Origin of the sequence: Streptococcus sp. oral taxon 431, assembly GCF_023110115.1 — a bacterium.
GTDB lineage: Bacteria > Bacillota > Bacilli > Lactobacillales > Streptococcaceae > Streptococcus.
Genome location: NZ_JALDVP010000008.1, coordinates 22,682 through 67,144 on the forward strand (window position 1 = coordinate 22,682; position 44,463 = coordinate 67,144).

The window sequence follows — 44,463 nt, forward strand, 5'->3', positions numbered from 1 at the left end:
TTGCACCTTGGATGTCTTTTGTTTCTGCTGGTGTTGCGGTTGGTGTTACTCCTACAACTGTTGGTGTGTATGTCGCAGAAGCTTTTGTTCCGTTCTTATCTTCGCGGACAACTGTCACTGCTGGTGCAGTTCCTACAAAGTTTGGTTCTGGAACGAATGTTACTGTCCCATCTGCTGCAACTGTAAATTTACCAACGCCTTCTACTGTCTTAGTTGTTGAACCATCGTCAAATGTTGCTGGAACATCTTCGTTGATTGGAATAGTCTTTTCAACACCATTAACTTCAACTGTACCACCCTTGAATTCAGGTTTACCTGTTTGTGTTGCACCTTGGATGTCTTTTGTTTCTGCTGGTGTTGCGGTTGGTGTTACTCCTACTACAGTTGGAGTGTACTTAGCCGTAGCAGTCTTAACGTACTCCTCTTGAACCTTACCATCTTTGTTTCGACCAACTGGTGCTGACAATGTAACTTCAATGCCTTTAGCTGTTCCTACAAAGCTTGGTTCTGGAGTGAAGGTTACTTCACCTGTTGAAGGATTGATCGTGTATGTTCCTTCTCCAGCCACTGTTACAGATGTCGCATCAGTCGTGCGACCTGTAGCTGGATCTACTAATTTAGCAGGATATTCTGCGCTTGGAGTGACCGCAATCTTGTCACCATTTAAGTTAGTAGCAGTTGTGTTAAAGGTTGGTGTTCCTGTTTGAGTCGCTCCTTGCACATCAGTCGATGTCTTGTCAACCCCTTCGATTTCAATCGGAGTGACTGTTGGAACGTATTGACCATCCATAGTATTCAACTGACCATTAATGTTTGCTTCTTTGTCTGGGAATTTTGATGACCAACCCGTATCGTAGCCATTGCTATCTACACGACGGATAGAGATACCATCTGCAGTTCCTAGGAAGTTATCTTCTGGGATAAACTCAACGTCTACGTCTTTACCATTGGCAGTAATCTTGTATTTCCCTTGACCTGGAACGACATAGTAACCATCTGCATCAAGAGTCGCACGGTTCCCATCTTTGTCAACGATGTATGGTGCTACTGTTTCGTCGATAACTGCCTTAGAGTTGCGTTGATACTTGTGTTCACCACGAGCTGTAAAGGTTACTGTTGCTGTTTGTTTAGTAGCTTGAGGACCAGAAGTTTCCTTAAATTCCCCTTTTGGTGGGTGGGTGATTTGAGTCTTGAAGTCTTCTACTTCCCCTGAAAAGGCCATACCAGTTGGACTTTCGATCTCGTTCGCTTTCTTGGCAATACGGACACGAGCACCTAGTTCGTTAACGCTAGGGTCGATATAAGTCTTGCTGTTTGCAAAGGTCAACTCGACTGTGCCATCTTGTGTGATTGTAGCGAGATTTGAGCGTTCATCCTCATCGAATTTACCATTTTGGTTAAAGTCTACCCAACCATAGATATGTGCTTCTGAAGCTCCATCCAAATGGGCTTGAACTGACATCTTGTAGTTCCCTGGGCGTGTACGGTCCATCTTGATCATCTCATTGGTTGTCCCTTTGAGGTTATCCGGAAGCAATTGGTTAATTCCTTCATCGGCTGTCGTTGAGTTATCATCACCGAACCAGTCGAGAGTTGTATTTTCATCCATATCTGGGCTTACGCTACCAAGATACGGTTGATTTACTTTAGCTCCAGTAACACCGTCTACGGTTGCAATGGTATGAACTGCCTTACCATATGACTCAGGAGCATCCCCTTCATCAAGTGGGAAGAATCCTAGCATTGCTGACTGTTTACCAGCTGAAGCGATATAAAGACCCACTTCAGATGCTCCACGTGTCATCACGAGTGGAACTGCGCTATTTCCTGCAGAAATGTTTGGTCCAAAGACACCGGTTCCTAGTCCAGCCGTAACTTGGTCAGGATTTCCAAAGTACTTCCATGCTACTGGTTTCTTATCTGGTCCAGCTACAGGAGAATTATCACGAAGTTGTCTTAGGTTAATGTTATTATATTTAGGTTTAGAACCAAAAAGATTCTCTGTATCTTGTGGTTCATAAGGAACAGAGGTGGCTGGTCTGGTAGACTTTTTCCATTCCCCAAGGTGTTGCCAACCTTGTCCGTTGGTAGTGAACATAACAAATTCACCAGGGTTAGCAGACTCACCATCAGCCATAACAATAGCTGGCTTAACTTTCTTTCCACGGAAGGTTGCAGAGATTTCAAACTGAACTCCAATATTTCCACCATTCATAGCTGAACCCATGGTAGTCCTCTTGGCTTTCGTATCAACGTTTTCAAATCTAACTTCAGTCCAACCGTTTTGAGCATCAGCGACAACGTCGGCTTCTTTGCCATCGGTAAAAGCTTTTTGAGCCCCTGTTGAAGTAACACCCTTTACATATCCATTTTTTGCATTTGGATCATAGGTTGCTTTTTCAGCTTCTGTAGCCCCTTGGTCTTCCATACGCTTTTTATAGATTTCAGTCGCTTGGAAAGGTTTCAAGGATTTAACTTTTACAGTGACCACATAGCCAGGCATGATTTCCTTGGTATAGGTAGCGCCAACTTGAAGAGCTAATTTTTCTTCTAAATCTTGATCAGGATGTTGGTCATTTTTAGGAACCATGACTTTTTTTGCCCCTGTCCAGTTGGCTACATCTCCAAAGTCCAACCATGTAATCTGGCTAGTCATAGATTTGGGATCAATATCTGTTGTAAAGCCTGGTTTTTCTACCTTTGGAGTTGAAGTTGCGTCTTCAACGTCTGCACCAATTCCAGTAGCTGTTGCAGTATCTGCACGGAAGGCAGTATTCTTGTCAATCTCTTTACCATTACGAGGGTCGTTTTTCCCTGTATTTGCGATTGCGTTAGTACCTTCAGCTGGCTTTGTGTTTTCTGCAGATTTACCTGTAGTGGCTTCTGTCTTTTCTGTAGCTGCTACTTCTGTTTCGGCTACAGCTTTTTCTTTGTTTTTAAGCTTAGAATTGACAATAGTTACAAGTGATTGGTAAGCTGCGTCAAGTTCAGCTTGGCTTGTAGCAGAAGTAAGTGCATTTTTAGCATTAGCAAGACCTACCTTAAGAATTTCAACACTCTCGTCTGTCTTGTTGCTGTATTTACCATTTGCCACGTTTGCTTCAATTTCAGCAACGTAAGCTGCCAATTTGTCGCTATTTAGCTCAGGTTTTACTTCAGTAGAAACTGCAGGTGCTGCTTCTGCTTTATAAGTTACTTCTTTAGCAGGTGCTGCTTCTGTAGTTACAGGAGCTTCAGCTTTGTCTACTTCTGTTGTAGCTGCAACTCCGTCAGCTTGTTTTTCTTCAGTTACTTCATCAGCTCCGACACCTGTAGCAGTTCCGAGCATTACCAACGTTCCGAGTAAGACCGAGCAAACTCCTACATGAAGCTTACGGATCGAGAATCGACTAATTCGGTCGTTAAACAGATCATTTTTCATGATTTACCTCCATCACCCTTTCGGGAGTGTATATATTGTTATATTTTATGCATTGTTTTTTTCAAAACCCTAAACATGCAACGCTTCTATTTTAGCACTATTGTACTTAAAAACCAAGCATTATGCTTATTATTTTGAAAGTTGAAACTAATATGCATTTATTCCATTTTTTCAAGAAAATATGCATTACGTTTTCATTACCTATACACACCAAAAGAGGGAAATCCCCTCTTTTGGATAAATCGGTTTATTCACTTGTTTCAACAGTCTCGACTTGGGCATCCACTTGCTCTTCTTGTGAATCTGCAAGGAGGGATTCTTCGTTGACTGCTTGTGGTTCAAGGTTACGGTAGCGAGCCATACCAGTACCAGCTGGGATGATCTTACCGATGATAACATTTTCCTTGAGACCAAGGAGATGGTCTTTCTTACCACGGATAGCCGCATCTGTAAGGACACGAGTTGTTTCCTGGAAGGAAGCAGCTGACAAGAAACTATTTGTTTCAAGTGAGGCTTTGGTAATTCCCATAAGGACTGGGCGACCAGTCGCTGGCACACCACCTACGATAAGAACATCTTTGTTAGCATCTGTAAAGTCGTTGATATCCATGAGAGTACCCATGAGAAGGTCTGTATCCCCTGGATCCATGACACGAACTTTGCGGATCATTTGACGAACCATTACCTCGATGTGTTTGTCACCGATTTCTACCCCTTGGCTACGGTAAACTTTTTGTACTTCACCGAGGAGGTAGGTTTCAACTGACAAGACATCACGTACAGCAAGGAGACGTTTTGGTTGGATAGAACCTTCTGTCAATGCTGCACCACGAGAGATTTGATCGCCAACTTCTACACGCATACGTGCTGTGAATGGTACCACGTATTCGCCTTCTCCAGTTTCACCTTTAACGAAGACTTTCTTGGTACGAGTTGAAGCATCTTCTTCGATTGCTGTAACTTCCCCTTTGACTTCTGTGATGACCGCTTCCCCTTTAGGATTGCGGGCTTCGAAGATTTCTTGGACACGAGGAAGACCCTGAGTGATATCGGTATTTGAGGCAACCCCACCCGTGTGGAAGGTACGCATTGTAAGCTGTGTACCAGGTTCCCCGATAGATTGGGCAGCGATTGTACCAACTGCTTCACCAACTTCAACCGCATCACCAGTCGCCAAGTTGATACCGTAACAGTGACGGCAGACACCATGACGAGTGTTACATGTAAATACAGAGCGGATAGTCACTTCTTCAACACCAGCATTGACGATTTCACGCGCCTTGTCTTCTGTAATCAATTCATTTGGACCAATGATAACTGCACCAGTTTCTGGGTGTTTAACAGTTTTCTTAGTGTAACGACCATTGAGACGTTCTTCGAGAGACTCAATCATCTCTTTACCTTCAGTGATAGAGCGGATCAAGAGACCACGGTCAGTTCCACAGTCGTCCTCACGGATGATAACGTCTTGGGCAACGTCAACCAAACGACGAGTCAAGTAACCTGAGTCGGCTGTCTTAAGGGCCGTATCGGTCATACCTTTACGGGCACCGTGAGTTGAGAAGAACATTTCGAGTACTGACAAACCTTCACGGAAGTTTGAAAGGATTGGCAATTCCATGATACGTCCGTTCGGAGCAGCCATCAGACCACGCATACCGGCAAGCTGTGAGAAGTTTGAGATGTTACCACGGGCTCCAGAGTCCATCATCATAACGATAGGGTTCTTAGGATCTTGGTTGGCAACCAAACGTTTCTCGAGTTTTTCACGGGCAGCACGCCATTCAGCTGTAACAGCATTGTAGCGTTCGTCATCTGTGATCATACCACGACGGAATTGTTTTGTGATTTGTTCTACACGTTTGTGTGATTCTTCAATGATTTCAGCCTTGTCTTCAACGACTGGAATATCGGCAATACCCACTGTCAAACCTGCAAGAGTTGAATGGTGGTAGCCAAGGTTCTTCATACGGTCAAGTAGGGCAGATGTTTCTGTCGTACGGAAACGTTTGAAGATTTCAGCGATGATATTTCCAAGGTTTTTCTTCTTGAATGGTGGGTTGATTTCAAGTCCTTCAATAGCTTCCTTGATATTTCCACCTAATGGCAAGAAGTACTTAGCCGGAACACCTTCTGTCAAGTTAGCATTTGTTGGCTCTTGCAAGTAAGGTAGTCCTTCTGGCATGATATCGTTGAAGAGGATTTTACCTACAGTTGTGAGCAAGATTTTGTGTTTTTGCTCTTCTGTCCATGGTTTGTTAAGGCTATCTGTTGCAATACCAACACGTGAGTGGAGGTGAACATAACCATTACGGTAAGCCATGACAGCTTCGTCACGGTCCTTGAAGACCATACCTTCACCTTCACGACCAGCTTCTTCCATAGTCAAGTAGTAGTTACCCAAAACCATGTCCTGAGATGGCGTAACAACTGGTTTACCATCTTTAGGATTCAAGATATGCTCAGCAGCAAGCATCAAGATACGAGCTTCTGCTTGGGCTTCTTCTGAAAGTGGTACGTGGATGGCCATTTGGTCACCGTCAAAGTCGGCATTGTAGGCTTCACAGACAAGCGGGTGCAAGCGAAGGGCTTTACCGTCAATCAAGACAGGTTCAAAGGCTTGGATACCCAAACGGTGAAGGGTAGGTGCGCGGTTAAGAAGTACTGGGTGTTCTTTGATCACTTCTTCGAGGATATCCCAGATACGTTCATCTCCACGTTCTACCAAGCGTTTAGCCGCTTTAACGTTTTGAACGATATCGCGCGCAACGATTTCACGCATAACGAATGGTTTAAAGAGCTCGATTGCCATTTCACGTGGCACACCACATTGGTACATCTTAAGAGTTGGACCAACGGCAATAACAGAACGTCCTGAGAAGTCAACACGTTTACCGAGCAAGTTTTGACGGAAGCGTCCTTGCTTCCCTTTGAGCATGTGGCTCAATGATTTCAGTGGACGACTACCTGGCCCTGTGATCGGACGACCACGACGGCCATTGTCAATCAAAGCGTCAACCGCTTCTTGAAGCATACGCTTCTCATTTTGAACGATGATACCTGGCGCGTTCAACTCAAGCAAACGAGCCAAACGATTGTTACGGTTGATAACACGACGGTAAAGGTCGTTCAAGTCAGATGAGGCAAAACGGCCACCATCCAACTGCAACATTGGACGAAGATCTGGTGGAATAACTGGAAGGATGTTAAGAACCATCCATTCAGGCTTGTTTCCAGACTTGTGGAAAGCATCCAAAACATCCAAACGACGGATAGCTTTCACACGTTTTTGTCCAGTAGCTGTTTTCAACTCTTCTTTGAGTTCAGCAATTTCTTTTTCAAGATCTACTTGCTTCAAGAGGTCTTGGATAGCTTCGGCACCCATCTTGGCAACGAATGATCCGTAACCATACTCACGCAAGCGCTCACGGTATTCGCGCTCTGTCATGATAGACTTGTGCTCAAGTGGAGTATCCTTCGGATCAATCACCACATAAGCAGCAAAGTAGATAACTTCCTCGAGGGCACGAGGACTCATGTCAAGGGTCAAGCCCATACGGCTTGGAATCCCCTTGAAATACCAGATATGAGATACAGGAGCTTTTAACTCGATGTGTCCCATACGTTCACGACGAACTTTTGTACGCGTTACTTCAACACCACAACGGTCACAAACAATCCCTCTGTAACGAATGCGTTTGTATTTACCACAAGCACATTCCCAGTCTTTTGTAGGACCAAAGATCACTTCGTCAAAGAGTCCTTCACGTTCTGGTTTCAACGTACGGTAATTGATTGTTTCAGGTTTTTTGACTTCTCCATAAGACCATGAACGGACTTTACTTGGAGAAGCTAGTGTGATTTGCATACTTTTAAAACGATTTACATCAACCACTATTTCTTCCCTTTCTATTATAAGTGAACTGCTTATTCTTGTTCAGCAGCTTCTTCTGTTGCTTCCGCTTTTGCATTTTCTTCTGCTTCAAAGGCTGCTTTAGCCTCTTGAGCTGCTCTTTCGCGGGCTTTTTCAAGGTCATCTACGTGGATGACATCTTCGTCCATTCCTTCATCAAGGTCACGAAGTTCCACTTCTTGATCGTCTTCGTCAAGGACACGCATGTCAAGACCAAGAGATTGCAATTCTTTTACAAGAACTCGGAATGATTCTGGAACACCTGGTTTTGGAATTGGTTTTCCTTTTGTAATAGCTTCATAAGCTTTCAAACGTCCGTTGATATCGTCAGACTTGTAAGTCAAGATTTCTTGAAGGACATTTGACGCACCATAGGCTTCAAGTGCCCAAACCTCCATCTCACCGAAACGTTGTCCACCAAACTGAGCTTTACCTCCGAGTGGTTGTTGTGTAACGGTTGAGTATGGTCCGACTGAACGAGCATGCAATTTATCATCAACCATATGGTGGAGTTTGATCATGTACATGACACCAACTGACACACGGTTATCAAATGGTTCACCAGTACGACCATCGTATAGGATAGTCTTAGCATCGCTATCCATACCTGCTTCTTTGACAGTGTCCCAAAGGTCTTCAGAACTTGCTCCGTCAAAGACTGGTGTTGCGATGTGAATACCAAGAGTACGAGCCGCCATACCAAGGTGAAGCTCCATAACCTGACCGATATTCATACGTGATGGTACCCCAAGTGGGTTCAACATGATATCGACTGGAGTTCCATCTGGAAGGTAAGGCATATCTTCTACAGGAACGATACGAGAGACAACCCCTTTGTTCCCGTGACGTCCGGCCATCTTATCTCCGACCTTAATCTTACGTTTTTGAGCGATGTATACGCGAACAAGCATATTCACACCAGATTGCAATTCATCACCGTTTGCACGTGTAAAGATTTTAACATCACGAACGACACCATCGGCACCGTGTGGTACACGAAGGGAAGTATCACGCACTTCACGAGACTTGTCACCGAAGATAGCGTGCAAGAGACGCTCTTCAGCAGAAAGATCTTTTTCACCCTTAGGTGTTACTTTACCTACAAGGATATCCCCTTCTTTAACCTCAGCACCGATACGGATGATACCCATTTCGTCGAGGTCTTTAAGGGCATCTTCACCAACGTTTGGAATTTCACGAGTGATTTCTTCAGGCCCAAGCTTTGTATCGCGTGTTTCTGATTCGTATTCTTCGAGATGAACAGATGTGTAAACATCATCTTTCACCAAGCGTTCGCTCATGATAACAGCATCCTCGAAGTTGTAACCTTCCCATGTCATGTAGGCAACGATTGGGTTTTGTCCAAGCGCCATTTCACCTTTCTCCATAGAAGGTCCATCAGCGATAAAGTCACCTTTTTCGATGACATCACCAATTCGAACAAGGGTACGTTGGTTATAAGCAGTACCTGAGTTTGAACGACGGAATTTTTGGATGTGATAAACATCAAGGGAACCATCTTCACGGCGAACTTCTACTTTGTCCGCATCCGCATAGGTAACCTTACCACCATGTTGTGCAATAACTGCAGCTCCTGAGTCATGGGCTGCTTGGTATTCCATACCAGTACCAACGAAAGGCGCTTTAGGATCGATCAACGGAACAGCCTGACGTTGCATGTTGGCACCCATGAGGGCACGGTTGGAGTCATCGTTTTCCAAGAAAGGAATACATGCTGTCGCAACGGCAACTACCTGTTTAGGAGAAACGTCCATATAGTCAACGCTTGATGCTGGATATTCTTGGTTAACCCCTTGGTGACGTCCCATGACAACTTTTTCAGCAAAAGTTCCATCTGCGTTCAATTTAGAGTTAGCTTGAGCTACTGTGTATTCATCTTCTTCATCGGCAGTCAACCAAACAATTTCGTTGGTAACTTTACCAGTTGCACGGTCAACTTTACGGTATGGTGTTTGAATGAAACCATACTTGTTGAGGTGTCCGTAAGAAGACAAGTTATTGATCAAACCGATGTTTGGTCCTTCAGGTGTTTCGATTGGACACATACGACCATAGTGAGTGTAGTGCACGTCACGCACTTCATATCCAGCGCGGTCACGTGTCAAACCACCAGGCCCTAAGGCAGACAAACGACGTTTGTGAGACAACTCAGAAAGTGGGTTGTGTTGGTCCATGAACTGTGACAATTGTGAAGAACCAAAGAATTCTTTGATCGCTGCAGTCACTGGACGGATGTTAATGATTTGTTGAGGTGTCAATACTTCGTTATCTTGAACAGACATACGTTCACGAACATTACGTTCCATACGTGAAAGTCCAAGACGTACTTGGTTGGCAAGCAATTCACCAACGGCACGAATACGACGGTTTCCGAGGTGGTCGATATCATCGATACGACCGATGCCTTCAGCCAAGTTAAGGAAGTAGCTCATTTCAGCAAGGATATCTGCTGGAGTGATAGTGCGAACTTTATCATCTGGATTTGCATTTCCGATGATTGTTACAACACGGTCTGGATCAGTTGGTGCCACAACCTTGAATTTTTGAAGAACAACTGGTTCTGTCAAAACAGCTGAGTCATTTGGAGTGTAGACAATCTTATTCAAATCGCCATCCAAGTGACTTTCGATACTTTCGATGACATCACGAGTCATAACAGTATCTTTTTCAACCAAGATTTCACCAGTTTCAGGGTCCACCAATGGTTCAGCAATTGTTTGGTTGAGCAAACGAGTTTTAATATTTAATTTCTTGTTAATCTTGTAGCGTCCAACAGCTGCCAAGTCATAACGACGTGGGTCGAAGAAACGAGCCACAAGCAAGGTACGTGAACTCTCAGCAGTTTTTGGTTCACCTGGACGAAGACGCTCATAAATTTCTTTCAAAGCTTCGTCTGTACGAGAGTCCATTGGGTTTTTATGGATATCTTTTTCAACAGTGTTGCGAACCAACTCGCTGTCACCAAAGATATCAAAGATTTCGTCATCGCCTGAGAAACCAAGAGCACGAACCAAAGTCGTGAATGGAATTTTACGTGTACGGTCGATACGAGTGTAGGCGATGTCTTTTGAGTCACTTTCAAGTTCCAACCAAGCTCCACGGTTAGGGATTACAGTTGAACCGTAGCCCACTTTACCGTTTTTGTCTACTTTATCATTAAAGTAAACACCTGGAGAACGCACTAACTGTGATACGATAATACGTTCACCACCGTTGATGATGAAAGTACCCATCTCAGTCATGATTGGGAAATCTCCAAAGAAGACTTCTTGAGTTTTGATTTCGCCAGTTTCTTTGTTAATCAAGCGGAAAGTTACAAAGATTGGTGCTGAATAACTAGCATCATGGATGCGAGCCTCTTCAAGCGTATATTTAGGTTCTTTGATTTCGTAGCCAACAAATTCCAACTCCATTGTTTCTGTGAAGTTTGAAATTGGCAATACATCTTCAAACACTTCCTTCAGACCATGGTCTAGGAAATCTTTAAATGAATCAGTTTGAATTTCAATCAAATTTGGTAAGTCAAGAACTTCTTTGATTCTTGAAAAACTACGACGGGTACGATGTTTCCCGTATTGAACGTCATGTCCTGCCAAGATGATTCTCCTTTGTAAATAAAGTTCCAAGCTTAGTCGCCTAAGCTAATAATTATCGTTTAATGGTTCTAAAACCCCTATCAACTTATCCCCCTTGACTAATTTTTCAGAATCTTTAAATCTCTGTTACAGATGCAAAAAATACCGAAAAAAAGCACAAAAAGAGCAGTTAAATCTGACTTTTTTCAGGAGATTTAACTGCTGTGAGCCTTGTCCGGACAATATTTCAGACAAAACCTACGACAAATGATTACTCATATTATACCCGATTTTCTCTAATTTTTCAAGTCCTTTGAAGGATTTTTCTTGCTTTAGTATAGATGGTCTTCGTTTTCTGAAAAGAATGTTTTCAGAGGTTCGTTCTTGAATAATTAGAATCACTTGTATGATATATCTTGCCAACCAACTGAAAAAACGCTTCTCCCTTGTTTGTAGGGTATCATCTAACATACTGGAAAAGCACAAAAAATTTTCTAAGTAAGAAAGAATGCTGATCAATTCAACTTGCTTGACAAAAGCACTTCTTAGTGGTTTAATATACCCTATAGAGGTATATTTGGAGGCGCCTATGTTTTACTTATTTACAAAAATTGATAGTATTTCTACCAGCGAATTAGAAGCTAAACTCAAGGAACCGATTCAGCTATTGGACGTTCGGACGCCTACGGAATTCCGTAGAGGTCATATCAAAAACGCAAAGAATATTCCTCTAACCGAAATCGGATCTTACACACCTGCGACAAAAGAAACTCTCTATGTCATCTGTCATTCTGGTGTTCGAAGTAAGATGGCTGCTAAAAAGCTCAAGAAAAAAGGCTATGATGTTATCAACGTCCGAGGCGGTATGATCTCTTGGACAGGCGAAACTATATAGAACTAAAAGGAAGAAACTCAATGAAGATTATCATTGTTGGATGAGTTGCAGGTGGTATGTCAGTGGTGACTCGTCTCAGACGTCTCATGGAAGATACTATCATCTCACTAGCTTCTCCTGTAAACCGTCAAGGACGTCAAGTGGCAGACATAATTGCTGGAATGGAGCGCAAAAACAAGGGTAGTATCGGTACTGCTATCGTTCGTGCTTTTGGTATTCCGCTACTTCGACAGGTCTTAGCGAGCGCACTCTTAGTGACAATCAACTCCCATACAAGGCAATTCATGTCAGCGGGAAAGACCTCGCTGGTTATTATCCAGGTGCTACTGATATGACCTTAAAGCTCCTCTTTGACCCAACCAGTGGTAAGATTTATGGTGCCCAAGGTGTCGGAGCTAAAGGTGTTGACAAGCGAATTGATATCCTAGCAACTGCTATCAAGGAAAATCTCACCGTCTTTGACTTACCAGAGTTAGAGTTTACCTATGCGCCACCTTTTGGATCTGCCAAGGATCCCGTCAATATGCTGGGTTACGCAGCCTTGAACCTTATCGAAGGTCTGAGCGACAATATACAGTGGTACCAGCTAGAAGATGAAATAGCTACTGGCAAGAAATTCCTGGATGTACGGACCAGTAGCGAATTCCAGAGTGGTCGACTCAAAGTCGATACCATTCATATTCCCCTAAACGAACTACGGGAACGCTTGGATGAACTAGACAAAAATCAAAACTACATCGTCAGCTGCCACAGTGGTTTACGCAGCTATATCGCAGAGCGTATCCTCAAGCAAGCAGGATTTACCGTCCAAAACCTTGACGGCGCTTATTCACTATACAAAATGGCTAATCCAGAAGGAGTAGAATATGCTAACTAATATCAGCATGGCTGACTTTTATGAAAAATATCAAAATGAAAATCTAGATTTTATCGATGTCCGTGAAGTACATGAATTCCAAGCAGGACATGCACCAGGTGCCAAAAATCTTCCGTTAAGTACCTTGGAGCAAGGCTACAAAGAACTCAAACCTGACCATGAATACCATGTCATCTGTCAAGGTGGAGTGCGTTCTGCCTCTGCCTGTCAATTTCTCAGCGCCCAAGGCCTCACCGTTACCAATGTAGAAGGTGGCATGAATGCCTGGCTAGGTGATGTAGAATAAATCAAATACAAAAAGAGCAGTTGGTTTACTCTAAAGAAAACCAACTGCTCTTTTTGTATTCTATCAACTTTTCAAGTAAGCCTTTATTCTGTTACTTCCGTTTAATCAAGTATTTAACTGCCTTTTCCAATCTTTCCTTCTGCGCTTGAGGGTCGCCTAAAGGGTCGTTAATACAAGCTGTTAAATTCTCCGTTATCATCAGTTCAATAATACGATCAACACTGGATCGCACTGCTGTTAATTGAGTAATGATATCGACACAATCACGCTCTTCCTCCATCATTTTTTGAATACCTCGCAATTGACCCTCTGAGCGTTTGAGACGTGTAATGTACTTTGATTTTGTCATATCTTTATCCTTAAACGATTTTTCTACATTATATCTCTAATACAGACCTTTGTCAAAAAGAGCACTTATCTTAAAGATAAAACCTCCTAGTTCTCCACTCTGACTCTCGTAACAATACCGTCTTTATCTGACAATGTCAATCCAGATGCTCAACGCTGATAAAACAAGAACAATCCTCCCCATGTAGGAAGGATTGTTTCGCTTTAATGAGCCAACATTTCTTGAGCAATCTCTTGACCTGATAAGCCATCTGGATAGTAGGTCGGCCAGTTGTCCATCTCTTCAAAGAGGGCTTCTTGGCTAGTGCCTCCAAAGAAGATATGAAAATGCTCTGCCTTGACTGGAGCAATATTATGGTCGCTAAACTGAACATACTTGAATTGCCCGGCGTCTGCATCAGTCGCTTCAAAGAGGAAGCGTACTCCACGATTCCCTTTCTTATAAGTCAAGATTTTCTTGCCGACATACTTGTAAGTATATTTCTTACTTTGGCCACCTTGGATGAATTCCATAGTATTATCCGTGATGTTAATCTTGGTCACATCTGTTTGGTAGCCCTTTTGATAGTAAGCCTTATACTCATCCTTGCTCATCTTACCAGTCAATTTAGCCTTGTAGTCAAATACTTGGTCAAGAGTCCCATCCTCAAGGAAAGGATAGACAGACTGCCAGTTGCCAGCATAATCACTTAGGGTACGGTCCTTAACATCTGCATCCTCAAAGTAGCCATTTTGAACGGTTTTAGTTTCCTCTGCCTTTTCTGGTTCAATCTCTGCTCCTGCCTGATCAGTTGTCTGCTTGAGTGCCTTGAGGTTTTTCTCCATGACAGAGACATAGTTTTCTCCAGCCTTCATGTCCTCTTCGGTCAAGCTTTCAAGAGGATTCAGAACATCTAACTTCACTCCTGTTTCTTTTGAGAGAGTATTCGCTAGGGCTTGAGAGGCATTTTCTTCAAAGTAGATATAAGAGATTTTATTTTTCTTGATGTACTCGGTCAATTCTGCCAAACGGCTTGCTGAAGGCTCCGCATCTGGTGAAAGACCTGAGATAGAGACTTGATTGAGTCCGTAGTCCAAGGCTAGATAACGGAAGGCTGCGTGTTGAGTCACAAAACTCTTTTGTTTTGCACTAGAAAGTCCTTCAATATAGGCCTTGTCCAAGGCTTGCAGTTTTTCGATATAGGCTGCTGCATTTTGTTCAAAAGTCGCCTTCTTATCCGGATAGTCAGCTGAAAGACTATCACGGATATGTTCTACAAGTTTGATTGCACGCGCAGGAGACAACCATACATGAGGATCATACTCGTGATGATGACCTTCTTCACCATGGTCATGGTCTTCCTCTTCTTCACTTCCTGGAAGGAGCAGCATGTCTCCAGTAGCTTTAATCGTTTTTACTTTTTTCGCATCTAGGGATTCTAATAACTTAGGAACCCAAGTTTCCATATTTTCATTCTCATAAACAAAGGCATCTGCGTCTTGGATTTTAGCGACTGCCTTAGCTGATGGTTCATAATCATGCGGCTCTGTTCCAGCCCCGATTAAGAGTTCGACATTGGCTGTGTCCCCTGCTACTTGCTTGGTAAATTCGTAGACAGGATAGAAAGTTGTAACGATATTTAATTTCCCGTCTGCTTGTTTTTGATTGGAGCAAGCGACTAAGAATAAGGTCACAAGACTTGCCAAAAGTAGGCTTAGTTTTTTCATGTACTTCTCCTATTTGATAAAACGTTTGAGTAAGCTGACTACTAAAAAGACAACTACAAAGATAATGGTAATACTTGCACTTGGTGGTGTCTCTGCATAATAGGAAATATAAAGCCCCGCAACCATGCCTAGAAAACCAATAACACTAGCAAGTATCATCACTGAACTAAAGTTTTTACCTAGACGCAAAGCAATACTTGCTGGTAAAACCATGATAGTCGATACCAAAAGTGCTCCCGCAGCTGGGATCATGAGGGCAATAGCCACACCCGTTACCATGTTAAAGAGAATAGACATAGTACGCACTGGAAGACCATCGACAAAAGCTGTATCCTCGTCAAAAGTTAGAATATACATGGGTCTTAAAAAGAGGAAGGTTAAGATTAAAACAACCGCCGCAATGACAAAGAGGCCAATGACCTGCTCTTGACTAATGGTCACGATAGAACCAAAAAGGTATTGGTCCAGACTCATAGAACTAGAGCTCTTCCCCTTACTCATAACAATAAGTGAAACTGCAAGTCCTGTAGACATGAGAATGGCTGTCCCAATCTCCATAAAGCTTTTATAAACCGTACGTAGGTATTCAAGGAAGACCGCCGCAATCAAGACAATCACAATGGTTGAAATGGTCGGAGAAATTCCTAAAACCAAGCCAAAGGCAACCCCCGAAAGCGAGACGTGACTCAGAGTATCACTCATAAGACTCTGACGACGCAAGATAAGGAAGGTCCCAAGGACTGGTGAAAAGAGACTCATGGCAATAACTGCCAAAAAGGCTCGCTGCATAAAATCATAAGACAGTAGATTAAGCATGCTCCACCTCCTGGTCACTTTCATGGACATTGAAGCAACGCCATGGCGAATCTTGGTCTCGGACCAGGTGAATATTGCGATCTGCATAGTCCTTGACTTCTTCAGGATCGTGAGTAATCATCAAAACAGCCTTGCCATGATGGTGGGCACTATGGTGCATGAGCTCATAAAACTCATCCTTGGTCCCCGCATCCATCCCTGTCGTCGGCTCATCCAAGATAAAGATATCAGGATCCGAAGCAAACATACGTGCGATAACAGCCCTTTGCTTTTGCCCGCCAGAAAGGGAACCAATCCTTTTATCCCGATGTTCCCACATACCAACAGAGTTTAAACTAGCCTTGATATGTTCCTCATCGTGAGCATTTAGACGACGGAACCAACCTTTTCTTGGATAACGACCTGATTTGACAAATTCATAAACGGTACTTGGAAAACCTGCATTAAAACTTGCAATCTGTTGAGGAAGGTAGGCGATTCTTAGTTTTGTCCCACGAGTGTTGGTCTTTGAAATGGTAACTTTGCCAAATCTTGGTTGCAAAATACCAAGACTGGCCTTGATAAGAGTCGTCTTGGCAGCTCCATTTTCTCCAGTGAGGGTGACAAATTCCCCACTATCAACACTGTAATTGATATGCTCAAGAACAGGTTCCTTGTCATAATAGAAGGACAAATCCTCTACTGTGATGTATCTCATTACTTGATTTCTCCTACTAAAGCAGTTAAAAACCGCTGGATAATTTGTTGCTCCTCAGCCGAGAATTGACTGGCAACTTGTTCATAAGTCGAGAGGGTGTGCTCATGATGATGGTGATGCTCTTCAGCAATCGGTCGAGCTAAATCTGTCAATTGATAGAAAATCACTCGAGCATCCTTTGGATCCTTAGAAGCTTCCAGCATCCCCTCTTTAATCAAGGACTTAATGGCCTTGGTGACGGCTGCTTGACTGACATTGAGACGGCGAGCCAACTCCGAATTCGTTAATGATTCCTCTGATAAGAGCATAAGAATATGCTCCTGAGTGTTTGTCAAAGCCACTTCACTCGTGCAATGACCAATCAAAATTTCATGCTGATTTTCAGCTTTCAGGATTACTTCATTTAAAAAATGATCAATGTCTTTTGCTAATTGTCTCATGAACTTCTCCTTTCCTAGTCATCTTTTTCCTAAAACAATATAGATTACCACAGATTGTTTACTGGTTAATTATATCATAAACCAAAAAAGAATCAAGAAAAAAGATGAAAACACCTGAGATGTTTTCATCCTTTAGAATTATTTTTCTTGTTTACGGCTAGTCCAGAGAGCTGTCGCTCCAAGAATCACACCAAGTAGCATCATGAAAATAGATTGCTCACTACCTGTATTTGGAAGTACTTTCTCTGAGACTACTGTTTTCTTAGCAAACTTATCTGCAACCTTATAATCAACTTTTACAGTAGAAGGTTGAGTCGGTTTTGTTGCTTGGTCTTCTACTGGTTTAGCTGGATCTTGCTCTTTACCTTCTTCAGGAAGTTTAAATGTTTTTGAGTCCACAGAAATCGTGCGTGAATTTGGATTTACCTTTTCATACTGAGTCAAATCAGCTGTTTTGAGATAGTCTTCAAAGGCAGCATCCATTGAAGGACCTTCTTCTCTCGCACCACCAAGCATGGTATAACCGTCACCACCTGCTGCAAGGAAGTCATTGGTTGCTAGGTAGTAGATTTTCGCCAAATCTAGTTTTTCATAAAGACCAGTTGCACGATTCTTCACTTGAATAGCCAAGACGCGTTTACCTGCGACTAGGTTTGTATCGTAGTAGACCTTGGCTCCTGAAATCTGTAAGAATCCACCACTTGGTTCGAGCAATGGTTGACCATTTTCATCCAAGACAGTTTTTCCTGTCTTATCAACCTGCAAGATAGAGCCGAGTGATTTTTCAAACATATCCAGAACTTGCTGGCCAGTTACTTGAATTTGTGAGATTGTGTTCCCAAATGGCAAGACTGCAATGACATTTCCTTTTGTAATTGGTTTGTCTTTAGCAATTGTCTCACGCAATCCCCCACCATTAGTTACAGCAATATCTGTTGGATGACTAAATCCTGTTTGACCATACTGGTAGAGAGAATCTGCGACGACATTTCCGAGATTCGTTTCACGAACACGAACATTTTCACGGTCTCCATTTAGTTCAACAGGACTGTTAGACACAACCTCAACAGCATTTTCAGCATCATACTTTGCCTTAATATCTTTAACTAAACTAGCAACTTTTGGATTTGCTTCTAATTTTTTGGCTTCAGCAGCAGTAATCTGAGTTGGATTGCCCAAAAGCTGACGAGATTTATAAGTAATTTTACCAACGTTATGGAGATAACTTCCAGTTTGGTTGTAAGTCACATTATCTCCGTAAGTAGTTGATTCTACTGTATGAGAGTGACCATCAATGACTGTTACACGTTTCCCCTTCAAAAGAGGGTTCTTAGACAGGGCTTCTGCTAGTGTTGAGCCACGCCAAGCTACTGGCGTTGTTGTATCAACACCCAAGTGGGCTAAGACTACATAATGCTTATAATCCTTACCTTCCGCCTTAGCCTTGGCTTGAACTTCTTCAACGACCTTATTAACCTCTTCGATTGGCTCAGTAAAGGTTACTCCTTTAACATTTTTAGGGTGAGTTTTCGTTGCTGTTTCCGGCGTTGTCACACCTATCACTACAAACTCATCGCCTTCAACATCCTTATTCTTGTCAACAATAGTAGAAGCTTGGAAGAGACGAGCTCCATCTACATAAGTATTTGAGCTTAACAAGGGGAATTTCAAAATTTCTTTGTATTTTTTAGCTTCATCAAGTCCGAAATCAAACTCGTGATTTCCTACAGCCATGGCATCATACTGCATCTCGTTAAGAATCTTAGCACGTGCCTCACCTTTTGATGAGTTTGAGATAGGAAGACCCTGGAAAGCATCACCAGCATCCACTACCAAGGTGGTCTGGTTGGTTTTTGCACGCTCTTGTTCAATGACTGTAGCCAACTTAGCGTCTCCAATGACTCCTTTTTCCTCTACAATACGACCATGGACATCATTGGTGTGTAAGATAACAGTGTCCTTTTCTTCGCTTTTAGGAGATTCAGCAGGAGCTGACTGAGCTTCTGCAGGTGCAATCGCTTCTGAAGTTGCCGAAGTTTCCGGTACCGCAGGGCTCTCAACAGGAGCTGGAGTCGCCGACGGAGCTGGAGTTGCTGCGACAGCTGAACTTTCTGCAGGAGTTGTTGCTTCTTCAGCGTATACTTGTCCAGCTAAGAAGGCTGGAGCTAATAAAGCTGTAGATAGGATGGGTAATAAGAACTGTTTCTTCATTTTGAAATCCTTTTCTTTTCTTTTTCTCTTTTATATTATACGCTATTTCTAAAAATTATGAAACTTTTGACCTATTTGCATCTTAAATATTCGCCATTTAAACAAAAAAGCTTGGGTTCAATCCCAAACTTTTAGCTCATTTTATTGAAAATCTTTAATATTCCCATCGTAATTTGCCCAATCCTGACTGAAGAATCGATCATTCATTTGATAATTAGGAGCTGTTGTTGGATTACTCAAAAAAGGATTTACAACCTTATCAAACGCCAACCAGCCTAACCAACCGATATGAATAGTATCCTTGACAAAGTATGGTTCATCACCGTTTTTTGAAAAATCAGCAATATTGGTGAAACCTTGACTCTCCAATTGGTAACGAATTTTTTCGACAGAGTGTTGATACATTTCTTCACTCAAGCCTGTATAGTCCATCCATTTTCTATTGACAGGTTGAAACACGAAGAGCACATTGACCTTAGACTTAGCAAATTGATCAAGCACTAACTGCAAATCATTGTACTCCCTTGACTGGAGAAAGTTGTAATTTTTTTGATACCCTTCCCACTTTTTTAAATCTTTCTTTAGTTGAGTATTGTAAAAGTGGTTATCCATCCCCAAATCATTATTGGTCGTATTTTCTTCTGCATCCTTACGTGCAATATTTTCCAACTCTTCATAAGAAAATTGATCCGGGAGGCTACTTAAATATTTTTCAATATGTTCTTTATACTTCAATCGACCCCGAATCGAGAATCGACCAAAGAGAGCAGCTTGTCTTTCATTGAACTCAGACGAGAGATTAACCATCGTTTGATCAAAGTCTGACAATTGTTCATCCTTAGCTATCTTCTCAACAATCCCCTTCATCGGGACTCTTGGATTTTGCTTTAAGAGTCTATTAGCCGCATATTGAGAGGCAGCATCCCCAGATTGATTCTCTAAAAAGGCAGTCAACTGATCATTGTTAAAATAGGTTTGAAAAGTAACTGAATCTTGATCTTCCTTTGTAAACCACTGTGGAGAGATTACAAACACTGCTTGTTTATTTTCAAGTTCAGACGTAATCTGTTGCATCCCAAAGTACTGGCTAAGAGACGCTGCTCCTGCCTGCCCCATAAAATAAGGACGGTAGGAGCGATTATACTTTTCAGCTAACACTCCTGGATGCATGCTGTCAAAACGAATCCATTCACTCGACCCAAAGAAAGGGATAAAACGCATGTCAGGGTCTGTAAGAGCTCTCACTTTTTGACTTCTCTCCTTGAAGCTCTCTGCACTTATAGAGGCCGCAGAGTATTTTTCCTCCATAAGATTGTGACTTTTGCTACTTGGATAGAAAAAGATGAGTAGTAGAATCAATACACCCGCTACAAGGAGTGGTCCAAAAATCAACCACAAGCGTTTAAGCATTCTTTAACTCCGTAATTCCGGCTACGATTTTATTGGCTGTATTCCAGTCATCACGACCAAATTCTGTAACTGGGACACGAATATCAAAGCGATTCTCAATTTCTACAATCAATTCAACTGTTCCCATGCTGTCCAAGACACCTGCATCAAAAAGATCTTCATCCATCATGCCAGAAACATCTTCCATAAATAGTTCATCAATAATTTCAATAACTTCTGATTTGATATCCATTTTTTAATTCCTTTTATTTTTTAAACCATAAATCATTCAAAAATCCAGAAAAGATTAAGAATGAAACCATTACGACATGGAAGGTTATCACCATGCCAAGCAACTGAGCCCAACGATTCTCAAGCAAGGGAGGTCGCCCTGCTTTCTTACGTTCTTTATTGAGCGTTTTTTTCTTTCTGACCCAGGCATCATTAATGACTAAGCCTACTCCATGAAAGAGTCCGTAGACGATGTAAAACCATGTTATCCCATGCCAGAATCCCATAAGGAGCATGTTCAGGATATATGCAACACTTGAAGTCATATTTCGATTCTTAAACAATCTCTTTCTCGTCATCAACATAACCATACGCATGAAGACAAAGTCACGGAACCAGAAAGATAAACTCATGTGCCAACGATTCCAAAACTCTTTCAAATCTCTCGACAAGAAAGGTTTGTTGAAGTTGATTGGACTACGAATTCCCATCAGATTTGAAATCGCCAAAGCAAACATAGAATAACCCGCAAAATCAAAGAAGAGCTCCAAACCAAATGTATACATGACTGCGACCACATAATAGTTAAAGAGACCACCTGTCTGCAAAGCTAGATTTTTTAGCGGAGGTAATAAGATTTCACCTAAAATATGAGCTAGGATAAATTTATACAGAAATCCTAACATGATATACCGAACGGACTCAGCTAGCATATCCATCAATTCATCGCGTTCTGGAATCGTCTTATAATTTTCATTAAAACGTTTGAAACGATCAATGGGACCACTTGAGAAAGTCGGCATAAAGAGAAGAAAACGCAAATATTCCCACATTTTCAAATCCTTTATGACTCCATCTCTAAGTTCAATGATGATTCCTACCGAACGAAAGGTTAAATAGGAGATTCCTACAAATCCTAGTAGAGACTGTGTGCCATTAATAGCTGGTTGCACCTTGACAAAGATGATGGGAAGCAATGATAATAGACTCACTAGATAGAAAGTCCATTTACCGTCTCGACCTTTTCGATACTGCTTGTAAAAAAGAACCAGTACAATTTGCCAAATCAGATAAATTCCTAAGGCAGCTATTTGATTAGTCTTACCCCCCGTCAACATAGTGACGATAAAGAAGAGACTAACCAATATTTCATACCAGGCAAAACGTTTTTTGAAAAAAAGACCGATAAAGATTGGCAAAATTGCAGCAATCACATACAAAAAGTACTGCGGATTCCCATACGGCTCAATATAAGGTAGCTGTTTCAGGAAATCCATCATCTATTATTCACCTCATTAATCAATCCTTTAATGTCAATCTTCCCATTTGGAGTTAGTGGTAAATCCTCTCTATAAAGGAACTTAGATGGCATCATATAAGACATCATAATATCCTCCAAATCTTCCTTAATGGCCTTCGTGATATCAATTTCACGCTCAAATTGTTCTTTGACGCCCTCTTTTAAGATGACATAAGCCAAGAGATTTTGGACCTTGTGATCTTTATTATAACGTGGAACTGCGACAGCCGATTCGATATACTTCGATTTGTTCAAGTTTTGAGAGACATCCTCTAGCTCGATACGATAACCGTTAAACTTGATTTGGAAATCCATCCGTCCACCGTAGAGAAGAAGACCTTCATCCGTCATGGTTCCAACATCTCCCGTATGGTAGGCTGGCAGACCTTCAAATTCGAAGAAAGCTTCTGCTGTTTTCTCAGGATTATTCATATAACCTTTTGAAACAGCCGGTCCAGACACGATGATCTCACCTTGCTCACCATTTGGCAATTTGTTTCCTTCCTCATCAATGATGAAGGTTGGAGAATCTTCTTTGGTATAACCAATTGGCAAGCGTTTAAGTGTCGCTAGCATCTCATCTGTGATAGCAACCGCCGACAAAGCAACCGTTGCTTCCGTCGGCCCATAGGCATTGATGATGCGCGCATTCGGGAAACGCTCACGCAGTTTTTGAGCCGTTTTAACCGTTAACTCTTCCCCATCAAAGTAGAAATGGGTAATGCCTGGCATCTTTTCAGCATTGAAATCTTCAGATAGCATGGCCATATCTGCAAAAGATGGTGTTGAAGTCCAGATAGCAATCGGAAGTAAAAAGATGGTCGCAAAGAGTTGTTTAAAGTCTTGAGTGATTGCTGACGGGAGAGCAAAAAGCGTTCCTCCAAGAGCCAAAGTTGGTGCCCAGTACATAACAGATAAGTCAAAGGAATAGGGTGGTTGCGCCAACATTTGCGGACGCTCTGGCGTCGCAAATTCCTTGTCTGTAATCATCCAGTTGGTGAAGCTGAGCAAGTTATCATGCGAAATTTGTACCCCTTTTGGTTTCCCAGTCGTCCCCGAAGTAAAGATGATGTAGTAGTTATCATCCCCTTTGACCGGATGTTGCAAATCATAGGCTTGCTGAGCAGCATAAGCTTCACGCACTTGCTCAAAAGACATGATTGGAGCAGCTGGGTTTTCAATTGGAAACTCATTGATGGCGATGATTAAGCTTGGCTCTGCTACTTCAACAATCGCAGACACGCGCTCCAAGGCAGAATGGCTATCAATTGGGATATAAGCACGACCAGATTTGGTCAAGGCCACAAAGGTTGCTAACATTTCATATTCTTGGCCACCAAAGACCACAACAGGTGACTTTTCAGGAAGTCCCATTTGGTCAATATGGGCTGCTAAGCTATCTGAATCAGCCTTCAATTGGCCATAGGTATACTCTTCTCCCAGGACATTGTAGACAGGATAGTCTGGTTGCAGTTGGGCGTATCGCTCAATCGCCTCAATCATATCAGTAATTGGTTGGTTTGACACGGTAAGGATCTCCTTTAGAATTCGTTGTAAATAAAGCCGCCTTGACCCTGACCAAGATAGCTAAAGAAGTAAAGCAAACCAAGTAAAATAATAAAATACAGGACAGTTTGTCCAAAAAAAACATAGTATGGCTTCTTTTTATTCATATTAGATTCTTTTCTGTAAATTTTCATTATGTTTTCACAATATACAATTACTATTTTATCTTTCTCCCATTTTACCACTTTATTCTCTTCATTTTCAACTGTTTACCATTTTTAAAAAGCACATTTTAGCTTAATTTAATTCTTTCTTCATTATTTCACTGATGTAAATAAATTAGTTTAAAGCGATAGCAAACACACCACTCCCTCTTTGGGCATTTTTATGCTAAAATAGTAGCTATGGATAAAATTATTAAAACTATATCAGAAAGCGGGGCTTTTCGTGCTTTTGTCCTTGACAGCACAGAAACAGTCCGAACTGCTCAAGAAAAACATCAAACCCAAGCTAGTTCAACTGTAGCGCTTGGTCGTACTTTAATTGCCAGCCAAATTCTCGCTGCCAACGAAAAAGGAAATACCAAGCTAACCGTCAAGGTTCTTGGAACGAGCTCCCTCGGTGCTATTATCACAGTTGCAGATACTAAGGGTAACGTCAAAGGCTATGTTCAAAACCCTGGAGTTGACATTAAAAAGACTGCAACAGGAGAAGTCCTCGTTGGACCTTTTGTCGGAAACGGTCAATTTCTAGTGATTACAGACTATGGCACTGGAAATCCCTATAATTCCATGACTCCTCTTATCTCTGGAGAAATCGGTGAAGACCTAGCTTTCTATCTTACAGAAAGTCAACAAACGCCTTCAGCAGTCGGCCTCAATGTCCTTTTAGACAAAGATGACAAGGTCGAAGTTGCAGGTGGTTTCTTGCTCCAAGTATTGCCAAATGCCAAAGAGGAAGAAATCGCTCGTTTTGAAAAACGCATCCAAGAGATGCCAGCCATTTCAACTCTTCTGGAAAGCGATGACCATATTGAAGCCCTCCTCAAGGCAATCTATGGTGACGAGCCCTACAAACGTCTGTCCGAAGAAGAAATTCGTTTCCAATGCGACTGTAGCAAAGAACGCTTTATGGATGCTCTCGCTAGCCTCCCAAGCTCAGATTTACAGGAAATGAAGGATGAAGACCACGGGGCAGAAATCACTTGTCAATTCTGCCAAACAACTTATAACTTTGATGAAAACGACCTGGAGGAACTCATTCGTGACAAATCTTAATACACCTTTTATGATTGGGAACGTCGAGATCCCAAACCGGACGGTCCTCGCACCCATGGCAGGTGTGACCAACTCAGCCTTTCGTACTATCGCAAAAGAGCTGGGTGCAGGCCTCGTTGTTATGGAAATGGTCTCTGATAAGGGTATCCAATACAACAACGAAAAAACCTTACACATGCTTCATATCGACGAGGGCGAAAACCCTGTTTCCATCCAACTTTTTGGTAGCGATGAAGATAGCCTAGCTCGCGCAGCAGAATTCATCCAAGAAAACACCAAGACCGATATCGTCGATATCAACATGGGCTGTCCAGTTAACAAAATCGTGAAAAACGAAGCTGGGGCTATGTGGCTCAAGGACCCAGATAAGATATACTCTATCATCAACAAGGTCCAATCTGTCCTTGATATCCCCCTCACTGTCAAAATGCGTACGGGCTGGTCTGACCCATCCCTAGCAGTTGAGAATGCCCTAGCTGCCGAAGCTGCAGGTGTCTCTGCCCTCGCTATGCACGGCCGTACACGTGAACAGATGTACACTGGTCACGCGGACCTAGAGACCCTTCATAAGGTTGCACAAGCTCTAACCAAGATTCCATTTATCGCCAACGGCGACATCCGTACGGTCCAAGAAGCTAAACAACGCATCGAGGAAGTCGGTGCTGACGCCGTTATGATTGGGCGCGCAGCTATGGGAAATCCTTACCTCTTTAACCAGATCAATCACTATTTTGAAACTGGAGAAATCCTTCCTGATCTGACCTTCGAAGACAAGATGAAAATCGCCTACGAGCACTTGAAACGCTTGATTGACCTTAAAGGTGAGAATATTGCCGTTCGTGAATTCCGTGGACTGGCTCCTCACTACCTTCGAGGCACATCTGGTGCTGCTAAACTCCGTGGAGCCATTTCACAAGCCAGCACTCTGGCTGAGATTGAAGCCCTCTTGCAGTTAAAGAAAGTATAAAAGACTACAAAAACCCGTAACTTCAACTGAGTTACGGGTTTGCATTTGTTTTGAGAAAAGTTTTACCGCCAGATTCTATGGTTGAATCAAGACAACACTAGAAACTGTACCATCTGCTCCTGTTGTAATCTGGATGATTTTTCCACCACCAATTTTGGCATTATATTTACCATCATCAAGAGTATAGGCATAGCCTTGGATAGAGTAGTTTTCTTTCTTGCCATCAACAGATTCCACTGTAAATTGACCTCCTGATGAGACAGTGATAGTCTCGCCATTGGCCCCCTTCCAGCTTCCTGCTGCTGCTGAAAAATCACCATCGACCATGGTTAAAACGCCTTTGTAACGTTTATTATGCTCCGCCTGTTGGTCTTGTAATTTGCGGTCAGTCGTTGGGTCATAAGTTGACTGGCTTGCTTGATTAGATTGACTTTGTGAAGCTTGCTGATTAGAAGATGGTTGAGATGGAGTTTCCTGTTGCTGAGGAGCTTGGGGAGTTGGTGCAGCTTGGTTGGATTCTTGATTCTGAGTTGTTGGACTTGAAGCTTGTTCAGAGGAAGATTTAGCTTTTTCTGAAGTCGTAGTACTTGTTGAAGCTTGAGTTTTACTTTCTTTGTTTGAAGAACTTGCCTTTGAACTTGACGTGGTTTGTGTTGTTTTATTGGCATTGTCGTTTTTAGCTTCTTCTTTTTTATTACCACATGCTCCTAAAAGCAAAGTTGAAGCCAATACTGCTACTGCTAGTAAACGAATTGAATGTTTTGTTTTCATGATGCGCCTCCTGTGTAATCTTTTTGAAATGTTATGAAATACTTCTGTAATGTTATTGTAATATTTGTTTTAGGGTTTGTCAACTATTTATATATGGTTTTGGTTTATATTTGTTCTTTTTAATCCTCCTATCTCTATTATTCGTTAAAAATTTAAAAAACAGGAAATTTTTCCTACTAAAAATACTATATTTTACAAGTGTAATCGCTTGCATTTTTTTCTTGAAGGGCTATAATAAAATTGAAATAGGATATTGGAGGTGTAGGCTTATGTTAAGAAACTATTACAAGTATCTTCCTTGGTTGATTTTAGCTGCTTTCGTTTCTTATGGGGGTGCTACTCATTACGCTCAAACAACATTTGATTTGTTCTACCTAACTGCCATTTTCATGATTGTCTACGTGGCTTTATTGTATTTACACGAACATTATTTAAAATATAAATACAAAGATTTATTCATTCGAATCATGAGCAATTCTAATAAAGATAAACATCCTTAAACAAAAAGAGGTCGGGACAAAATCCCGACCTCACTTTTTTATGACTAATAAGTCTTTGACACGATGGCTGAATTGACTTTTGATACAAACTTTATTTTCTCCATTCTCAAGCTCAACCAGTCATCGGACTTGTTGAAACTTCTCAGGACTAAAACTAGGAAACCAAAACTTGGGCTATCGATTTCTGCTCTCAAGATTTTTATTTCAAGCGATAGGTTTTTCTTGGTTTCTTTTTAGGCACTCGTTTGAGCCCAACTTCTTCTACATACTCACCGTATTTTACGAGAAAGTTATTGCTGACGATTGGTCGTCCTGGGTTGATGAGATTGACTAATTCGGTTCCTTCATAGACAGTGAATTCCTCCTCTAGCAGATAGAGAAAGGTCGGATTCCAGTCAAGACGCCCCTGGATTCGTTTAATAGACTCTTGGATAATGGCATAATGGTCAAAGGCGAAGGCTTGCTCCCCCAGCTCTAGTCCCTCTAGGAAGCACTTGCCCGTCTGAAAATCAACATCGACAAAAACCACATCCTTGGCATCATCACCAGCTTGAACGAGATCAAGTGCGTGGCTAGGTAGATACACCAAGTGGGCGATAGTAACCGTCCAGCCCCGCGGATCACGACCTGGAGTAGATACTGTCATCAACTGTTCGATTTTTTCCAAAGGAAGGTCAAGGTTAACCTCCTCTCTCACTTCACGCTGACAAGCATGGGCAGCATCTTCCCCTTTATCCATAAAACCACCGACCAAGGCCAAACAGTTCTGATAAGGATGGGCCTTACGGCGGATTAGTAAGAGTTTGATTTTCCCTTCCACAAAGCAATAAGCTACCATATCCACCGTCACGCTCGGTCTTTCATACTGAGGAAGATCCTGTTTGCAGTACCAGTCTAAAAATTCCTTCTCAGTCGCATGAATCTCAAAATATTCTCTCTCTGTCATTCCAGCCGGGATTATCGTTTCAGTCATCTTATCCCTCCTTGACAGCCTTAGTCCATTGGTACCAACCGACTAGACTATTGAGGGTGTAGACCCAGTACATTCCTTGGATATGAATGTTTTCACCCCACCAGAGGTAGATACTAAAGAGATTGGTTGCAATCCAGAAAATCCATTGCTCACGATAAAGACGTGTCATCAAGAGCTGACCAACACCATTGGTCGCATCGGTAACACTGTCACGGAAAGGACGAGCACTGTTGATACTTTGGTAGGCTAATCCCATGCCAATCCAGATGATAGCAGTCAAGGCCAAGTACTTGAGCCAATCAATCAGACCGAGTTTCTTAGCTTCAAAGTGAGATTCCTCTGGTCTTCCCTGCTCATTGATCCGATTAGACAACCAAGTATAGAGACCAATAGGCTGCATGACAAAGAAATAAACTGTTGTCAAAACTTCACCGTAGAAAGTCGCATTCATAGCTAGGACCAAATAGATTGCAGAGTTAATAGCTCCAAAAAGGTAGTTACTAGCTCGACCTTCAGCTACTAAGATAACGCAGACAATCCCTGTCCAAGAGGCCAAGAGACCAATCCAGTCATGACTTTCTGTATTTTGTGTAAACTCCAGAATAAGAGGAACACTTGATAAAGCAATCAAATAGAGCCACTGGAAAAGACTACGGCCCACAAAGAGGTCTTTCCAAATCAAACGCATAACTCCTGCAAAACCAATTTTACGAGCTTCTGCGTGAACATTTTTAAAGTTTTCAATAAATCGTGTGATTTTTTCAGTTCTTTTTTTCATTTTCTTCTCCTAATCTGCTTGGTAAATGGCATCAATAGCTACTTTTGCTGCTTCATAATTTCCTAGATAGTCATCAGCTAGATAAATATGAGGGATATTGCCTAGATATTGCTCCATCATCATATCCAAATGCTGAGAAAAACTGTGACGGATATGGTCTTCTGCCATGGTCATGTCGCGAAAACCATCATTGACATAGGAGCCAATAGGTTGCACAAAGAGGATTAAATCCCACTTTTCCTTGGCTAAGATGGAAACAAAGAGATTATCAAAGGTCTCTACGGACAAGTCCTCCTGCTCTTCGCTTTCCATGTAGTAATCGTAGTAGCCCTTGGTTACTAGTGAGTTGGTATCTGCAATGACTAGGCCTCGATTGGCATTGCTATCGATTAACTTGGAAGTTTGATCATATTGGCCTAAAAGAAGGTAATAATAATCTTTTGGGGTAAGCTCATCATCTCGGACATTATTTTTTATCTGATACTCACGAGCATACTCCAGACTGACTGGCGCATCATAAAAGCGAGCTAAATCCTTGGCTAGATTCGTTTTCCCATTACTAGCACTTCCCATAATCAACACTTTTTTCGTAAACTGACGGCGGAAAGGTTGAGCGATATATTTCCAATATTTGCTTGGATTTTCACGAATCATGCTAGCCGAAATTCCAAATTTTCTTCCCTGTAGAACAGTCTCGAAACCACGTTCTGACAATTCTTGTTGGTATTTGGACTCTCCTACAAAAAAGATTAGTTCCTCACCAGTCTGGTCATAGGAAATGGCCTGCAACATCTGTTTCAACCACTCCTGCCAGCCCATTGGATAGCGAGGGATATTGGTTTCGTCAAGTTTGCAAACAGAGGTCAACTCATCATCTCGAAATGCTTCACGAATATAGCGAAACCTCTTTTGTAGTGTAAGTCCAACCTGTTCACCACGATCTCCCTTATAACCTGAAACTACCACCCATACAGCATCGCATTGTCGTTTTGCTCTTTGGATTAAATCAATATGTCCCTGATGCAAGGGAGCAAAGGTTCCAAAAACCACTGCTATCCTTTTTTTCATGTCTTTTCAACCTTTTTATAACTTTTTATATTTTATATCATACTACTCCTTCTATTGTTTGTCAACACTTTTTTATTAATTTTTATAAAAATATTTTCTACATGATCGGATTTTTTCTTGATATACAAAACTTGATCAGTAGAAATTCGTTTTTGAACTCCTTAAACTAAATGCACAATTCAAATGCTTATTTGAGTAACAACTTCCCAAAAAAAGAGGCTGAAACAATCTGTTCCAACCTCACAATTTTAAACAATCTCAAATTTCAATTGACCAGCTTTGACACCAATCTTAAGGGTCTTGCCTTCTTTCAGTTCACCTGTAAGAAGGAGCTCTGCAAGTTTGTCTTCTACTTCTGTTTGCAGAGTTCTGCGCAGTGGGCGAGCTCCCATCTCTGGATCATATCCCTTCTGAGCTAGAAGCTTAAGGGCAGATGCTTGAAGTTTCAAGTCAATGCCTTTTTCTGCGAGACTTGCAATCAATGGTTTGACCATAATCTTAACCACTTCCTGCATATCTTGACTTGACAAGCTGTGGAAGACCACCTTTTCGTCAATACGGTTGATAAACTCTGGACGATAAGCTTTTTTCAACTCTTCGAACATCCGTTTTTCCATATTTTCCTGATCAAAACGAATATCCTTAGCTCCAAAACCGACTGTCTTGTCATCACGAAGAGCTGTCGCACCAAGGTTTGACGTCATGATAATAATGGTATTTGAGAAATCAACCTTGCGACCTTTACTATCTGTCAAGACACCATCATCCAAGACCTGCAAGAGCACATTAAAGATATCTGGGTGGGCCTTTTCTACCTCGTCAAAGAGCAAGACTGAGTACGGTTTGTTACGAACCTTCTCGGTCAACTCTCCACCTTCTTCGTAGCCTACATAACCTGGAGGTGCGCCATTGAGACGACTGGCTGCAAATTTCTCCATGTATTCACTCATGTCAAAACGAATGAGGGCTGACTCATCATCAAAGAGAACTTCTGCCAAGGCTTTGGCTAATTCAGTTTTACCAACACCTGTTGGTCCAAGGAACATAAAGGATCCAATTGGACGTTTGTTATTGCGAATACCCGATTGATTTCGGCGAATGGCACGACTGATACTTGATACCGCTTGTTCCTGCCCGATAACACGTTTATGAAGTTTAGTTTCGAGATTGAGATACTTCTTGGCATCCGTTTGTGTCAATTTTTGAACTGGAATACCTGACAAGCGACTGAGTGTTGTCAAAATATCAGACTCTTTTACTAGATCTTTATAGACTGGAACTTCCTGTTCTTTTGAAATGAGCTGAGCTGCTTGTTTCCATTTGCCATCCATCAAGGCCTTGTCCGCTGCTGTTAAACCTGACTCATCTTTTTTAGCGTGCTTTGATTTATTTTGGACAGTTGCTGCCGCTTCATCCAAAAGATCAATCGCTGAGTCTGGCAAGTGACGACTAGTCAAATAGCGATGTGCCATTTTGACAGCTGTTTCGACTGCATCATCTGTAATTTGGACATGGTGGTGTTTCTCATAAGTTGCTTTCAAGCCACGCAAGATAGCCATACTATCAGCCACACTTGGTTCCTCAATCATCACTTTTGCAAAGCGACGAGAAAGGGCTGCGTCTTTTTCGATGTGTTTTTGGTATTCTTCCTGAGTGGTTGCCCCAACAGTTCTCAGAGTTCCACGCGCTAGGGCAGGTTTCAGGATATTGGCCGCATCCAAGGTCGAATCAATACCACTTCCTGATCCCATAATGGTATGAAGCTCATCGATAAAGAGGATAACCTTACCGTCTTCCTCGATATCTTTGATGATATTGTTCATACGTTCTTCAAAGTCTCCACGGAAACGGGTTCCCGCAACCACATTCATCAAATCAAGTTCTAGGACTCGCATCTTAGCCATCTCATCAGGCACATTTCCGTTGGCAATTCGTTGCGCAAGGCCAAGTGCCAGAGCTGTTTTACCAACACCTGCATCTCCAACTAGAACTGGATTATTTTTTGTTTTTCGACTCAAGATTTGGATCATACGAGAGATTTCTTGGTCACGCCCAATGACTGGTTCCAACTTGCCTGAACGAGCTTGCTCTGTGAGGTCATGAGTGTAATCTTCCAAACCACCACTTGGAGTTTGAGGCATACCCATCATATTTGCCATAGAATTTTGCTTATCTGCTACTGATCTGTGGCGCTGACGCAGAGCCTTCAAATCTTCCTTTGTCCAACCAGCACGCGCTTCAAGACTACGACGAAGCCCAGCAATCTTGACTTGATCTTTCTGGTCTTCATAAGAAAATCCTGCTTTTTCCAAAATGCGAGTAGCTAGGGCATTGCCATCATGCAAGATAGCGTAGAGAAGATGCTCTGTTCCCAATGCTTTGGCATGTACAACCGAAGCAACATGTTCCGCCTCCAACATCAAGACGTTCAAACGATAGGAAAATGGGAGCTCCTTATAATCTTCCTTATGGTTAAAGTTTGCTTCTGTTAATTCTACAGCTACTTCCTCTAAACGATCAATCTCATACGGGAATTCATTTAAAGTTGCTCCAGCAACACTGTAGCTATGATTGGCCATGGCAATCAGCAAATGCCAAGACTCTAGGTAATCTGCATCAAAGCGACTCGCTACCAAAAAGGCGCTATCGATGCATTCTCTCAATGCTTTTGAATATTTCATGTCGTTTTATTTTCCTTTTCTATCTACTTCATGCAACAACTGACGAAGCATATTGGCACGAATATAATTAGCTTCCTCACCTAGAATTCGGTCTGTCCCCATAGCTAATAATAGATTCATCTCTTGGCGGGTCATGAGTTCTTGTTCGACTAAGAGTCTTAAGACATCTTCAAAGATGACTTGGTTCACCTCATCACCCAGTGAATACAACAAATCGCGGAGCATATCATGATGGTTAGAGAATTCGATTCGACCAATGCGAATATAGCCCCCACCACCACGTTTACTCTCAACTAGATATCCTCTACTCTCTGTAAAACGAGTCTTAATCACATAGTTGATCTGGCTAGGTACGACTTGAAAGGTATCCGCTAGCTGACTTCGTTGCAATTCTACGATACCAGATTGTTCTAAAATCGCCTTGATATAGGCTTCGATATGGTCTGACGTGTTTTTAAATTTCATAGCTTGCTACCTCCTTCTTAAACTTTGACTATCTTTGACTATACTATCATTTAAGACTCTATAAGTCAAATTTTTAAGGCTAAGTCCTTGGAAATACTGAGTTTTAAAAAATAGCTACTGATAGCAAGCAATTCCCATTTCATTTTCTATTCTACATTTATGTTATAATAAAGAAGTTACAGCTAGCTTTCAAATCCTTTGAAAGTATGTTAATAAGTATCAAATATGTGCAAATACTGATTCACAATTAAAGCTGAGAAAGGTTTCGCTATGAAACAAGAAAATAAAATTTTTGGTATCCTAGCTATTGTTTTAGGAGCTATTGCACTCCTTGGTTCTTGGATTCCTGGTATCAATCAAATTTCATTCTTAATCGCTATCCTTGCACTTATCCTAGGTATTGTTGGCTTATGCTTAAACCGTAAAAATAAAAAAGTATTAGCTATTATTGGTACTGTTCTTTCTGTAGCATCTATTGTTTTTGCTGTGGGTAGTCAAGTTATCTATAATCAAATCCAAAAGAATGCTGCTCAAGATACCGTGTCTACTAATCAAGCCGAAGAAGAATTTACATGGACCAAGGAACAATTCGATGCTCTCAAACAAGGAGATATTCTTCAACGCGGAGCTGGTGGTACAAATTACGATGATGTCACAAAAGAACACGGCCAACCATCTAAAGAAAGCACGACTAAGAAAAAAGACCGTGAAAACAAAGTAATTTCTTATGTAGCACCCGGCAATAACATCAAGTCTGTTACTCTTACTTTTGACAAACAAGAGGACGGCTCTTACTTACTTATTTCTAAAGTCTCAATGGGATTAGAATAAATCATTGATTTACATTAGTGAATTATAAAATAGAAAAATAAAACTTCGGTATCATTAATAGTGTACCGAAGTTTTTTTGTAGTTTAAGTTGTTTTCAGTTCTTTATCTATAGTTCCAAGCCCAATTCTTCTAATATCTGGCGTTTATAAGCAATTTTTTGAACTTCCTTGTCTTCGCCTTCAGACCAATCAAGTTTGACTTCAGAAACAATCTGACCAGGGCGATTTTTTAAGATATAGATACGGTCACTAAGATTAAGGGCCTCCTCGATACTATGCGTGATGATGAGCGTCGTCAACCCTAGCTGTTTATGAATCTCCAAATACCAAGCGTGGAGTTCCATCTTTGTCATCTCATCCAAAGCGCTAAAGGCCTCGTCTAGAAGAAAGAGCTTATGCCCGAAAAGGTAGGTACGGAGTAAAGCAACACGCTGGCGCATCCCGCCACTGAGTTCATGAGGGTACTTATCCCTTACAGCCGTCAACTGAAAGGTAGCAAGAATTTCATCTGCTTTGGCAATGGCTTCTGCCTTGTCCACCTTTTGGATCAAGAGGGGCAAAATGATATTTCCAAGGACAGTCTTGTGTTCCAAGAGCAAATCCTTTTGGAGCATATAACTCACGCGCCCCTTGGGATTTTCCTCACCGTCAAGAATGATTCGTCCTGACTGGACTTCTAAAATCCCTGCAATCAGGTTAAAGAGAGTAGTCTTCCCTACACCACTGGGGCCTAGGATAGAGACCACTTCACCTGAAGTTACCTGTAGGTTAATATCCTCTAAAATCTTTTCATCATCGTAGGCATAGCTTACGTGTTCTAGTCTAATTTCTGTCATTATTTTACAAATTCGTTCGTGAAACCTTTATCAGTCAAGTCTTCCTTGAGGATACCATTTTCTTTATCCCATTTGTAGAAGGCATTCCAACGGTCAGCATCAAATTGTCCCCATTTGTCCTTGTCGCTTGCGTATTCTTTTGACAAGTATTTCTGAGATTCGATGACAAAGTCACGTTTATCCTTTAACTCTGGTGCATTCTTGATGAGGATATCTGCAGCTTCTTCTGGGTGCTCCATAGCGTATTGGTAACCTTTTTTGATAGCTTGGATGACTTTACGAGCTTCTTCTTTGTTGTCTTTTAGATAGTCGTTGTTTGCGATGATAACTGGTGAGTAGTAGTCAAACTCTTTTACATAGTCTTTCAAATACATGAAGTTGGCATCCACTCCTTGAGATTTAGCAAGAATACCGTCCCAACCATAATAAATCCAAGCAGAGTCAAAAACTCCATTGGCAATCGGTGTGATCGAGTTTGAGTCGTTGTTTGGTACTTTTTCAACCTTCTCAAAGTCTCCACCTTGAGATTCTACCAAGGTTTTCAACATCGCAAGCTCAGTTGGGTCATTCCAAGTTCCGTATTTCTTCCCAACCAAGTCTTTAGGGCTATTGATATTGTCAGACTTACGAGAGATAATTCCTGATGTATTGTGCTCAACGATTGTTGCAACGGCAGTAATGCCTGCCCCTTTTTCCAATTTCTTAGCCATATAATCTTGGAAATAGATAGCAAATGGCGCCTTACCATTGATCACCAAGTCAGATGAACTTTCTTCTGGTGGCAATTTCAAATCAACATCCACTCCAGCTTCTTTGAAATACCCTTTTTCCTTGGCAACATAAAGCCCTGTGTGGTTGGTATTGGGTGTCCAGTCTAGGATAAAGTCAATTTTTTTGAGTTCTGCTTCTTTGTTATCCTTAGAAGCTGTTCCTTGGCCACAAGCCACAAGCACGACAGCAAGAAGAGCTGTTACAATCGTTAAAAACACTTTCCATGTTTTCTTCATTTTTATTTCCTCTTTTCTTTTTCTAAAACGCTCTATTTTAAGTACGTTTCCATTTAATCACATATTTTTCACTGATATCGACTAGCTTCATACCCAGAAGACTAATCAGTGATACCAGAATAATAATTGCAAACATGGTATCATACTGAAACAGTTTTTTGGACTGAATCATGTAGACACCAAGTCCTTCAAAGCCTCCCAACCACTCAGATACCACTGTTGTGATAAAGGCGTAGGAGACACTGACCCTAAGTCCTGCATAAAAGTAAGGCAGGCTGACCGGGATTTTAAAATGCCACAGGATTTGCCAAGGATTGGCTCGCATCAGACTAAATAAGGTCAGCATATCCTTGTCACAATGCCTAAAACCATCTAAAATACTAACGATAATAGGGAAGGTTGTCGTCAAGATAATCAAGACAATCTTGGGCAAGATTCCATAACCCAACCATAAAACTAGGATAGGGGCCATGGCAATGGTCGGTATGGTCTGGACAACTACCATCATGGGGTAAATCAAGTCATTGAGCCAACTCAGGCTATCCATAAGGACTGCCATGATACAGGCTATCAAGACACCCAAGACCAAACCTAGTAAGGCTACTCTCAAGGTCGCCCAACTATGGTACCAAAGAAATTCTCTGTCACGAACAAAAGACTGGAGAATCTCAAGTGGTGTCGGCAGGATAAACTTTGGTAAGAGTTTTAAGAATCCCGCCACCTGCCAAACGGATAAGACACCCAAAAATCCTAGCAGACTAATATGCCGTCTCATTATACTTTTCAAGTTTCTCATCGATGCTTAAAATCTCTCCTACATTTATTTTCACATTGGCAAAAACATTGTCTGCTCCCTGACCTGCCACTTCTAGCGCTTCTTTGAGAATGCGCATAAGCTCATCAAACTCCCCCTCCAAGACCGTTTCAAATGGTGTCACCACCATGGTCACTTCTTGAGCTTGCAGATAAGCAATGACCTTATCAATCACAGCTATGCGGTCAATCCCTTGTGATAGGGGCAGGACTTGTAAAGCAATGCTTGCTTTCATTCAAACCTCCTTCTAAGTTACAGTTTTTCTTTGTAAAAAAAGAAAAACCTCTTCCATATATGAAAAAGGTGCAATATTAGGCCAAGTATCGTTCCCTACGCTGGCATTACCCAGATCAGGTGCGGTCGAAGTTTAACACTTCCTCTCAGACTGTACACAGACTCCCATATATTATATGGACATATGATAACGAAAAATAAATAAGATGTCAAGGAAACTGCTTACAGAAAAAGAGAGTGGGACAGAAATCGGTAATTCGTTAGAATTCGATTTCGTCGTCCCACCTCCGCACAGTTGAGTAGGGCTGTAAAAGCTGATGAAATCAGCGTAGTAAAGCCCACTCAACCACTGCGTCTTGCTCGACAATCCAAAGAAAATTGAGAGGCTAGGACTTTTGTCCCAACCTCTCCTCTAATCATCTATTCTCAGTTAATTCTTTCAATTAAAGCATAGGTGCAAATAACTGTGTTACTTCTTTAATCATCATTTGATACCATGTAGGATTTATGGTATCCGAGAAGATTTCCTGAGATTGTTCAAAGATTCCTTCAAAGTCTTTGCGAACATCCGCTATTGACTCTGTTTTGTAGAGTAGTACTGCATTTTCATAGTGATGAACCAAGCTACGATAATCCAAGTTAATAGTGCCGACAGCCGCAAATCGATCATCAACAATCATTTGCTTACTATGGATAAAACCAGGTGTGTATTCAAAAATGCGAACACCCGCAGATAAAAGATCTGGATAAGCTCCCCGTGTTACAAGTTGAATGAGTTTTTTATCCGGTATATGGGGCGTGACTATTCTCACATCTACGCCTCGCATCGCCGCATTTTTTATATCCTCTGTTAAATCATAATCGATAATGAGATAAGGCGTTGTGATATAAACAAAATCTTCTGCTTGGTTAATCAGATTTTGATAAACAATCTTCCCTACCTTAGTTTTATAGATTGGCTTAGGTCCACTGCCGTATGGGATACAAAGACCGCTACCAAATCGTGTCTGATTTTCCAAATGATACTGATCAAAGTCACTGATTTCCCCACGGTTGATGTACCAGTTCATGAGAAATAGTCTGGTAAAAGCTTGAGTCGCCGGACCATCGATCCGAATTCCACTATCTTTCCAGTGTCCAAAACGTTCAATATGATTGATATATTCGTCTGCAAGGTTGATTCCTCCAGTATAGGAAATTTGTCCATCAATCACTAATATTTTCCGGTGGTCACGGTTATTATAGGCCACTGTCATACGAGGAATCACCTTATTAAATTTATGAGCATCAATCCCTTTAGAACGCAAATGAACAGTATAATCCCCAGGCAAAGTCACCATACAACCGATGTCGTCATAGAGCATCTTGACCTCGACTCCCTGAGCTGCCTTTTCTTCCAGAATTTCGAGTATGCTGTCCCACATCAAGCCCTCTTCGACAATATAGTATTCAAGAAAAATAAACTTTTCTGCTCTTTTAAGATCCTCCAGCATCTGTTGCCACATTTCCTCACCACTTGCGAAAAATTGTGAATCTGTCTGGTCATAGACTTCTGCATTACTATCCATATGTAGCAAGGCATTGATAATTCCGTAAGCTGGTTTGTCTGTTTCCTGTAGTTGCAAATGGAGTTGACGCCCATTATTCTCATGAAATGCAATAGAATTCAATTCCTGGAGTTGTTTCAGTTCTTTTTTTGATAGTCTTCTCTCACCAAACATGAGATAAAGCAGTGGGCCAAACACCGGTACAAAGGTCACAATCAACCAAGTCACTTTGCTTTCAGGTGACATCGAACGATTGACAATCGCTATAACGGTTGCTACGCTGATCAAAAATACAAGAGTCACCCAAATAATCGGAGCAATCTGGCTCATGTAAAGAATAATTCCGAAAATAAGAACTAATTCTATAAGTATAATCGCAATACTAAAGCCATACTTGGACATTAATAAGCGAAATTTTCTGATTCCCATATCTCCCTCTCAATTTCTAAGTATACTCCCTAATATACTGTCTGAAAACGCTTGTTACATTCTAGTATACTTAGTTTCATAAAAGTTATCAAGCTTTTTCTGTATAGGCCGATAGTTCTACGTTTAAAATTAATTTAAAAAGCAGGCCACTTATAGGTGCCTGCTATTATTTTACAATTTCAAAGCCAACATATTGACCGTCATACCAGCTGCAGTTCCCATTAAGAAGATGGTATCTCCTTCCTTCACATATCCGTGATCGAGTGCATAAGCCAAACCAAAAGGTACAGCAACGGAGACCATATTTCCATAATCCGTAACGAGATTAAGGTACTTGTCTTCGTCTACACCCAGTTTTCCCATGACCAAAGGAAGAGCGCGACTAGCTTGGTGGGGAATAATATAGTCTACAGCATCTTTAGAAATACCTGATTTCTCTTGGAATTCTTGGAACATTTCTGGGATGACACGAGCAGAAAGCAAGAGGATTTTCTTGCCTTTCATATCAAACATAAAATTTGTTTTGGTCTCTTCAGAGTATTCTTTTGGCTGATAAGAAGTTAAGCCTCCACGAATCTCAGTATCGTGAGCCCCTTCTGACCAAGTACGTTGAAGACTAGCGATAACTCCTTTGTCCTGACTACTTTTTTGGAAAATAAAGGCAGCCGCTCCATCACTAAAGAGTTCATAACTTTCTTTTTGCTTTGGATTGAGGCCCAAGCTACCAACTTCACTGGATACAATCAAAACACGACGGTATTCCCCAGCTTCAATCAAATGTGACATGGTTGATAAAGCAGAGATAAAACTTGTACAAGTCGTATTAATATCCATAGCCGGGATAGAGAGCCCTTTTGCCACACGTTCATGAATCAAAGCTGCCGTACAAGGAATCGGCTGAACACCAACCGCACTAGCTGATACCAGGCAATCAATGTCTTTCATACTCAAATTTGCATTTTCAAGTGCAGCTTGGATAGCTGCTTCTGCCAAATCTAGTTGCGTTTCTTCATTTTCAACCACACGATGACGGGTCTGGTCTTTAAATTGCACCGTATTTTTTGGAAGGCAGACTCCATAACCTGCAATTTCTACATGTCTTTTTACTTCTGTCATAATTTTTTGTCCTTTCATAAACGTTGGATACGTTTGAGCTTACGACTTGTATCCCAATGATAATCTGAAAATTGTATTTCAGGTTCTTTAAACTCTTTTTGTTGCGCCAAAAATCGAAACTGCTCTGTGATCGCTGTTTCTACTTGCTCATCTCTTCGACTCAAACAAACTTCCACTAGCTTCTCAGAGTGTTGTTTGACTTGGTAATCTCCAACATTCTCCACAAAGAGAATGCAACGTCTGATAAAGTCAGGATAAATCGTTACCTGACCTCCATCTTGTCCATCAAAATAGAAGATGTCGTCAGAACGCCCTTCGACCTTGTCAATCCTTGTGTAATGAGATCCACATGGACAAGGTTCAGGATTCTCAACCAAGATATCGTTGAGCTGGTAGCGATAAACAGGCTGACTGCTCCGCTTAAAATCAGTAATGACTGGATAAAAACGTCGTTCATCCAAGTAGTGCTTTTCTACAAATATGATATCTTCATTGAGATGAAGATTCCCAGCAGAGCAAGTACAAGCTAAGAAACCTTCCGTTGCTTGATATACTTGGTCAATAATCGGCAACTCAAAAACGCTCAAAATTCGCTCTTTATCACTATCTTCCAAGATTTCAGCCACCGAAACGATTTTTTGTGGACGAATCCTTAATTCTCCTATCTTTAGGCGCTTACTCAATTCAATCAACATAGAAGCAGGTGCCACCACAATGGTCGGTTGATAACTATTGAGACGCTCGATATGTTCATCTGTATTCTTAAAAATATCAAAGTACTCTAAACGAATAAGTGCCGTATTGATGGTCTGATAGAGTTCATTATCCGCTCTGAGGAAAAAGGCTATGCGGTGCCCAAAAAGTTGGCCCTTGGGCAACATCTTTGCCAAGATAGCTGCTGCCCACATACTTCTCTCTTTTTCAGTTGTGATAAAGAGTCCCCGGTGTCCAGATGTCCCAGAAGACAGCCCAACAGCTATTTCTCCTTTGAGTTCTGTAAAATTTCGAGTCTTTTCACTTTCGATAGCCAAAGCTAAGGCCTCATCTCGATCCACACCTTGAGTATTAAGCTCATTAAAATGCGTCATCATAAATGCTTTATCCATATGGTCAAAGTCGTTAGGTACACCATTTTTAAAATAAGGTGATTTACGTTTTAGAAATTCCATATAGGCATCTAGTTGCTTTTTCTGATAGCTTTCCAGGGCTTCTCGAGATTTAAAATTATGAAGCCAACGAGTTTGAATAAATGTTTTAAGAAAGGTTATTTTTTTCATACAAAATTCGCTCAATCCTTTCTACAGGGTCATGGCTGACTAGGACCTCTATACCATCGTTTAAAACTTCCTCTAACAGCTCTGTTCCTTTGATATAGTCTTCCTTACTATCTTGAACCAAGGAAGGAATCAGATGCATCTGTTTAGTGTAAGGCAAAAGATCAATGCCCCAACAGAGGTCTGCTGCGATAAAGAGATGATAGTCTGGAATAAAGAGGCAAGCTTGTCCCTTGGCATGCCCATCAATAGAAGCTACCAGGATACTTCCGTCTCCAAAAAGATCATAGGTCGGACGATAAGAAAAGTTGGAGTTTTGCTGATCTGCCTTGATGACTGTCAATCTTTCCTCGAAGTCACTCGGCAAAAATTCTTTAAAAATTAAATCTTTTAGTTTTGGTTTCTTGTAAACATCATACACTTCCTGGGTTAGAATAAAGCTTGCGTTCGGAAAGAAGCTAGCCCCTCCTAAATGATCTGGATGTAGATGAGACAGCAGGACATAATTAATTTCTTCTGGTTTAATTCCTTTAGCCTTCAGCAAATGCGAAATCTGATCCTGCTCTGTCATTTGAACGGGCGTCCCCAAGCGATATAAAGCATATCTTAGTTTTGTCTTAATATTGTAGTGATAGCCAGTATCATAAAGTACATAGCCCTTATCCCTATGTTTGATCAAAAAGACGCCTGCTGGGAAAATCATCTTTCTATTCTTAACACCTTTAAAGAGCAAACCGGCATAACTCGTACAATATCCCGCTGGGAAATACTCAATGCTTTCGATAATCTTGGACATATTGTTCAATCCCTTCTGAAATACTAATTTTCGGACGATACCCCAATTCCCTCTCAGCCTTGCTAATATCTAGAGTTTGACTATAACGAAGTAGATAATAGGTATATCGTGTTAAAGGTGGTTCCCCTTTCAGATTCAAAGACTTGTAAAGAAACTCTAAACTACTTGCAATCCCTGCTAATAGAGATGCTGGAATTTTTCTATATTTGATTGGGTAACCCAAACCTTTCAAACTTTCCTCTAGCAAATCCCTAAAAGCCCTCGGTTCGCCATTAGTAATGTTATAGACCTCACCTTTTGCTTCTGGTACTTCTAAGGCTAAACGAATTGCGAGAGCAACATTTTCCACGCAAGTCATGTCCATGAGCTGACGCCCATCTCCAATTAAAGGAATACCAATTTTTTGACTAAGATTGATCACCCGTGGCAAAATGCTGGTATCTCCAATCCCAAACAGTCCCCTAGGCCTCAAGATAATACTAGGAACATCTGGATAATCTTTAAAGAGTCTCTCCGAAGCCAATTTACTACGTATATAGTTATTGAGATTATTTTCCTCTGGTGCAGCACTTTCTTTGATCCCTAGTTGATCTTTTGGAGCAGCATAGATGCTTGGTGAGGATACATAGACTAAACGTTGCATACCTACTTGACGACAAGCATCAAGAACATATTTGGTTCCTAAAACATTGGTCTGATAAAAATCATCCCATGGCCCCCAAATAGTTGAAAGAGCCCCAGCATGAACAACCATGTCCATCCCTTGACAAGCCTCTAATAAATCTTCTGCCTTTGTCAAATCACCCTGAAAAAAACTGACAGAAGATTCTTCCAAGGATTGCCCTACCTGACTATTTCTACCAAAGGCTCTTACTTGATAGCCATGCTCGACTAATTCTTCTATGACATATTTACCCAAGAAACCTGTCGCTCCAGTTACTAAAACTGTTTTCATTTTTCCTTCTCCTTATTTGCCAGCAGACGATGGATTTCGCTCTCTAAGATTTCCGTCGGATGATAAGACTGTGCTGCTTGGCGCAAAGTCTCTAATTCTGGCCAATTTTCTTTAGCTAACAGCTCCTCAAAGGCTTGTCCAATGGCCTCTCTATTATCTCTTTTAGCTGAGAAAGCAACACCGGCTTCAACCCCACGAACGGCATAATCAAATTGGTCATAATCATGAGGCAATATCAAAGCTGGTTTACCATAAATGATACATTGATAAAAAATACCAGCTCCTCCATGATGAATGACATAATCCATCTGAGGAATGTATTCCTTATAAGGGAGATAGGAAACTACAGAAAGGTTTTCCATGAGATTTTCACATTGGAAGGCCTCTCCACCTACACCACGAGTTACAAAAAAGTGACAATCAGGATGAGCTTTTGCAAGTTGCGTAGCTTGATAAATAAGATTTTCTTTTGCCCAAGCTAGTTGTGTCCCACAAGTCATCAAAACTTTCTTTCGCTCCATAAAAGGAGACAAATCTAAAGAATAATCCTCTCCTGCCTCAACTGAAGCACCAGAAGGACCAATCCACTTGTAGTGTTTTGGAAATCCCTTTTTTAATTCTACTTCTTTCATACCAATACCAAGAATTGAATATGGAGAATAAATGGTCTCATGACCGAGTTGATTATACAATTTAAAATGATATCTTTTTAAGCGATCACGAAGCAGAAAAGATACAATTCGTTTTACTAAACGAGTTGCTGTTCTACCTAAAAATTGTACTGAAACTTGCCAGCCATTCTTGGGACTTCCCATTCCACCAATTAGACAAGGCGGGCCGTCAGTAGTCTCTAAAACAAATTGTGTAGCCATGGTGGTTATCCAAGGAATTCCAAGTTGATTAGCTACTAAACCTCCAGACAAGGTTATAAAATCAGCAATGACGATATCAGGGCGATTCATTTGCCACTCTTCCAATAATTGATCTGAAACTACATTAATTAAATCAATACTGTAAGAAAGTTGTTGATAAGCTGATAATATCCCTAATTGCTGATCATTATTAGCTGCACGTTCAAATTCCTTAATGTGATTTTCTAGTATTGGAACTACATGAAAACCTGCAGACTCAGCAACGGCTTTTTTTTGAGGACCAGTGAATAAGCGAATATCATACCGAGGGTTATTAAGTAAGGGTATTAATAAATTCATTGTTGGGTACAAATGTCCACTTAAAGGAACTACTACAACATCAATTTTGATTCTTTTCATATGTCTAGGATATCAAATTTTTAAAAAAAGAACTATCGATAAGATAGTTCTTTACATATTTATTAGTTTTGACATAAAAAAGTAACAAAACATTTAAGAAAATGCAATGTGAAATTTCAGATAGTAATAATCAAAATCAAATATAAAAATAAAAAAAAAGGCAATCGCCTCAATTTAAGTATTGACCAATCGGGAAGACAGGATTCGAACCTGCGACACCTTGGTCCCAAACCAAGTACTC

The 44,463-nt window shown here is 41.3% G+C and carries 36 protein-coding genes, 1 pseudogene and 1 riboswitch; of the genes and pseudogenes, 7 read left to right on the forward strand and 30 right to left on the reverse strand.

The genetic code is table 11. The features are described from left to right. The 3 genes from M1F91_RS08405 to M1F91_RS08415 all read right to left on the reverse strand — a co-directional run. On the reverse strand, window positions 1-3,421 hold a 3,421-nt coding region (locus M1F91_RS08405; RefSeq protein WP_247913346.1), incomplete at its 3' end, for a CshA/CshB family fibrillar adhesin-related protein. A gap of 247 nt (window positions 3,422-3,668) precedes the next feature. Continuing rightward, window positions 3,669-7,316: a DNA-directed RNA polymerase subunit beta' gene (gene rpoC / locus M1F91_RS08410; RefSeq protein WP_247913347.1), complete on the reverse strand. Its 3,648-nt coding sequence runs from the start codon at window positions 7,314-7,316 to the stop codon at window positions 3,669-3,671. A 32-nt stretch (window positions 7,317-7,348) separates the two neighbouring features. After that, window positions 7,349-10,951, reverse strand: a complete 3,603-nt coding sequence (locus M1F91_RS08415; RefSeq protein ID WP_247913348.1) for a DNA-directed RNA polymerase subunit beta — start codon at window positions 10,949-10,951, stop codon at window positions 7,349-7,351. A gap of 568 nt (window positions 10,952-11,519) precedes the next feature. Here M1F91_RS08415 and M1F91_RS08420 point away from each other — a divergent pair. The 3 genes and pseudogenes from M1F91_RS08420 (at window position 11,520) to M1F91_RS08430 (ending at window position 12,988) form a co-directional block, all read left to right on the forward strand. Further along, entirely contained in the window at window positions 11,520-11,825 is a 306-nt protein-coding gene (locus tag M1F91_RS08420) for a rhodanese-like domain-containing protein (RefSeq protein WP_247913349.1), read from the forward strand. Between the two features lie 89 nt (window positions 11,826-11,914). After that, window positions 11,915-12,702, forward strand: a pseudogene (locus M1F91_RS08425) (rhodanese-like domain-containing protein); the annotation flags it as partial. Then, the gene (locus tag M1F91_RS08430) at window positions 12,692-12,988 is read left to right on the forward strand and encodes a rhodanese-like domain-containing protein (protein ID WP_247913350.1); all 297 of its coding nucleotides are present in this window, start codon (window positions 12,692-12,694) and stop codon (window positions 12,986-12,988) included. The pseudogene M1F91_RS08425 and the gene M1F91_RS08430, both read left to right, overlap by 11 nt. Before the next feature lie 91 nt (window positions 12,989-13,079). Here the strand turns inward: M1F91_RS08430 and M1F91_RS08435 are convergent, their stop codons facing one another. From M1F91_RS08435 to M1F91_RS08485, 11 genes are all read right to left on the reverse strand, one after another. Further along, a complete protein-coding gene (locus M1F91_RS08435) occupies window positions 13,080-13,337 on the reverse strand; it encodes a metal-sensitive transcriptional regulator (RefSeq protein WP_223334787.1) in 258 nt (85 codons plus the stop codon). Between the two features lie 203 nt (window positions 13,338-13,540). Continuing rightward, the gene (locus M1F91_RS08440; RefSeq protein WP_247913351.1) at window positions 13,541-15,043 is read right to left on the reverse strand and encodes a zinc ABC transporter substrate-binding protein AdcA; all 1,503 of its coding nucleotides are present in this window, start codon (window positions 15,041-15,043) and stop codon (window positions 13,541-13,543) included. 9 nt (window positions 15,044-15,052) lie between these two features. After that, complete coding sequence (locus M1F91_RS08445) at window positions 15,053-15,859, reverse strand: metal ABC transporter permease (RefSeq protein ID WP_006147771.1); 807 nt, start codon at window positions 15,857-15,859, stop codon at window positions 15,053-15,055. Then, entirely contained in the window at window positions 15,852-16,556 is a 705-nt protein-coding gene (locus M1F91_RS08450; protein ID WP_006147770.1) for a metal ABC transporter ATP-binding protein, read from the reverse strand. Before M1F91_RS08450 ends, M1F91_RS08445 begins: the two co-directional genes overlap by 8 nt. Beyond that, window positions 16,556-16,996 (reverse strand): zinc-dependent MarR family transcriptional regulator, encoded by a 441-nt coding sequence (gene adcR, locus M1F91_RS08455; RefSeq protein WP_247913352.1) that lies wholly within the window; start codon window positions 16,994-16,996, stop codon window positions 16,556-16,558. The genes M1F91_RS08450 and adcR overlap by 1 nt, the downstream gene beginning before the upstream one ends. A 138-nt stretch (window positions 16,997-17,134) precedes the next feature. Then, window positions 17,135-19,207 carry a cell surface ecto-5'-nucleotidase Nt5e gene (gene nt5e, locus M1F91_RS08460; protein ID WP_247913353.1) on the reverse strand — a complete coding sequence of 691 codons (2,073 nt, stop codon included), beginning with the start codon at window positions 19,205-19,207 and terminating at the stop codon, window positions 17,135-17,137. 141 nt (window positions 19,208-19,348) lie between these two features. Beyond that, window positions 19,349-20,617, reverse strand: a complete 1,269-nt coding sequence (gene dltD, locus M1F91_RS08465; RefSeq protein ID WP_247913354.1) for a D-alanyl-lipoteichoic acid biosynthesis protein DltD — start codon at window positions 20,615-20,617, stop codon at window positions 19,349-19,351. Further along, entirely contained in the window at window positions 20,610-20,849 is a 240-nt protein-coding gene (dltC, locus tag M1F91_RS08470; RefSeq protein ID WP_006153996.1) for a D-alanine--poly(phosphoribitol) ligase subunit DltC, read from the reverse strand. Before dltC ends, dltD begins: the two co-directional genes overlap by 8 nt. Before the next feature lie 13 nt (window positions 20,850-20,862). Beyond that, window positions 20,863-22,107 carry a D-alanyl-lipoteichoic acid biosynthesis protein DltB gene (dltB, locus tag M1F91_RS08475; protein WP_247913355.1) on the reverse strand — a complete coding sequence of 415 codons (1,245 nt, stop codon included), beginning with the start codon at window positions 22,105-22,107 and terminating at the stop codon, window positions 20,863-20,865. Beyond that, window positions 22,104-23,654 carry a D-alanine--poly(phosphoribitol) ligase subunit DltA gene (gene dltA, locus M1F91_RS08480; protein ID WP_247913356.1) on the reverse strand — a complete coding sequence of 517 codons (1,551 nt, stop codon included), beginning with the start codon at window positions 23,652-23,654 and terminating at the stop codon, window positions 22,104-22,106. Before dltA ends, dltB begins: the two co-directional genes overlap by 4 nt. A gap of 14 nt (window positions 23,655-23,668) precedes the next feature. Next, window positions 23,669-23,800: a teichoic acid D-Ala incorporation-associated protein DltX gene (locus M1F91_RS08485; RefSeq protein WP_247913377.1), complete on the reverse strand. Its 132-nt coding sequence runs from the start codon at window positions 23,798-23,800 to the stop codon at window positions 23,669-23,671. A 237-nt stretch (window positions 23,801-24,037) separates the two neighbouring features. On the opposite strand from M1F91_RS08485, the gene hslO reads away from it, so the two are divergent. Together hslO and dusB are read left to right on the forward strand one after the other, a co-directional pair. Then, window positions 24,038-24,910 (forward strand): Hsp33 family molecular chaperone HslO, encoded by an 873-nt coding sequence (hslO, locus tag M1F91_RS08490; RefSeq protein WP_247913357.1) that lies wholly within the window; start codon window positions 24,038-24,040, stop codon window positions 24,908-24,910. Further along, window positions 24,897-25,877 (forward strand): tRNA dihydrouridine synthase DusB, encoded by a 981-nt coding sequence (gene dusB, locus M1F91_RS08495; protein ID WP_247913358.1) that lies wholly within the window; start codon window positions 24,897-24,899, stop codon window positions 25,875-25,877. The genes hslO and dusB overlap by 14 nt, the downstream gene beginning before the upstream one ends. A gap of 75 nt (window positions 25,878-25,952) precedes the next feature. Here dusB and M1F91_RS08500 read toward each other — a convergent pair whose 3' ends face one another. After that, complete coding sequence (locus M1F91_RS08500; protein WP_247913359.1) at window positions 25,953-26,648, reverse strand: hypothetical protein; 696 nt, start codon at window positions 26,646-26,648, stop codon at window positions 25,953-25,955. A 269-nt stretch (window positions 26,649-26,917) separates the two neighbouring features. On the opposite strand from M1F91_RS08500, the gene M1F91_RS08505 reads away from it, so the two are divergent. After that, window positions 26,918-27,148, forward strand: coding sequence for a hypothetical protein (locus tag M1F91_RS08505; protein ID WP_004254045.1), 231 nt, complete (start codon window positions 26,918-26,920; stop codon window positions 27,146-27,148). 199 nt (window positions 27,149-27,347) lie between these two features. Here the strand turns inward: M1F91_RS08505 and M1F91_RS08510 are convergent, their stop codons facing one another. The 5 genes from M1F91_RS08510 to M1F91_RS08530 form a co-directional block, all read right to left on the reverse strand. Beyond that, window positions 27,348-28,121: an NUDIX hydrolase gene (locus tag M1F91_RS08510; protein ID WP_247913360.1), complete on the reverse strand. Its 774-nt coding sequence runs from the start codon at window positions 28,119-28,121 to the stop codon at window positions 27,348-27,350. Between the two features lies 1 nt (window position 28,122). Next, the gene (pnuC, locus tag M1F91_RS08515) at window positions 28,123-28,899 is read right to left on the reverse strand and encodes a nicotinamide riboside transporter PnuC (RefSeq protein ID WP_247913361.1); all 777 of its coding nucleotides are present in this window, start codon (window positions 28,897-28,899) and stop codon (window positions 28,123-28,125) included. A 9-nt stretch (window positions 28,900-28,908) separates the two neighbouring features. After that, window positions 28,909-29,967, reverse strand: coding sequence for an AAA family ATPase (locus tag M1F91_RS08520; protein ID WP_247913362.1), 1,059 nt, complete (start codon window positions 29,965-29,967; stop codon window positions 28,909-28,911). 248 nt (window positions 29,968-30,215) lie between these two features. After that, a complete protein-coding gene (locus M1F91_RS08525) occupies window positions 30,216-32,648 on the reverse strand; it encodes an ATP-dependent Clp protease ATP-binding subunit (RefSeq protein WP_247913363.1) in 2,433 nt (810 codons plus the stop codon). A 6-nt stretch (window positions 32,649-32,654) separates the two neighbouring features. Beyond that, the gene (locus M1F91_RS08530) at window positions 32,655-33,113 is read right to left on the reverse strand and encodes a CtsR family transcriptional regulator (protein ID WP_247913364.1); all 459 of its coding nucleotides are present in this window, start codon (window positions 33,111-33,113) and stop codon (window positions 32,655-32,657) included. A 270-nt stretch (window positions 33,114-33,383) separates the two neighbouring features. Between M1F91_RS08530 and M1F91_RS08535 the strand changes: the two genes are divergently transcribed. Next, on the forward strand, window positions 33,384-33,944 hold the full coding sequence (locus tag M1F91_RS08535) for a CD20-like domain-containing protein (protein WP_247913365.1): 561 nt from the start codon (window positions 33,384-33,386) through the stop codon (window positions 33,942-33,944). Window positions 33,945-34,050: 106 nt separating this feature from the next. On the opposite strand, the gene M1F91_RS08540 is transcribed toward M1F91_RS08535, so the two are convergent. From M1F91_RS08540 to M1F91_RS08585, 10 genes are all read right to left on the reverse strand, one after another. Further along, window positions 34,051-34,779, reverse strand: coding sequence for an ABC transporter ATP-binding protein (locus tag M1F91_RS08540; RefSeq protein WP_247913366.1), 729 nt, complete (start codon window positions 34,777-34,779; stop codon window positions 34,051-34,053). Then, complete coding sequence (locus M1F91_RS08545; RefSeq protein WP_247913367.1) at window positions 34,779-35,786, reverse strand: ABC transporter substrate-binding protein; 1,008 nt, start codon at window positions 35,784-35,786, stop codon at window positions 34,779-34,781. The genes M1F91_RS08540 and M1F91_RS08545 overlap by 1 nt, the downstream gene beginning before the upstream one ends. A 37-nt stretch (window positions 35,787-35,823) precedes the next feature. Further along, window positions 35,824-36,582, reverse strand: coding sequence for an ABC transporter permease (locus tag M1F91_RS08550; RefSeq protein ID WP_247913368.1), 759 nt, complete (start codon window positions 36,580-36,582; stop codon window positions 35,824-35,826). Further along, on the reverse strand, window positions 36,545-36,835 hold the full coding sequence (locus tag M1F91_RS08555) for a thiamine-binding protein (protein ID WP_000647682.1): 291 nt from the start codon (window positions 36,833-36,835) through the stop codon (window positions 36,545-36,547). The genes M1F91_RS08550 and M1F91_RS08555 overlap by 38 nt, the downstream gene beginning before the upstream one ends. 75 nt (window positions 36,836-36,910) lie before the next feature. Continuing rightward, window positions 36,911-37,013, reverse strand: a riboswitch (TPP riboswitch). Window positions 37,014-37,277: 264 nt separating this feature from the next. Next, window positions 37,278-38,810, reverse strand: coding sequence for a cardiolipin synthase (cls, locus tag M1F91_RS08560; RefSeq protein WP_247913369.1), 1,533 nt, complete (start codon window positions 38,808-38,810; stop codon window positions 37,278-37,280). 171 nt (window positions 38,811-38,981) lie between these two features. Next, a complete protein-coding gene (locus tag M1F91_RS08565; RefSeq protein WP_247913370.1) occupies window positions 38,982-39,926 on the reverse strand; it encodes a 3-oxoacyl-[acyl-carrier-protein] synthase III C-terminal domain-containing protein in 945 nt (314 codons plus the stop codon). A gap of 14 nt (window positions 39,927-39,940) precedes the next feature. Then, window positions 39,941-41,203 carry a F390 synthetase-related protein gene (locus M1F91_RS08570; RefSeq protein ID WP_247913371.1) on the reverse strand — a complete coding sequence of 421 codons (1,263 nt, stop codon included), beginning with the start codon at window positions 41,201-41,203 and terminating at the stop codon, window positions 39,941-39,943. Beyond that, a complete protein-coding gene (locus tag M1F91_RS08575; protein ID WP_247913372.1) occupies window positions 41,181-41,996 on the reverse strand; it encodes an MBL fold metallo-hydrolase in 816 nt (271 codons plus the stop codon). Before M1F91_RS08575 ends, M1F91_RS08570 begins: the two co-directional genes overlap by 23 nt. After that, a complete protein-coding gene (locus tag M1F91_RS08580) occupies window positions 41,971-42,951 on the reverse strand; it encodes an NAD(P)-dependent oxidoreductase (protein WP_247913373.1) in 981 nt (326 codons plus the stop codon). Before M1F91_RS08580 ends, M1F91_RS08575 begins: the two co-directional genes overlap by 26 nt. Further along, window positions 42,948-44,222: a glycosyltransferase gene (locus M1F91_RS08585; RefSeq protein WP_247913374.1), complete on the reverse strand. Its 1,275-nt coding sequence runs from the start codon at window positions 44,220-44,222 to the stop codon at window positions 42,948-42,950. The genes M1F91_RS08580 and M1F91_RS08585 overlap by 4 nt, the downstream gene beginning before the upstream one ends. Window positions 44,223-44,463 lie beyond the last annotated feature (241 nt).

Excerpts from the sequence above, each read along its gene's own strand:
- M1F91_RS08420 (WP_247913349.1), top strand. The coding sequence starts at position 11,520 with ATGTTTTACTTATTTACAAAAATTGATAGTATTTCTACCAGCGAATTA.
- M1F91_RS08430 (WP_247913350.1), top strand. The coding sequence starts at position 12,692 with ATGCTAACTAATATCAGCATGGCTGACTTTTATGAAAAATATCAAAAT.
- M1F91_RS08435 (WP_223334787.1), bottom strand. The coding sequence starts at position 13,337 with ATGACAAAATCAAAGTACATTACACGTCTCAAACGCTCAGAGGGTCAA.
- M1F91_RS08440 (WP_247913351.1), bottom strand. The coding sequence starts at position 15,043 with ATGAAAAAACTAAGCCTACTTTTGGCAAGTCTTGTGACCTTATTCTTA.
- M1F91_RS08445 (WP_006147771.1), bottom strand. The coding sequence starts at position 15,859 with ATGCTTAATCTACTGTCTTATGATTTTATGCAGCGAGCCTTTTTGGCA.
- M1F91_RS08450 (WP_006147770.1), bottom strand. The coding sequence starts at position 16,556 with ATGAGATACATCACAGTAGAGGATTTGTCCTTCTATTATGACAAGGAA.
- adcR (WP_247913352.1), bottom strand. The coding sequence starts at position 16,996 with ATGAGACAATTAGCAAAAGACATTGATCATTTTTTAAATGAAGTAATC.
- nt5e (WP_247913353.1), bottom strand. The coding sequence starts at position 19,207 with ATGAAGAAACAGTTCTTATTACCCATCCTATCTACAGCTTTATTAGCT.
- dltD (WP_247913354.1), bottom strand. The coding sequence starts at position 20,617 with ATGCTTAAACGCTTGTGGTTGATTTTTGGACCACTCCTTGTAGCGGGT.
- dltC (WP_006153996.1), bottom strand. The coding sequence starts at position 20,849 with ATGGATATCAAATCAGAAGTTATTGAAATTATTGATGAACTATTTATG.
- dltB (WP_247913355.1), bottom strand. The coding sequence starts at position 22,107 with ATGATGGATTTCCTGAAACAGCTACCTTATATTGAGCCGTATGGGAAT.
- M1F91_RS08485 (WP_247913377.1), bottom strand. The coding sequence starts at position 23,800 with ATGAATAAAAAGAAGCCATACTATGTTTTTTTTGGACAAACTGTCCTG.
- hslO (WP_247913357.1), top strand. The coding sequence starts at position 24,038 with ATGGATAAAATTATTAAAACTATATCAGAAAGCGGGGCTTTTCGTGCT.
- M1F91_RS08500 (WP_247913359.1), bottom strand. The coding sequence starts at position 26,648 with ATGAAAACAAAACATTCAATTCGTTTACTAGCAGTAGCAGTATTGGCT.
- M1F91_RS08505 (WP_004254045.1), top strand. The coding sequence starts at position 26,918 with ATGTTAAGAAACTATTACAAGTATCTTCCTTGGTTGATTTTAGCTGCT.
- M1F91_RS08510 (WP_247913360.1), bottom strand. The coding sequence starts at position 28,121 with ATGACTGAAACGATAATCCCGGCTGGAATGACAGAGAGAGAATATTTT.
- pnuC (WP_247913361.1), bottom strand. The coding sequence starts at position 28,899 with ATGAAAAAAAGAACTGAAAAAATCACACGATTTATTGAAAACTTTAAA.
- M1F91_RS08520 (WP_247913362.1), bottom strand. The coding sequence starts at position 29,967 with ATGAAAAAAAGGATAGCAGTGGTTTTTGGAACCTTTGCTCCCTTGCAT.
- M1F91_RS08525 (WP_247913363.1), bottom strand. The coding sequence starts at position 32,648 with ATGAAATATTCAAAAGCATTGAGAGAATGCATCGATAGCGCCTTTTTG.
- M1F91_RS08530 (WP_247913364.1), bottom strand. The coding sequence starts at position 33,113 with ATGAAATTTAAAAACACGTCAGACCATATCGAAGCCTATATCAAGGCG.
- M1F91_RS08535 (WP_247913365.1), top strand. The coding sequence starts at position 33,384 with ATGAAACAAGAAAATAAAATTTTTGGTATCCTAGCTATTGTTTTAGGA.
- M1F91_RS08540 (WP_247913366.1), bottom strand. The coding sequence starts at position 34,779 with ATGACAGAAATTAGACTAGAACACGTAAGCTATGCCTACGATGATGAA.
- M1F91_RS08545 (WP_247913367.1), bottom strand. The coding sequence starts at position 35,786 with ATGAAGAAAACATGGAAAGTGTTTTTAACGATTGTAACAGCTCTTCTT.
- M1F91_RS08550 (WP_247913368.1), bottom strand. The coding sequence starts at position 36,582 with ATGAGAAACTTGAAAAGTATAATGAGACGGCATATTAGTCTGCTAGGA.
- M1F91_RS08555 (WP_000647682.1), bottom strand. The coding sequence starts at position 36,835 with ATGAAAGCAAGCATTGCTTTACAAGTCCTGCCCCTATCACAAGGGATT.
- cls (WP_247913369.1), bottom strand. The coding sequence starts at position 38,810 with ATGGGAATCAGAAAATTTCGCTTATTAATGTCCAAGTATGGCTTTAGT.
- M1F91_RS08565 (WP_247913370.1), bottom strand. The coding sequence starts at position 39,926 with ATGACAGAAGTAAAAAGACATGTAGAAATTGCAGGTTATGGAGTCTGC.
- M1F91_RS08570 (WP_247913371.1), bottom strand. The coding sequence starts at position 41,203 with ATGAAAAAAATAACCTTTCTTAAAACATTTATTCAAACTCGTTGGCTT.
- M1F91_RS08575 (WP_247913372.1), bottom strand. The coding sequence starts at position 41,996 with ATGTCCAAGATTATCGAAAGCATTGAGTATTTCCCAGCGGGATATTGT.
- M1F91_RS08580 (WP_247913373.1), bottom strand. The coding sequence starts at position 42,951 with ATGAAAACAGTTTTAGTAACTGGAGCGACAGGTTTCTTGGGTAAATAT.
- M1F91_RS08585 (WP_247913374.1), bottom strand. The coding sequence starts at position 44,222 with ATGAAAAGAATCAAAATTGATGTTGTAGTAGTTCCTTTAAGTGGACAT.